Consider the following 57,671-nt stretch of genomic DNA (forward strand, 5'->3'; position numbering starts at 1 on the left):
GATCAAACTCTCAATTTAAAAGTTTAATCTATACTCATATTACTTATAAAAGAATTGCTGGTTTATGTTAATATCTTCTGTTTAATTTTCAAAGACCATTTCTTTGTCGCCCTCAAGCGACTTTCTTAGTTTAACATCACTTCGAAACTTTGTCAACAACTTTTTTCAAAATTTTATTTGTTATGTTGTTGCCCTGTCTCTTGCTGACGAAATTTATCTTACCATGTTATATGAATAAATTTTATTATTATTTCTTTTGTTTTTTAAATTATATTATAATTACCTTTATTTACTCTAAATTACTATGAATTAACTGTATTGATACACTAGGTTAAGTGTTTATTATAATAATTGATTTTTATTGTTTTTTTGTATAAATTTGTATTATTTTCATTTGTAATTATTTATTTTTATATAATATTATAGAATTTTTTAGTGTAAAAATAATCTTTTGTTTAGTTTATACAATATTTTCTATAGTATTTTTAATATAATTTATTTAAAATAGCTTAATTATATTTTTAAATCTTTAGATTATTTCTTTGATAGTGTATTTAAGTTATTAGTAAATTCCTCTAAGCTATATTTTGACACTTTAATATCCGCTGCATTTTTGCCTATATCTGTTGAATAAACTATATAAGTTGATAAAACTAAAAAAGCTACTAATGAAAATATAACACTTTTGTTTAAATACTTTATAAATAAAAGTCCACCTAATATAGATATAACTAGCCATAACAATTGTGATGAGGCTTCTATTTTTAAAGAATTAACAAAAACCATACATTGTATAATGGCAAAAAATATAAGTATACCTGCTAATATTAAAAATATAGTTATTATAGATGAAAATAAGTATGCAATTATAAGATTGAAAAAGAAATTATTAGTAAACTCTTTCTTCTTTAATATATAAGAAGCAATAAATACATTTATTATTGCAATTAAGAATATCCCCTTATAAGATTCTAATATTGAAGTTCCAAAGAAGTTTACTAAGCTTTCTAATAAAAGAGTAGAATTTATATTTCCATTATAAATTCTAGCTCTAGATAACTCATTAAACTCTATTTCAGAAACCTCACTAATAAAATTTAGAACTGCAATTCTCATTATTATCATTATTAATACAAATAAGATTATTTTTGCATTCACTTCTTTTGAATATTTCTTAGATGATTTTCTAGCCATTAACCCTTCCCCCTAAATCATAAACTTAGTTTAATTATGGCCATATTTTTTTCTTTTAATCACAAATAACCTAAGTAATATTTTTTTATAATTTTATCTATTTAATTCTTTTAATCGTTAAATTATTTTTTTAATAATTGGTTTTTATTTCTATTAAAAATAATTTTTTATGCCTTTTGTTAACTTTTCTTTTAAAAGTTAACTTAAAATTTTCAAATTATCTGTGGATATTCCTCTATGATTTAAGGTATAATTTGTTGAAAATAAAACAAAACTCTCGAAAAAATATATTAAAGATAGGTGATTAAATGAACAAACTTAAAATTGTATCTTTGTTTATGAGTAGTTTTTTAGTGGTTAGTGCTTTTTCTGCTCCACTAATAACAAAAGCAAATCCCCAGGTTAATAAATTAGAAGAGGAGAAAAAACAAATTAACGAAGAAAAGCAAGCTAAAAAGGGAAAATTAGACGAAATTAAAGATAAAATTGAATCTAAACAATCTGAAGTAAACTCAGCTCAAGCAAAAGTTACTGAATATGAAGAAAAAATACAAACTTTAAATAACGAAATTTCATCTACTGATTCTGAAATAACTAAAGTACAAGATTCAATAGAAGAAAATACTGGTGAAATTAAAAAAGCTAAAAAAGAACAAGACGAAAAGCAAGAAATTTTAGGTGAGAGACTTAGAAATGTTTATAAATCTAATTTAAGTGATAGATTTCTTTACATGATTCTTGAATCTAAAAGTTTTGGCGAGCTTTTATCTAACATAGCTAATATAACAACACTTGTTAAAACAGATAATAAATTAATTGATGAAATAAAAGATTTAAAGAAAGAATTAGAAATTAGAAGTGAACAACTTGAGGAGTCTAAAGATACTTTAGACAAAAAGAAAAATGAACTTCTTTCTAAAGAAAAGTCTCTTACTGAGACAAAAACAGAACATGAAAATACTTTAAACAATTATAAATCACAGTTAAGTGAATTAGAAGAGTTAGAGAGTCAAAAAAATGCTGAACTTAAATCTTTAGCAGAAAGAGAAGATGAAATAGAGAAGGAAATTCAATCCTACTTTAAACCAGCTCCTGCTCCTGCTAAAAGCGAAAGTTCTTCAAGTAGTAATGGAGGAAGTAGTAACTCTAGTTCTGGTGGTAGCTCTGCTCCATCACAAAATAGTGGTTCTTCTTCAAACAGCCACTCATCTAGTGGATTTATAAGACCTGTTGCGTCTTCTTCTATAACTAGTCCATATGGTCCTAGAGTTCATCCTGTAACAGGAGAATATAAAGTTCATACTGGAGTAGACTTTGCAGCATCTATGGGTGAACCATTCTTAGCTGCTCAAGATGGAGTTGTAACTGCAGCTGAATATCATCCTGCTTATGGTAATATGGTAATAATAGACCATGGTAATGGAATTAGCACATTATATGCACATGCATCTCAATTAAAGGTATCAGCTGGTCAAAGAGTAAAACAAGGACAAGTAGTTTCTCTAGTAGGTTCTACAGGATATAGTACTGGTCCTCATGCTCACTTTGAAATAAGAGTTAATGGACAACATGTAAATCCTATGAATTATATAAGTTAAACTATATAAAAAGAGATAGCTTTTAAGCTATCTCTTTTTAATTTAAAAATTCTATAATAAATTTAAACTAAGACTAACATATTTTAAATATGTTGACTAATTTAAGTAATTCTTCCCCATAAAACTAATTTAAAATTAATAATTCAAATTTTAAATACTTTATTTTTTTAGAGTTAATAACAATTTATATGTTTTACTATCCTTGAAATTAAATATTATTTTTTTTTGATTTATAATATTCCTTTAGTCTGTCTCTTTGTTCTTTAACAATAAGCTCATCTACCATTACACTAAGTTGAAGCACTTCCTTAGTACAGCCATATTTCTGATATAAACCTGATAATAAATCTTTTAACTCATTAGTAAACATTTTATCATACTCTCCCTCTTTAATCTTTTAATATCATCCCCTAAAATTTAATATGTTATTTTTTAGACAATTCATCACATTATTTCTATGTATTTAAAAATATAACAAATAGCCTTATATATATTCTAAAATCATTTTCATAATTAGTAAATAATTTTAGAATTACAAAATTCGACCATATTTTTTTATTACAGAGTTATGATTTTTTATACAATATATTCTATTTCTCATGATTTTTTTCTTATTATTATGTATTTTTTACTAAACGGACTAATTTTTATTATATATTTTTAATTTTACTCTATATATTTATTAGATAGAAAATATTTTTAAATTATAAAATTTCATTATTTTAGAAATTTTTTATGTAATGTAATTATTTTGAAATTTTACTTTTAAATAATGAAACTTTTTCTTTTTCAAATTAAAAATAGTAAAATAAATCAGTAAAAATTTTTACTGAATTTTTTTTAGAAAATTAGTATTTTTTATTTTATATACCATAAAAGTAACTATTTTATCTTATCAAAATTATTTCATATTCACAAATTTAATTTATAATAGAAATATTAAGTATATTTTATCATTTTAATATTTATAACAATAAAATAAACTTATTTATTTTATTATTATTTACTAAAAAAGACACCTATCAAAATACTTTGATAGGTGTCTAAATGCTTAAATAAATCTAAATTAAATATTAATCTTTAAAAATTTTACTCTTAAAAGAACTTATTCTTTTTCTTGCCTGTCCTATAGTTAAGTCTAATTCATCAAAGGAGAATCCATCCTTTTCTTTTAAAATCTCCATAAGATGCCCTATTCTAGGTAATCTAAGATTAACCTTTCTTATGGTATCCTTCTTAGAAAATACCTCCTTAGGATTTCCACTTAGTACAACTTTTCCTTCTTTCATAACAAAAACCTTATCACAATATAACGGAACAATGTCTATATCATGAGTGGCTATTATTATTGTTATTCCTAATTCTTTTTGCATCTCTAATAATAATTTCATTATTTCTGATACTCCAAGAGGATCTAATCCTGCTGTAGGCTCATCTAATATTAATACCTTAGGTTCCATAACTAAAACCCCAGCAATTGCTACTCTTTTTTTCTGTCCAAAACTTAAGCAATGTGTAGGTTTGTCTTTTAAATGCTCTATTCCAGTTCTTTTTAAAGCTTTATGTACTCTTTTTTTCACTTCCTCCTCTGGCAACTTCATATTAATAGCACCAAAGGAAACATCTTTATATACACTAGCTGAAAAAAGTTGATTATCAGGGTCTTGAAAAACAATTCCTATGTTTTCTCTAAGTTTCATTATTCCTTTTCTTGAGTAATCTATTTCCTTATTGTTAAAGAGTATTCTTCCTGAAGAGGGTTTTAATATGCCATTAAAATTTTGAAATAAAGTTGATTTTCCAACACCATTTCCCCCTAATATAGCTGTAACCTCTCCTCTTTTTATATTCATATTTATACCTTTTAGAGCATGAGTTCCATCTGAATAATTATAATTAAGCTCTTCTACTTTTAATATATACTCTTCCATAAAATCCTCCTACTCTATTTAAAAAATATAGCTATTCCTATAAAAATAAGATTAATTAATATAGTTATTATATATATGTAATTTCTCTTTTCAACCTCTTCTTCAATAACTTTAATTTCTCCATTATACCCTCTAGCTTCTAAAGCTGTGTATAAATCATTAGCTCTTTTAAAGGAACGGATAAATAAAGTTGATGCTAAGGCTCCTAGAGATTTATAAGATGTTTTTATATCCCTATATCCAAGTCTTGAATTTTGAGATATAAACATCATTTCTGATGTTTCTAATATTATAAATATAAACCTGTAAACAAGCCCTATAAGTTCTATTAAAAAACTAGGTACTTTCATCTTAGTTAAAACAGATATTACATCTATCATTGGAGTTGTTAAAGATATAAAGTATAAACAACTTAAAGAACCCATTACTTTTAAAAACATATTAGCTCCTTGATTTATACCTTCTTTTGAAACTCCAATCCATCCATTAAAAAATCTAAAGGATATTAAAAATTGCCCTTTGTTTAAAGAATAACTTATAACAATTGTTAGTATTCCAATTATTAAAAAAGTTATAGGTACAGTCATTAACCTTAAAAAAACTTTAACTTTAGTTTTGCCTATTCTAATTATTAAAAAACTCATAATAGCTATTGTGCATATAGATACTAGAAAATTATTAGCAAAAAGACAAACAAATAAGGTAGTTAATGCAAAAAATATCTTCTCTGTAGGATTAATATTTTTTAGTTTAGATGAATAAGCATAATTATCTATATTCATCATTTAATTCTAATTCCACTTTCTTTTTTCCCTTTAAGTAACCTATTCCAAAACCAATTATTCCTGCTCCAATTGCAGCTTGAAGAGCAAATAATAAACTTTCTATTTCTCCACTTGCAGGTTCAAATAAAGGAGAAAACCAAGGTTCATAACTTTCATCTATTTGAGTTATAGCCTCTTCTGCTTGGTCATCAGAACCACCAAACTCTCCATTACTAGCTACAAAGAAAGGTATTATAGTTATAAATACAACTAATAATAATAATATAATATTTTTTGATGCTGTTTTATTTTTCATTATTTTACCCCCTTTGCAAAAATATTAAGTTCCATTAAGTCTTCTTTTGCATAATTTTCTATAGTGTTAAAAATTATAACTGTTAATATTCCTTCACTTATAGCTAAAGGAATTTGAGTTATTGCAAATATACTCATAAATTTCATAACTGAAGCCATAACTCCACCAACTTCAGCTGGGAAAGCTAGTCCTAATTGAACTGAAGTAACCATGTAAGTAGCTAAATCTCCTAGTGCAGAAGCTAAAAATACTCCTAACCAAGTTGGTCCATTAAGTTTTTTCACTAATTTATAAAGTCCATAAGATACTAAAGGTCCAACTACAGCCATTGAAAAAGTATTAGCACCAAGAGTAGTAAGACCACCATGAGCTAAAAGTAAGGCTTGGAATAAAAGTACAATAACACCTAAAACTGAGGCTGCTGTAGGTCCAAATAATATAGCTGCAAGTCCAACTCCTGTAGGGTGTGAACAACTTCCTGTAACTGATGGAAGCTTTAATGCAGAAAGTACAAAAGCATAAGCCCCTGCCATAGCTAATAAAATCTTTAATCTTGGGTTATTTTTAACTTTACTTCTAATAGAAAATAATCCTAATACTATAAATGGTATTGTTATAACTCCCCATGCTATACACCATTTAGGTTGTAAAAAACCTTCCATAATATGCATAGCTAAAACACTTCTTGGTATTAATAAGAACATTAATAAGAATCCTATAAATACTTGATTTCTTTTTGACATAATAACTCTACTCCTTAAATTATATTTTGTTTTGTGTCCCCCACTTGTATGTGATATTGAGAAAAATATTTCTAACATAACTTTAAAATTTAATATGTATTTTTAGGTTTAAAAGTTAAATTGATTATTGTTTTGTAAGTATAAAGTTTTGTTAAAAATTTCATCTCATATAAAAACCCCTAGACATTGCGTCTAGGGGGTTATAACAAATCTATAAAAATATAACTTACCAAAGCACAACATCTCCTATTTCCCGTAGGATACTGATGTTTTAAAATAGGCAGGTCTTCTGGCTCAAGTATCATAATTTTTTTGTTGCCTTCCCAAAATAAATTTCAGTGGCTTAAAATACAAAAAAACTCCTCTCTTACAGCGGCGGGACCGCGTGGGATTTAAACCCAACTTCCCTTTTAATAAAGTTCATAATTATGAACTTTTAACCTATTTTTAAATATTTATTTTTACAATACTTTAACATTATATAGCATATATGCTTTATTTACAATTAATCTATTAATTTTTTTATATAAATACTATTAAATATTATAATTAAAAGTAGATTTTAGCTTAATTTAAGGTAGTAGTAACCTCTCTGTAAATATATTCAGTTGTTCAATTGTTAAAATTTTGTGTATAATCATAATAAAGAAAAAATTTATTTAGGGGGAATTAAATTGAAAAAAAGAAATGTACGTACTTTAGATGGAATCATTTACTCTTTATTTATAATGATGACTATAGCAACTCTCTTTGTAATATATAGAGACATTCCAAGCAAAGCTACTTTAAACTTCGTTACTGCCTATGCTATCTTTGCAATTATTATTCCTTTATATATATTAATAAGAGTTTTGTGTACTGTAAAACACTTTACCTTTTCAGATGTAAAAAAAGAAGGAGTTAAATTTTTTATTTTATTTGTAGGTTTATTAATCCTTAGATTTATTGGTGATTTATTTTTACCTTTACCAGATTTAAGATTAAGCAGAACTTTACCTTCTTCTCTTATTTTTGCTTTTGGAATAACCTGTTTTGATATAGCTTTATCAAAAAGACCAAAATAAAATAGGTCACAGTTAAATCACTGTGACCTATTCTCTTAATCTAAAATAGCACTTGTTGTTTTAATTTTCTTCTCAACTGCCTCACTAAACATTTCCTTAATAACTTCTGTATAAAGTAAATCAAGTAAAAATATTTGAGGAATTTTTGATGATATAGAACCAGTTTCAAAGATAGTTTCAGCTGAAGTATATGTTAGGGCATAGTCAGCTAATTCTCTTAATGGATTTTTACTATCCTCTGTTAAGCTTATTATTTTAGTTCCATTTTCCTTAGCTTGTTTTACAGTTTTTAAAACCTCTTTAGTTGTACCAGAGTTTGATATTGCAACCATAACATCATCATTATTTGTAATTGAGGACATTATAACCATTGTATGACTATCTGTTACTGGTATAGTTGTAAACCCAATTCTCATGAATTTATAATTTATATCCATAGCTGCAATTCCAGAATATCCTATTCCTATAAAATACACTCTCTTAGCATTCATAATTAAATCTTTGCATTTAAACATTAAATCTAAATCTATATTTTTTACAGTCTGCTCTAATATGTTTATAGAAGATTTAAGCATTTTATTAGCAGTTTCTTTTAAACTTTCATCTCTATGAACATGTAAATTTATTATACTTGTATTCTTTTTATTTGAAATTTCCTTAGCTAAAGTTACCTTAAAGTCTTGAAAGCCATTAAATCCTAATTTCTTAGTAAATCTTGTTATTGTTGCTTCCCCTACACTAGATTCCTTTGCTATTACAGAAATTGATTTATATATAATATTGTCTAAATCTGATTCTATATATTCAATTAAATTTTTTTCTGATTTAGTTGCCTTAAATTTTGGATTTTCTAATTGCTCTAATATTCCCATAAAGTACCTCTTATTCTATTAGTAATTAAACTTAATTTTATAGGAATACTAAAAACTTATTTAAAGCAAAATCCTTTAAAATTAAGTTAAGCATAATATTTTAAGTATATCATTCTTGTCATATAAGCTCCATAATTTATATAAATATATTAGTATACAAACTTTAAATTAATTTTAAAGTTTATAGTTTAATCTAAAGTTGTAATAAGCCCCCTTCATTCCAGCAGTATTTTTTAACTCTGCAAAGGCTATTTTTGTATTTTTATAAACAGATTCTATTAAGTATTTTTTTAAACTATTTTCAATTAAAGGTCTAAAAATTTCCTCTCTAGCCATTATTCCTCCCCCTAAAACAACTACCTCAGGGTTTATTAAATAAACTACACTTGATAGACATAAAGCTAAATTATCTGCTAATTTTTCAACCTCTTCTTTGCATATTACATCTCCTTTTTCATAGTTATCTAAAACATACCTTCCATCTATAAAGCTTGTATCAAGACCTTTTCTAGAGGCTACATTTTTAACTAAAGCACTTGTAGATGCAATATCTTGAATTTGCTCTCCTCTAACTATCATATAACCAATTTCTCCAGCTGAGTTGCTAAAACCATGTAGTATCTTTCCATCTATAATTAAAGCTCCCCCAATTCCTGTTCCAATTGTTAAACAAGCCATTGACCTAGTTCCCTTTCCAGCACCATAAGAAAATTCTCCTAAAGCTGCACAGTTTACATCATTTTCAACGAAACAAGGTAAATTAAATTCTTCTTCTAAGATTTTTTTTACTTCAACCCCTGTATAATTAGGTATAGTTGGCCCTGCAAAAACTATTTTCCCTTCTTTAGGACAAACCATTCCAGCTGTTGATACGGCTATACCTTCTATTTTATTTTTCTTAATCATTTCATGAATTATTTCTTTAACCTTTTCTATAATACTTAAGCCACCTTTTTCAGCTTCAGTATCTCTATCATTAGTCTCAACTAAAATTCCTTCTTCATTTATTATTCCATATTTTATGCTAGTTCCACCTATATCTATAACTGCAAATAAACTCATATATAAATCACCTCTATTTTTATTTTAATTTTCATATGCAAGAAAGGCTGTACCTAAAAATGCCTATAATTCATAAACTAAAATTTTAATTTTGTTTATTTTTTAAGCAACAGGTACAACCTATAAAAATGTATTATAAAATAACTTTATAAATAGCTTTCTTGACCTCTGAAGGCTCCTTATCAGCCTTTAAACAAGTCATGTGTATATCCTCAGGATAACAAATTAGAAAATCACCTTCTTCTAATACTACTGTAGAATTTGCCTCTCCATCAAAGGATAAGAAATCATCTTTCTCTACATATTCTTTAAAATCTAAATTTTCTTTGAAATTTAAATCTATTCTTTCTTTTCCACTAAAAACTACATGAACATCTATATACTTTTTATGTCCTTCCCAAAAACGATCTTCCTTATCCTTTGTAGTATAATTAACTCTATTAAAGAAAAGTTCATCACCTTTTATTTCATGAGTACCTGCTTCAAAATCTATTACCTTATTATTTTTTGCATGTAATAAAGCCTCTTTAACAAGCTTTGGTAAATAATCATAAGCCTCTAAATTTAATAAATTCCCAAATATCATTTTTTTCACCTCTAAAATCTATAATTTTAAAGTAGTGCTGACCCTTAGAAAAATATTTCTTCTAAAAGTCAACACTATCTTTAACTAAAAATTATTCTATTAATTATTAACTAATTCACCTTCATTTTTATTGTAGTAAATTGTTGCTTCATTTAATGTTTTTTCATCTGCTAATTGAGATTGAGTCATTAATGAAACTATCATACCAACTACAACTGAAACACCTATTGATATAATTGAGTATGACCATATGCTTACATCAAATCCGCCATACTTACATAATATAACTGCAATAGCTGATGCTATAAATCCAGCATATGCTCCTGCTTTTGTAGCCTTTTTAAAGAATATTCCTAGTACAAATATTCCAGCTAGTACACCAAGAACAAGTCCCATAAATCCATTGAACCATTCATAAGCTGAGTTTACTCCACCATTTGCAAGTATTACTGCCATTGCTATTGAAGCTACCCCAACACCTAAAGATACATACTGAGCAATCTTAGTTTGCTTTTCCATAGACATATCCTTTGTTATAAAGTTTTGAATGTCTAAAGTCCAGCTTGTTGCAACTGAGTTTAATCCAGTTGAAAGGGTTGATTGAGCTGCTGCATATATAGCTGCTAAAACTATACCTGTAATACCAACTGGTAATTGGAATGCTATATATGATGCAAATATTTGGTCTTGTTGAGCAGTTTGTAATAATTGTGGATTTTGATTATAGAAAACATATAAAGCTGTTCCTATTAAATAGAAAACTGTTGCTACAAATAATGATAATACTAAGTTACCATAAGTCATTTTCTTTAATTGTTTTATATCTGTAGTAGTAGTAAACCTTTGCACTATATCCTGACTTGAGATATATGAAGAGAAAGTATTTAATCCTCCTCCAACTATTAATAAGAATACACTTGTTTTAAAGATATTAGCATCAAAAATTGGTTCTTGTGAAGCTAAGAATTTTCCACCTTCAGTTAACTCACTCATAATAGCTCCAAAGCCACCATTTATTGTAGAAATTAAGAATATTAAAGAAAATATTATACCTGCTATAAGTACACAACCTTGAATGAAGTCTGTCCATAAAACTGACTTTAATCCACCTGTGTATGAGTAAATTATAGCTATTACACCCATTGCAATTATAAGTAGATAAACATTTATTCCTGTAAGATTTGCTAATACCATAGATGGTAAGTACATTATAATTGCCATACGTCCTATTTGATAAATTATAAACATTACAGCACCAAGAATTCTAAGACCTTTATCTTTATATCTTATTTGTAAATATTCATAGGCTGTATCTATATCTAATCTACTATAAACTGGTAAGAAAAATCTTATTGTAAGAGGTACTGCTACAAACATACCAAGTTGAGCAAACCACATTATCCAAGTACCTTTATAAGAGTTACCAGCTAGTGATAAAAATGAAATTGGACTTAATAAAGTTGCAAATATAGAAACTGAAGTAACCCACCAAGGTATAGTTCCATCACCTCTGAAGAACTCTTTACCTTTCATCTCTTTCTTAGAGAACTTTAACCCAGCATAAAGAACAGCTCCTAAGTAAACAACTAGAACAACTAAATCAAACTTCGTAAACCCTTGCATACCAATTCTCCCCCTTTTTTTCAATTTTTACATAGGCTAGCTTAATTAAAGCTAGCCTAAATTATAGCCCTTTAAATTAATTTTACCTTTTAGATTTTAGAAATATTTTTTATTTATTTCTTTAGCTTTTTCAATCATCTCTTCAGTAGCTTCTTTCATAGGTTGTCTACAGTAACCTGCATCTACCCCTTGTTCTTGAAGAATTAGTTTAATTGTTTGGTAAAGACCATTATTTAAGATATCAGTTATTAAATCATTAGTTACATGTTGAACTTCTAAAGCTGTTTTAATGTCTCCTTTTTGTGCAGCCTCAAAAATTTGTCTTGCTCTAACACCGTTTACATTAAAGGTTGAACCTATAGCACCATCAACTCCAAGAACTGTAGCAGGTAACATCATTTCATCAAAACCAGCAAATATTAATTTATCTGGGAATGCTTTTCTCATACGTTCTAATAAATAGAAGTCAGCTGCTGTAAATTTAACACCGATAATCTTATCATTTTTAAATAGTTCAGCAAATTGGTCTATTGACATATTTACTCCTGTTAAGAAAGGAATTGAGTAAATTATAAGTTTGTTATCAACAGAGTTTATTATTGTTTCGTAGTAATTTTTGATTTCGCTAAAGTCGAATTTATAATAAAATGGAGTAACTGCTGAAATTGCATCATATCCTAAATCTGTTGTAAACTTAGCTAATTCAACAGCCTCTTTTAAGTTAACTGAACCTACTTGAGCAATTAATTTAACTTGTCCCTTTGCTTCATCCATAGCTATTTCAAAAATTCTTTTCTTTTCATCAGTTGAAAGCATAAAGTTTTCTCCTGTACTTCCACCTACATAAAGACCGTCTATTTTACATACATCAATATTGTGTCTTATTATTTCTCTTAATCCCTTCTCATTGATGTTTCCATCCTTGTCAAATGAAACTAATAATGCTGAATAAATACCTTTCATGTTCTTATTCTCCTCTCAAAATCCTCTTAATATTTCTTTTATTTTAAAATATCAGTAAATCTCTTAGTTATTTGTTGTGGTCTTGTTATAGCTCCTCCAACTACAGCTGAATATGCTCCTAAATCAAAAGCCTTTTTAAGGTCTTCAGGAGTATTTATTCTTCCCTCACAAATAACTGGAATTTTTACCGCTTTTACTAACTTTTCTAAAAGTTCAAAGTCTACACTATTACTTTGTGTAGAGTATGGAGTGTATCCTGCAAGTGTTGTAGATACACAATCAAAACCTAACTTTTCAGCCTCTATACCCTCTTCTAAAGTTGAGATATCTGCCATAGCTAATCTTCCATTTTCATGTATTGCAGAAACCAAATCTTTAATGTCCTCATTGTTAGGTCTTTTTCTATTTGTTGCATCTAAAGCTATCATTTCACAATCAGTCTTTAGAAGCTCGTCCACTTCCTTCATAGTAGGAGTTATATAAATCTCTGAGTCATCGTAATTTCTTTTTATTATTCCGATAACAGGAAGTTTAGTAACTTTTTTTATTTCATTAATATCATCAACGCCTTGTGCTCTTATAGCAACAGCTCCACCTTCTTTAGCAGCTACTGCCATCCTTCCCATAATAAAAGAACTATGCAAAGGTTCATCTGATAAAGCTTGGCAAGAAACTATTAAATTTCCTTTTACCACGTCTAACATTTTATCACCTTTTTTCTGAAAATTATTTTCTTTGCATTTTTATTGTAATCCTTTTCTAAAAATATTTCAATAGTTTTTGAAAATATTTTTCTTTTTTATCTTCGTTTTCTTTCTACACTCTTTAACAGAACAGTTTTTATAGGGTTTTTTCTCATATTTTTTTCAAACACTTTTAGCTAAATTTCGATTTTTGAAAATTTATTTCACTTTAAATTTAATCTTCAAAAAGTTTTCATAGTAATATTTTTAAGTTGAAATCTTAAAATATATGTAATAAATTTAGAATTTTAAAAAGTTAAATGCTTTTAAAAGTAAGACTTTTTACTATTTTAATAATAATTTCGACACTTAAAATAAAACACTATTTTTTCTATTAAATAAAAAATAGAAATACTTATATATCCTTACTTTTAAGAAGTAATAATATATAAATATTTCTATAAGTCTTTAAAGTTATTTTTACTTACTATTTTCTTTTAAAAACTTCACTACATAATCAAGATTTTCATAAGCCTCTTTAAAGGAAAATTTAAATTGATATTCATGCCAAAGCCCTCTATTTTCATAAAAATTTCTATAAACCTTAACTCCTAGTTTTTCTAGAGAATTAGCAAATTCTTTTCCTTCATTAAAAAAAGGGTCAATATCTCCTACAGTTATAAAGGTACTTGCATAGTTACCTGTAATATGTTTTATAGTTGATAACTCCTCTATATTTTCATAGGATTCAAAATCACTTTTTCCTGTTAAAGCTTCCATATATGTTTGTATTCCTGGAAATTTAGTGCTTCTTAAAGTTTCCATATTATAAAGACCACAAAATAATATAATACCTTTTAAAAAAGAATTTTTTATTGAAGCTTTTATTTTCATCCTTTTTTCTAAAGCTTCATTGCTTATAATTGCTCCTAGTTCACTTGCAATTTGAGCTCCTGCAGAATCTCCTCCTATAAAAATTCTTTCCTTATCTCCCATAAATTTATCTGCATTTAAATATACATATTTTAAAGCATCATTACTTTGAATAATTTGACTTGGATATTTATACTTAGGTGCTAAAGCATAATTTATATTAAATACAACAAAACCATAACTTGCCAAGGTTATCATATAGCTTTCAACAGTTTCCTTGCTATTTGCTATATACCCTCCCCCATGAATCCACATTAAAACTGGTGCCTTTTCTTTTAATCCCTTAGGATAATAAACATCTAACTTATTATTTTCTGAAATTTTTGAGGCATATTCTATTTCTTTTAATATATTAACCTTCTTCTCCCTTTCCTTAAAATCCTTTGGCCCCTTAAAAACACCCAACTGAAATACCCATCTATAAACTCTATAGGCTAAGTTAAAGCTTACAAAAAACTCTAATAAATTAGATAAAAGGCACATAAATTTTCCCTGTAACTTTCTAAACCACATTTTATCACCTTCTTAAGCCTTTATTTCTTTCTGTGATTTTTACTCCCTTAAATAAAAAAATATATATTTATTTTAGTATAGATAATTATTTTTTCCAAAAAGATAAATAATTAGATTTATTATAAAAACTAAAGAAATTTAACCTTAATTATAATAATAAACTTTTAAACTTATTAAATTTACTATTTAATGTATATATTCTGTAATATTGCATAATATAAAATCTATATCCAATAATTTCTACAAAGTATTTTTCAAGAGAATTTTTTAATATAAATTTTATTAATTGACTTTTTATACAAATTTCTGTTACAATTTGTTTATTATTTTAATAAAATTTTTTATTTTTTGATACATATTATTAATAAATAATTTATATTAACATAATTCTTAATAAATTCATTCTAAAAGGAGGAAAAATTATGTGGAAAGAATTTAAAGAATTTGCCATGAAAGGAAATGTAATAGACTTAGCTATAGGTGTTATTATAGGTGGTGCTTTTGGTAAAATAGTAACATCCTTAGTTAATGATATTATAATGCCTGTAGTTGGAAGTTTAGTTGGAAAGGTTGACTTCTCTAACTTATACATAAATTTAAGTGGTAAACATTTTAACTCTTTACAAGAGGCTCAAGCAGCTGGAGCTGCTACAATAAATTACGGACTATTTTTAAATAATTTAATTAACTTCTTAATAATAGCCTTTTCCATTTTCATAGTTGTAAAACAAATAAATAAAATTAAAGATTTTGCAACTAAAAAAGATGATGCTAAAGTTGAAGCTACAGAAAAAACTTGTCCTTACTGTTTCACTAAAATAGATATAAAGGCTACTAGATGTCCTAACTGTACATCTATTTTAGAAGAAGCTAAAAAATAAGCAAAACATAATACATAAATACTAAATAAGGCTGTATAAGACCTTAAAGATTTTATTTTTTATCTTTAAGCCCTTTATACAGCCTATAAAAATCTATTTATTTTTTAAGTTTACTGTGTACTTTCCTGTACCTGAATTTCCAAAGGTATAAACACATAAATAATATTTTCCTGCTTTTACTTTGCAATTATTACTTAACTTATTTCCCTCAGCAATTGCATAATCTGCATAATTATTTAAATCATCAGCTGAATATAATAACCAGTTCATTTGTATATTGTCTAAGTTCTCAACTAATATATTTAAATCACTATCCTTTTCTATATCTATGCTATAAATGTCCTTAAGGTCATCATTTCCTAAAGTTCCATTTATCTTGCTATTGCTATTAACCTTCATAGCCTTGTTAAATTCATTATTGTTTTCAACTTCTTCTATAGCATCTTTTTCTACTTCTTTAACATTATTTTTAAGATTTCCTTTTACATTAACTGTATAAGCACCCTTTTGATTATCATAAGTATATACACTTAAATAATATCTTCCAGGTTCTAAAGTTTTTTCACCTTTTAATTCTGTTCCTTCATTTCCTGTGGCATACATTACATAGTTACTTAAATCTCCTTCTTTATAAAGTGTCCAAGTTATGCCAACGGAATTTAAATTATCAAGAGTTATTTTAACATTTCCTCTCTTATCAACATCAAAGTAATATTTATCTGAATAGTCTTCCTCTGATAAAGTCCCCTTAACTAATATATTAGATTTAGGTATTTGATTAGCTTTTTCAAAATCATTATTTGGTTCACTTTCATTCATAACCTCAACAGGCTTATCCTCTGTAACAGTTATCTTCTTACTTTCAGTATTTAAAGCACCATTATTATCTGTAACTGTTAATTTAACTTCATATTCTCCTACCTTGTTAAATTTATGAGTAGCCTTAGCATCCTTAGATTTTTCTCCATCTCCAAAATCCCACTCATAAGCTTTTATTTCTCCATCTTCATCCTTTGAAGCTGTTCCATCAAAGTTTATTTCATCTCCAACAACTACAGATGAATTAGATTCTATAATAGCTTTAGGTTCTTTATTAAGATGAACCTCTGTATTTGTATCTGTATTCATACCATGGAATGAAACATCATAAAGATAATTTCCATTTTCATCTACTCTATGATTTACAAAGTATGCAGTAACAGTTTTGTATCCATTCCATTTTTTCTTAGCTAATTCTTTTAGTATATCGTTTAGCTTAGAGTTCATATCTTTCCAGTCATTTTCTTCTCCTTGACTTCTTCCCCCTACATATGTTCCTTTCATATCATAAGTTGTGAAGAATTGAGATTTTTCTACATTACTAGAAAGGTCTTTTATATTTGAAACTTCTTTTATATCATTTTTTATTTCTTCTATATCCTTAGGTTCATGTCCATTTACATATTCATCTGAAACTAAAGGTACATCTAAGTTATCCATATTATTTAGTAAGGAATCTATGTAAGATTCATAACTATCATCTAAATTATAATCACTACTAAGAGATGCAATGTAATTTTTATAAGAATTTACATCATTTTTCTTTATATAATCTGTCATCTTGTTAAAGATTGAAATGTTATTGTTATACATATAGTTAGATAATGCAAAGCCATAGTTATAAAAATCCCAAGAACCATACTTAGCATGTAGTACTGAGTATAAAGACATTCTGTTATTTCTATCATATGCTAGTCCTTGAGCAACTGATTTTCTTGGTTTTATTCCATCAGTTCTAGTTGAACCTGCAAAAAACTCTGCTGTTCCTTCTTCATACCAAGTTAATACTCCATCTTCATAAAACTTACCTTGTCCCCACATTCCTGGAACTACATATCTTCCTTGAAGATAGTGAGTAAACTCATGACGGAATAATTCTTCTAAAGTATATATACTTTCCTCTGGTGTTCTTTCATAAGTAAAGAAAGTTCCTATATTCTCAATATATATTCCTCCATTATCAGTACTAAATCCATTTATTATACGATTTAATTTATATTCTTCTGGTGAGTTGTAAATAACAACAGTTAAAATATCATCTGGATTTCCTTCTTCTAAAGGCTTGTCATTTTGAACTACTCTCATAAATTGAGCCTTAACTTCCTTTGAAGCCCAGTATAATCTTTTAATTTTTTCCTCTGTTACCTTATCTCCAGCTTTTACTACAAATTTTCCATCATCAAAATTATATGTCTTTGGAAGATATTTTTCTCTTGCATCTTCCTTTATTTTATCAAAATCTATATCATTTCCTTCGGAATTTTTTCCATTAAAGTTTAAGTCTAAATCATTAGCTGCCTCAATATATTGATATGATAAATAAGGATACTCTTCCATAGCCTTTTCTAAAGCTCTTTGAGAAATTGATTGATTTTCTCTAAATTTCCCCATTCTACCTGTATAGTATAAAGCATTGTTTACAAGCCAGGCATTATCTTTATTTAACTTATCACCTATTGTGCATAGTCCTTCTAATTTTTCCATGTATGGATCTATTCTATTGTAAAACTCAGTATTTTTAGCATCATATCCCTTTGTATTGTATATTACTGAATTTGTGTAATAATCAATACCCTTCATAAGATTGTATACTGCATTTCCCTTACTATAGCTTTTTCCATAAGTATCTATGTTATCTTTATAATCACTTAATATATATATACAGTTATTTATAACTTCAGTATCTGCTGAGGTATTACCTATTAATCTTCCTAAGGCTTCAACAACTCCATCTTGAACCTTTGTTCCTAGTCTAAAATAACTATTATACTCAATGTTTTTCATAGCTTGTAAACATTGATTTTTTGATTGTGTTGTATTTAAATAAGCTAAATCCTTATTATAAAAACCTAAATAATATCCAGCTCTTAAAAATTCAACTAAAGTTGGAATACCTTTATCATCCTCTGCTGTATAAGTTCTTCCACTTTCCTCTAAACCATATATTATAGCTTGAACACGGTCTCTATTACTAAAAAAAGTATATGAACCGTCATTAAAATTAAATAAGTCAGGTACATTTTCATAATTTATAGTTTTTATAAGTTCAACTAAATCACTATAATTCATTCTATTAAGTTCATCAAAGGTATAAATCTTTTTATTCTCTGCTCTCTCTAAAGCATTTTTAGGACCTAAAGGTCTATTATTGTCTGTAGCTACCTCATCTTTTAATTGATTTTTACAATTGTCATAAGATGTTATCTCTCTAGTAATCTGTCCATTATCACTAGGCTCCCCCTTTTTATCAGCTGCAAGTACCCTAAAGGAACTGTTAAATAAAATAAATGCTGATAAAGCAAAAGTTGCCGACAATCTTTCAACTAACTTAATTTTTGTAAGCTCTCCCCTTATTAAGTTTTTTTTCATGTTTAAATGCCTCCTATATTTTAAATAATATTTATATAAAAAACCTAATTTATATTTTTAAATAGGTTCTTTCTATACACATTAATTTAAAATAACCCTACACATTTAAAATTTATTCACCACTTGTTATTATTTTATTAACATCTAAATTATAACATAAAATTTGTAATTTTTTATGTTTAATTTCTAATTTATCCTATTATTTTTAATTTTTCTAAATATATTTTTTAATTCACTAATAATTAAAATTAAAGTTTATTAATTGCAAAAAAATATTACGCCAAATAGCTTTAAATTTTTCAAAGCTATTTAAGCGTAATATTTAATGGTAACTTAGGTAATTGTTTAAACTCAGGGAATTTTTTGTATAAACACTATTGTTATACACTAAAACTTTAAGCAATTTATATTAACTCCTAAGAGTTAATTTCATAAAATTAATTTAAGCTCTTAAAGAATCTAACTCCTTAAGAATTTGGTGGGTAGCCTCTGCGCTTCTACACAAGACTAGAATATGATTTTTTCTAGCTATAGTACCAGCTATCCTATTTTCTTCAAGCTTCTCTATAAACCTTCCAATCAGACTAGCCATGCCATCTGAAGTATCAACGGCTATGAAATTTTCCTGCATAGAAAGCCTTTTTACCGAACTTTTAAATATATTTTTAAACTTCTTTATGAAATCATCTTCTTTTAAAACAACATATCTTTGTTCATGATTGGCAACGGATTTTTTTCTTATGTTCAGTTCGTGAAGATCCCTTGATAAAGTAGCTTGTGCTACCTTTACCCCAGCTTCCTTAAGTTCAATCATTAGTTCTTCTTGCTTTCCTATACACTTGTTTTCAATTATATCTAATATTATTTGATGCCTTAAAGATTTTTCTGTACTGATAATAATCTCCCCTTTACCATCTTTAATACTATATAAATTAAAAATAAGGTATTTTTTTAATTTATCTTACTATTTTTGTTCCTGATTCTCCCTTTAATGCTTCTTTAGCTTTGTCTAAGGAAGCTATTATTGCAATTTTATTGTCTCCACTTTGAACAAACTTCTTACAAGCTTCAACCTTAGGAAGCATACTTCCTTTTGCAAATTGCTCTTCTTCTATATATTTATCAACTTGTTCTAAGTTGATTTCTTTTAGTTCTTCTTGATTTGGTTTATTAAAGTTTATGCAAACTCTATCAACGGCAGTTAATATTAATAGAGCATCTGCCTTTAATATTTCAGCTAATTTTTCTGCTGCGAAATCCTTGTCTATAACTGCAGGAACTCCAGTTAATCTGTTTCCTTCTTGTATAACAGGGATTCCACCTCCTCCACAAGCTATTACAACAAAACCATTATCAACAATAGTTTGTATTGCTTCTTTCTCAACTATATCTAAAGGTTTTGGTGATGCAACTACTCTTCTATATCCTCTACCTGCATCTTCCTTCATTACATATCCTTTATCTTTTTCTAGCTTTTCAGCTTCTTCTTTGTTGTAGAATGAACCTATTGGTTTTGTTGGATTTTTAAAACCAGGGTCATCTTTGTCAACGATTACTTGAGTTACAATTGTATCTACTGATTTATTTATTCCTCTTTTTAATAGCTCTTCTCTAATAGTATTTTGAAGATGATATCCAATGTATCCTTCTGAGAAAGCACCTACTACATCAAAAGGAAATAATGGATTTGCTTCGTCAGTTTGATGAGCTAATTCTATGCTAGCTAATATTTGTCCAACTTGAGGACCATTTCCATGAACTATAGATATTTCATGGCCTTCTTCTATTAAATCAGCTATTGAAACAGCTGTTTTTCTACATGTTTCTAATTGACCTTCTGCACTTTTATCCTTTGAATCTTTTTGTAGAGCATTACCTCCTAATGCTAAAACTATTTTCATAATTTTATTCCTCCTTGATTTTAAAAGCTTGTATTTTTAAATATTTTATATACTTATTGACCCGTTAAATAACATAACTACTGCTATAATAGCTATGATTACAACAATTATTGCTAGTATTTTTTCTTTTCCTACAAATACTTTTGCATCTTTATTATGTTGCTTCTTACCAATGTAGAAGAATATAATACCTACTGCATATAAGATGAAACATAATAATAAGTATTTAAGTCCAGCTGCATAGCATAACCAGATAGCGTAAACGGTTGCTATACCACCAAAAATTTTATCTCTTGTTCTTCCTGAAGGATTTAAATCATATGTTTCTCCTGTTAAGGCTAACTTAAATCCATACATAGCACTTAAAAGATATGGAACTAATATTGCTGTACTAGCTACTGAATATAGAGCTTGATAAGTACTGTTTGCAACTAAAGTTAATATTAAAAATGCCTGAACTAATAAATTAGTTATAATTAATGAACCATATGGTGTTCCTTTTTTGTTTAATTTACCAAAAATCTTAGGTAAAACACCATCATTAGCTGCTACGTAAGGGATTTCTGCTGCAAGTAATGCCCATCCAAGAAGTGAACCAAATAAAGATACTATTAATCCTATATTTATAATAACTGCTCCCCATTTACCTACTGCAAATTCAAGAACATAAGCCATTGATGGATTATCAAGACCTGCAAGTTTAACTCTATCCATAACTCCTAAAGACATTAATGTTATTATCATATAGATTATTAATGTTCCAACAAGACCCATAACTGTAGCTTTACCTACATCACTTTGTTTTTTAGCTCTTCCTGAAACAACTACTGCACCTTCAATACCTATGAAAGTCCATAAAGTTACTAGCATTGTACTCTTAACTTGATCAACAATGCTTCCTAAATCACTTGTTCCCCAAAACTCAAAAGTAAATTTGTGAAAGTTAAAGAAGAACAATAATATTACTATAAATAAGAATATTGGAACTAATTTAGCTATTGTAGTGATAAGATTTATAAGTGCTGCTCCACTTACACCATTTAAGATTAATAATGTAAATGCCCAAAGTAATATTGATGCTCCAATAATAGATGCAACGTTATTTCCTGCTCCAAACATAGGTATGAAATAACCTATTGCTCCAAATAAAAGAACGGAATAAGATACATTTCCTATCCATGCACTTAGCCAATATCCCCAAGCTGAGTTAAAGCCTATGTACTCTCCAAAACCAGCCTTTGCATAACTATAAACACCACCTGTTAATTCAGGTTTTCTATTAGCTAAAGATTGATAAACAAAAGCTAAAGCAATCATACCAATACCTGTTATAATCCATCCAATTATAATGGCTCCAGTACCTGCTCCCCTTGCCATATCTGAAGGAAGGTTAAAGGCTCCTCCACCAATCATAGAACCAACTATTAAAGCAGCTAGTTGAGCAAAACTCAATTTATGAGGTTCTCTATTTTCTGACATATACTTTCACCTGCTTTCTTTTTATTCAATTAAAGAAAGACAGTATTTATAATATAATGAAAGGAAAATTCAGTTATTAAGCCTAAACTTTAAATTTTAATAATTCCTTAGATTAATATTATAAATACAGCCTTTAATAAAATTTATTATCTACCAGCAGTTGCTACCATTACTGCTTTTATTGTATGCATTCTATTTTCAGCTTCATCAAATACAACTGAATTTTTGCTTCTAAATACTTCATCTTCAACTTCTCTTATGTCTAGACCTAATCTATCCATCATGTCTTTACATACTTCTGTATCTTCATCATGGAATGAAGGTAGGCAATGCATGAATAAAGTATGTTTATTTCCTGTTTTATTCATCATTTCTCTTGTAACTTTGTATGGAGTTAATAATTTAACTCTTTCTGGATATAGACTTTCATCTTCACCCATTGATACCCATATATCAGTATAGATAACATCTGCACCTTTAACAGCTTCATCAACATCTGAACAGAATTCTATGATTGCACCAGTTTCTTTTGAATATTCTTGCATTTCTTTAAGAATTGCTTCATCTGGTCTTAAGCTTTCTGGTCCTAAAGCTACAAAGTGCATTCCCATTTTAGCAGCACCATACATTAAAGCGTAGCTCATGTTGTTTCTTGTATCTCCTGCAAATACTAATTTTATTTCTCTTAATGGTTTGCTTGCATGTTCTTCTATTGTTAAGAAGTCTGCTAGTATTTGAGTTGGGTGGTCAGCATCAGTTAAACCATTCCATACAGGAACTCCTGCATATTTTGCAAGTTCTTCAACTGTTGATTGCTTAAATCCTCTAAATTCAATACCGTCATACATTCTTCCTAAAACTTTTGCAGTATCTTCAATAGATTCTTTTTTACCCATTTGAGAGTTAGTTAAGAATGTTACATGAGCACCTTCTTCAGCAGCTCCACACTCAAATGCACACCTTGTTCTAGTTGATGTCTTTTCAAATAATAAAACTACGTTTTTACCTTTTAAGCTATCTCCTAGTATTCCAGCTCTTTTTTTAGCCTTTAAATCATGTGATAAATCTAATAAATATCTAATTTCTTCTGGTGTAAAATCTTTTAAAGTTAAAAAGCTTCTTCCTTTTAAGTTAACTGCCATTTTGAATTCCTCCTAAATAGTTAATAAATTTTTATATTATAAATATTTCAATTTATTATGAAATTTAAATTATAAATCTTCTCTTATTAAAGGCATTGACATACATCTTGGGCCCCCTCTACCTCTTGATAACTCAGAGGATGGTATTACATGTAATTTGATACCTTTCTTTTCTAATATTGCATTAGTTACGTAGTTTCTTGAGTAAACTACAACTTCTCCTGGTGCGATTGCTAAAGTATTTGAACCATCGTTCCATTGTTCTCTAGCAGCTATTATTGCATCTCCGCCACCACATTTTATTAATTCAATATCTCTCTTTAGATATTTCTTTAAGATATTTTCTAAAGTATCGCATTCTTCAACTGCAATTAATTCTCCATCATTTTCAGGGTCTTTAGTTATTGCATAAACTTCTAAAGGTCCTACAATTCCTGGATGAACTGTAAACTTGTCATAGTCTACTTGAGTAAATACTGTATCTAAATGCATAAATGCTCTTGATACTGGTATTTTGAATGCTAGTACAGTTTTGAAAGTTGTATCTTTATAGTAAAGTAATTTTTTAGCAAGTTTTTCAACAGATGCTGAATCTGTTCTTTGAGATATACCAACTGCTAAGATTTCTTTTGAAAGAATTAATTCATCTCCACCTTCAAGGGAAGTATTTTCTTCTCTATTGAACCAGAATGGAATATCCTTTCCTTTAAATCTTGGATGATGTCTAAATATATATTTAGCAAAAATAGTTTCTCTATTTCTTGTATCAGTTCTCATATGGTTTAAAGTTATACCATGTCCAATTGTTGCAAATGGATCTCTTGTAAAGTAAAGGTTTGGCATAGGGTCGCATATGAATGGATAAACATCATTTACTTGTTCATATAAAGATTCTCTGTGATAATCTTTAAGTTCTTCCTTTCTAACTCCTGCCATCATTTTATCTATCATTTCTTTATTAGTGCTAAAAGATTTAAAATATTTTACTAATGCTTCTTTTAATCCTTCACTTTGTACTCCTGCTTCGTCTATAAATTCTCTTATGAATTTATCTTTAACTTCGCAATCAGTATCCATAGTTTCAGCAGCAAGAACTTCTAAATAAAGAACTTCTACTCCCGCATCTCTTAAAGTTTGTGCAAAAGCATCATGCTCTTCCCTCGCAACCTTTAAATATGGAATATCATCAAATAATAACCTATCTAATAAATCTGGAGTTAAATTTTCAATTTCTTCTCCAGGTCTATGTAGTAGAACTGTTTTTAATCTTCCAATTTCGGAAGTAACATTTAAAGCTCTGTCATCACGCATAAGACTTACTCCTCCTCTAAACTTTTTATTTTTAATATTGCTTACACATTCTTTATACACCTTTTTCAAAACGTTTTCAAATCCCTATTTGGTAAAATATTGTATACTGAAATTATTTTTATTCATCAATTTAATGAATTTTTTTTTAAAATTTTAAGAATTATTCTTTAAAATTAAATATTTCAAGGTATCCAGTTACTGTATTTTTTAAGAATATAATGCATATTTGATGTATAATTAACGAATAAATTTCTTAAAAAAATTTTTTTAACGACAAAAAAACAGGCAAATTTCTTTGCCTGTTTGATACATTAATAGGATTTTTTTAATAAAAGTATTTAAATTTTATATTTTTAAAGTGATTTGCAAACAAGATACTTCTCTATTTTTTTAATATCTTATTTTTTTCTAACTATTCTTACTCCATATGGTTCCATTTTGATTTCTTTTTCTATTTTTTCTCCACTTACCATATCTGTTAAGTCAAAGTCTTTAATGTCTATTACCTTATCTTCTGCTGAGAAGTTCATAAAGAATACAAATTCATTCTTTTCATCCATACGAACTTGTGCATTTATTCCTTTTGGTAAGTCAAGATTTATAGCTCTCTTTAAGTCTAACTTCTTAGCTAAGCTTGCATAGAAATCTGATAAGAACTCATCATTATTTCTAAATGCTATATAGTAAGCTTGTCCGTTTCCAAAGCTATTGCAAGTTAAAGCTGGCATTCCTTTGTAGAAATCAGTTTTGTATGTTGCAAGAACTTCAGCACCTTCTGAGTGAATTAAATCACAGAATATTCTAGCTTCATATTCACCCTTCATTCCTAAGTTGTTATCTTCTTTCATTGAAACATAGTTTACATCTTCATCATAAAGTGCATCTAATTCTTCAGCCCAAATTCCTGTAACCTTTCTTAATGGTCCTGGGAATCCTCCTAAGAAGCAAAGGTCGTTTTCATCAACTATTCCACTCCAGTAAGTTGTAACTAAAGTTCCTCCATTTTTAACAAACTCTTCTAATCTTTCTCCAACACCTGGTCTTACCATGTAAAGCATTGGTGCTACAACTACTTTATATTTTGAGAAATCACAATCCATGTTTATAACGTCAGTTGGAATTGATAAATCCCAGAAACCTTTGTAGTGCTTTTGACAAGTTTCAAAGTAATCTTTCTTTTCTATTCTAGGACCTTGTGCATCATATATTGCCCAGTAGTTTTCCCAGTCATATATAACTGCAACTTGTGGTTCTACAGAAGTTCCTACTACATCATCAAGTTTTGATAATATTTCTCCAACCTTAGTTACATCTCTAAATACTCTTGTATTTTCATGTCCACAATGGTCTACAACAGCTCCATGGAATTTTTCTGATGAACCTCTACTCTTTCTCCATTGGAAGTATTGTACTGTATCTGAACCATGAGCTACAGCTTGAAGAGAAGATAATACATGCATTCCTGGACGTCTAAGTTTTGCAACTGGTTGCCAGTTTGTTGAACTTGGTGAACTTTCCATCATCATGAATGGTTTACCATTTAATATTGCTCTGTTTAAGTCATGAACAAAGCCTATTCTACTTCCTTCATGGTCATCAGTTCTTTCTCCATGCCAGTAAGGGTAGTTATCCCAAGATACAACATCTAGGTAAGGAGCAAATTTCCAGTAATCTATTCCTCTGAATAATGAGATGTAATCATGGAAGTTAGTAGTTACAGGAATATCTGGTGTAATATCCTTTAAGATACTTCTTTCATGCTTGTAGTAATCTAAAGTTTGGTGAGTTACAAATCTCATCCAGTCTAAGTTTAATCCATGAAGAGCTGGTTCTCCGTGAGGAGCTGGTGCCTCTATTTCATCAAAAGAAGAATATGTATGACTCCAGAACTTAGTCCACCAAGCTTTGTTTAACTTGTTTATGTCATTGTTATATTTTTCTCTTAAGAAATCTCTAAAAGCAGCTTCACATAAAGGACAGTAACATTGACCTTCAAACTCATTTGAGATGTGCCATAAGATTAAAGCTGGATGGTCTTTGTATCTTTCAGCTAATAATCTATCTATTATACCTATTTTTTCTCTGTATATAGGAGATGTATAACAATGATTATGACGCTCTCCATAAAGATTTCTTACTCTGTTTGGAGCAACTCTTAAAGTTTCTGGATATTTGTGAGCCATCCATATTGGTTTAGCACCACTTGGTGTTGCAAGTATTACATAGTTACCATTTTTGTGCATTAAATCCATGATTTCATCTAACCATTCAAAGTTAAACTTACCTTCTTCTGGCTCTAACATTGTCCATGAGAATATTCCCACAGCTACAACATTTGTATGAGAAAGCTTCATTAATCTAACATCTTCCCCCCATATGCTTGGCATATCAATCCATTGCTCTGGGTTGTAATCTGCTCCATGAAGCATTTTTGTTACTTTAGAACTTATTGGTCCAAAATTTTTCAAAATAATCCCTCCATTTTTAATAAGTTAAATGTTTTAATCTCATTAATATATAAAGTAAATTGTATATTTTAAGCTAATTTATAGTTATAGGAATAAGCTATAGTTTGTATAGCCTATTCCTAAATACTCTTTTTTTATTTAATTATTAAATTAATTATTTGTCAGCGTCTGGTACATTCCACTCGTTAGCTACTGCCTTACCAACTTTCTTTTCGTATCTTCTCCAGCAGATTTCAGCAAATCCTACGAAGAATACTAATCCTAATACATTGTATAGAAGTACAAAGACTGGATTTGTTGCTCCTGGCTCTAACGTTCCGTTAAAGTATGCTATGAAGTCTTGTGGAGCTGGTATTGAAGATATTACAAATACGAATATGAATAAAGCAAGTAATAATATACCTATTGCTATACCAAATTTTCTTGGTCCAACTTTGAATGTTCTTGGCATATCATCTTTCTTAGCTCTTAATACAATGTATCCAACTAAGAAGAATAATACTGGAATTAGTGATGTTGAAGCTGTCATGTTTATTAACATTTGAAGTAAGTTATCAACAGAACCTATTCCTAAAGCTGGAACTAATAATAATACAGTTACTATTGCAGCTTGTACATATAAAGCATTTACAGGAGTTCCTTTTTTATCTGTTTTAGCAATCCACTTACCAAAGATACCTTCTGGAATTTCTGAGAATAATACTTTAACTGGAGCTGCTGTCCATAAAACTAGTGAACCTAAAGATGCAAGCATCATTATGAATCCAACTATGTTAGTTATTATATTACCTACGCCGTAATTAGAACCTAATATAGCGAAAGCATCGAATAAACCATTTGAGAAGTTACCTTGTAACACATCAGATGGTACAACTAAACCTACTGAAACTGCTCCTAAAGCGTATAAACCACCAACTATGATTGTTGACATTACCATAGTTTTTATAAAGGTCTTGTTTCCACCTTTAACGTCCTTTATGTATACACCTATACTTTCAGCACCACCAACTGCTTGTAAAACCCAAGCTAAAACCATGAAGTATGACCAGTTAAACTTTGGCATAATAGTTTCAGTTGTAAACTCTTGTGCTGGAGCTTTTCCTAATAAGAATACTACCCCGAAAGATAATACTATAAATCCTAAACCTAATATAATTCTAGCGATACCTGAGATACTTGTAATTTTTGATATCCAAGATACACCTTTAGTAGAAATTAAAGTTACTCCCCAGAATAATATTATAGATATAATTGAGATTAGTACTGTTTTTCCGTCAAATACGTTTCTACCAAAGAAAGTATAAGATGCATATATTAACGTCTTAGGTAGTAATGAAGTAAAGAAGAACAAGTTAACAAAGAAATAAGACCAGGAACCTAAGAATGCCCATCTAGCTCCTAAAGATTTCTTTATCCAACTGTTTATACCTGATTCAGAGTCTGAACTAGCAGATGCAAATTCACCAATCATTAAAGCAAACGGTAGGAAGTAAAATACTGTACCAAATATGTATGATGGTATTGTAGCCAGTCCAATTTCAACACTACTGTCGATTATGTTTCCAAATGAAAACACCGCCGTGAAAGTCATAAGCATTAAGGCCCCTGAAGTCAGCGATCTTTTTCTCTCACCCATCTTTAAATCCTCCTCATCTTTATTATTTTTTTACTAAAAAATTTCCCGTAGGAAACGTTTTCTGACATTATAATATCATTTTTTTACTTAATGTTAATGTACAAATTTTGAATAATCAGTAAAAATTCTATAATTTTACTAATTAATTTTACTTGATTTTATCTAATTAAAACTTTCGTAACATTATATATTTTTGCTACCTTCCTTGTAAAATAAGGTTTTTTATCAAAATAATCTAAATATCTTGTTTTTATTGATAATTTATTATTATTTTTCTTATTATATTAACTTATTATTATTTGTAAAATTTTAACTTAAATCTATTCTTTAATTTTTTTACTTAAAGTTTACTCTTTGTCTTTTGATAAGGTTTTAAGCTATTTTTCTATGAATTATATTGAAATTAAATTCTTGCTTTTGTCTTATATTTCATAACTTATCTTTATTTAAAAATTCTCCAAAATTTTATGTATATATTAAAATTCCAATTATAATCTTTTATTTTCTTCGATTTTAAATTGCATTATATTACACTAAAAGAATTACTAAAACTTTTACCAATTTTAATTTCACTTATAAAAGTAAGATTAAAATTTACAGAGTATTAATAAAAAAATTCTTTAAAAAGACAAAATAAAAAAGAGCTAAGAAAATTCTTAACTCTTTTTAAAATTATCCCCAAAGCCCCAAACCTCACTTTTGCTAATAGCCATATGGTTGTAAATTATACCCTTTAAAATGTACTCATGTAAATTGTGTGAGCATAAATTATAAAATAGGTATCTGCTCCTAGATACATCTATGTAACACAATTGCCTTTTTTCCCTAAGGCTAGGGTTTATGACCTCCCTAACAAAAGCTACCATCTAATTTTATATATAATTATTCTTTAGAATTTTAATTTATTTATTCTTTAGTTTTAAATAAAGGTAATTAAAATATTAAAATTTAGTTTTTATTCCATAAGGTCTATAGTCCAATTTAATCCTTGAAGTTTAGTATCTAGTTCTCTATACTCCTTAGAATATCTGTTTATTTCCCTTTGTACTTGTTCAACCTTCATAGCTGAAAATATTTTTATTTCAGTTTGAGAATATCTATTTACCTTTACAGTAGCCTCTTCTGCTACTTCTTTTAATATTTTTATTTTTTTCCCTAACATATCTCTCTTTACAATTAAGTCAGAGATGCTTTCATTACTACTTGTTATGTAGCTACTATTTGTCTTATTTATCTTTATTATAAGTTCCTCTAACTCATTTATTTTTAGTAATATTTCATCATATAATGTGTAGGGATTTTCAGAAGGTTTTTCCCCTTCCTGAACTAATAAATTTTGATTTATTCTGTTTTGTAAACTAAATAACTCTTTTTGAAGATCTGCTCTTAATATTAATGCCTCAGCTAGTTTCATTTTAATTCCTCCAATAAAACTTTATTAAACTTGGCCTCATAAACTTCTCTATCCCCATAAATATAATATATAAGTTATTTTTAGCAATATTAAAAACATTTTAAGCTTTATTTTATTATAACTCTAAAGCAAAAAATTAAAAACTCATTCTCCTTTTAAAATGTTAATTTTTGCCTTAATAAATTAAGAAATTTATCCCTTATTAGACTTTAATTTGATTTCTTGTAAAATCTTTATAAGAAAAGGTAATACTTAAGAAAATTAAGCATTACCTTTTATTTTTCTTTAATACATCAATATTTATCTTATGTATTTACTATTTATTTTATTTAAATTTTTACTTATTTTTTATGTAATAGGTTATAATCTCTTTTAAAATTCTCCACGAATTTCTGCTACAGTACGTATTTTGTGATTTTTAAAGAGTAAATAACCTAAATAACCACTTCCTGCACTTATAATAATACAAGCTAAAGAAGCCATTAAGACTTTAAAAGCTGGATTATATGCAAACATTACTGCAAAACCAGCAATTGGAGTGGCTGTTCCTGGAGACATGTTTGTAAGTCCCATTAAAACAATTATAATTCCACATAAAGCCCCTCCTATAAAGTTTGTTACATAAATAGGTATAGGATTTGCAGTTATTATATCTGCCTGTGTTAAAGGCTCTATAGCAACAGATATAGTATCTTTTTTACTTCCAAATTTCATCTTATGAAATAAAACAAAGTTTAAGAAAGATGAACCAAAAACTGATAAAGCCCCTATAGCCATTGGTGCACCAGTTAAGCCAAGCATTGCTGTTAAAGCCATAGAACTTAAAGGGGCTGTGGCAACTACAGTTATTATTCCTCCAAGTATTATTCCCATTATTATAGGATTTGAATTTGCTGAAGCTATTAATACTTGCCCTATTTTTAATAAAGTAGAATCAACTACTGGTGATACAAATTCTCCTATTCCCCTTGTAAGAGGAGTAGCTAAAAGTATTATTACAATTAAATCTAAACCACTTGGTAATTTTTTTTCTAAAAATTTAACTACAAAGGACATTAAATATCCTGCAATAAATCCTGGTAATATTCCTAAACCTAAACAAGATAGCCCCATTAATACTGAATAAACTGGTGAAACTCCTAAAGCTAAGGGTACAAGTATCCCTGCTGCAACTCCCCCTAAACTTCCATTTGCCTCTCCAACCTTCTTTAAAAATTCTATGTTTAAAACATTACCAAAAAAAGATGAATGAAAAGCCTCCACTAAAAAACTTGCACAGGCTGCCCCTGCTAAAGCCCCCATAGCTTTCATTCCCTGAGGTGCCTTATAACTAAATAAGGTAAACAACCCTAAAACTATTAATAAAAGTCCTGCCCCAATTAAAACTTGCATAAATTTTCCTCCTTAGTTTTTTTAAAAACCTTTTCTTAAAAGCTTTACTTAGTGATTTACAATAAAAATATATTATTGCTTATTAAATTTTGTTTAAATTACCCTTTTTCTATAAATAGCTATTTATATTTTTTCTTGTAATTTATGTATAAATTATTAAAGTTATTATATATTTTATACTAATTTGTAAAAAAATCAAACATTTTTTAATAAAAACAAAAAAACTGATTTTTTATAAAATAAAAATCAGCTTTTATATTTTAAATTTATTTTTATAAAGACTTTAATTAACATCTATATTAAAAATTTTTGAGGGTTTTTCATCAAACATATTTTCATAAAATTCTATTTCTAAATTATTTTTCTCATTATTTAAGGCAAAAGCCATTGTAGCTGTGCATTTTTTCCCCTTACTAATAGCCTTAGAAAATTTAATATTATTAGTAGCTGGATAAGTTTCTAAAATATTTCCTGAATCATCATAGACTTTAAAATTTTCTTCAAATAAGTGAAGATTGTTCTCAAGACCTAAGTTTTCATAGGTGTATTCTATTAAAACAACTTTGTCTGCCTTCTTATCTGAAAATTCATTTCTTTCATCTATAAGTTTTGCACTATCTAAAGTTACTGACATAAGCTTAACACCATTTTCATCACTTAAATAAGCAGTTTCTCCAAGGGCTAGTTTCTTTTCTTCTTCCTCTGCTTTTCCTTCTTTAGCTTTTACCTCTTCTTTAACCTTTAAGGTTTCTACCTCTTCTCCCTCTTTAAGAGCTAATTTTTCAAACTCTAATAATTGATTATACCTTTCATCACTTAAATTAACTCCTCCACCACTTCCTGAGAAGGCAATTCCACCAATAATAAAAGAAATTATTCCTATAGATATTTTGCTTGTAAATATTTTTTTTAGCTTTTCTTTATTCATAAAACCTCCAAGTATTAAATATTAAACTATTTCAAAGCCTATTTACAATATTAACCATTTAATTTTCTTTAATACCTTAAAAAAGTCTAACATAAAAGTTTTTTTATGTTTTTTCTATTTATATATTTATTAAGGAGAACAAGGTCTTATGAATAAAAATAGGAAAATTAAAAATTCCCACAAAAACTAAAAAGCTCTTGTGGGAATTTTTAAATTTCATTAGATAAATATTAAAGTTTTTCCATGTATTTAAATACATCTTTTCTAAATATTATGCCTAAAGCACAAGCTACTATAGCTATAATAAGTATTATAACTACTCCGCCAATGTTTCCTTCTGCTAAATTTGAACCCATAAAGGAAGAGGCAACTAGGGCTGGTATTCTTCCAATCATGGAAAATACTATAAAATGCCATAGGGTTATGTTACTTAGTGCACAGACCATTATTAAGGAATCCTTAGGTGCACCTGGTAAAAAGAAAAGAATAACTAATATAAGCTTAAACTTAGGACTATTTAAAATATTCTCTAGTCTATCGTAAAGATCCTTAGGAACAAATTTTTGTACTAATCTTCTTCCGAATCTTTGACATATGTAAAATAAAATGGCAGAACCTATAGCAATTCCAAAGAATGAAATTACAGTTCCCCAGAAAGCTCCAAAGATATATCCTCCAGCAGCTTGGATAACTTCTCCAGGAATGAAGAATATAACAACCTGTAATATTTGAAATATAAAGAATATTACAGCAGACCAGGGACCAAATCTTTGTAAATAGCCCTTTACTATTTCTCCGTTAGTTATTATTTTATAAAACTCCATTATTTGTTCTCTTGTTAAATATAAAGTTATACACGCTAATATTAAAATCACTATACTTAAGATTATTAAAATTTTCTTTTTCATAAATAAACCTAAATTTAAATTTCCTCCTTGAACAGTTTTTTCATTTACTTATATTTAATATTTTTCTCCATAATTTATTACAGAGGGTTCATAATTAAATTGTTAAGTAAATTTTATTGTTTAAAGTTTTTAAATTGCTAAAAAAAATAAAATGCTTTTTTAACCCTTGCATTTTTACTATCCCCTATTTTAATAGTACTACTTAAATATTATAATACTCTTAAATTTATATTACATTTATATATGAAAAATCTTAATAAATCTTTAAGAGTGGCATTTTATTTTTTTTGAAATTTTGTATAATCCTCTAAATTTAGTTTTTAAGGTGATTTTGTTTATTATTACAATTTTTTATTCTTTTTTCTTTTCTTTTTATGTATATAAAAATTAAAAGTAATAGGATTAATAAAAGAATTAGAGAAATAGTTAATATTATAAGTTTTTCATTAGAATGAGCATATATATTTCCTTCCTTGTCTATAGTATTATCTATTTTCTCACTTATATTACATCTTTCTCCCCTTACTAATAAACGCTCTGTATTAACTCCATAAGGATAACAAGTTAATAAGGTTATATAATCTTCTCCCTCTTTAATTTCTAAATCCTCTACCTCATCTGGCTTAACAATCTTTATTTGATTTACTTTATAGGAAAGATTTTCTCTTAAGCTATGTATAAAAAATAAATCTCCCTCTTTTAATTTATCTATATCTGTAAAAAGCTTTTGATTTGATAAGCCTGTGTGAGCTGATAAAACTCCATGAGTATTTTCTCCCCCTATAGGTATAGAAGTTTCTTCTAAAAGACCAACACCTTTTTTTAATATACTATCCTCTGTGCCGTAATATATAGGTAAGTTAACCTTTATGCTTGGAATTTCTATATAGCCAATCATATCACCCTTCTTAAAAGGAAGAGTTTCTTCCATGGCTTTGTCATCTTCATAAAATAAATTTTTGTTATAAGTTTTACATCTTTCCTTTAAGGAATTTATTTCATCCTCATCTTTATTGTTTATTGTTTCTTTATAATCTGAAATAGTTGATACTGCAAACTTATTGTTTATGTAATTAGAAAGGCTAGGATATATTAAAAATCCAATTGCCGTAAGTGTAATTAAAATTAGAGTATAAAAATATAGTTTCTTTAGCCTTTTCAAACGGAATCTAGTGTCATATTAAGTTAATAGACACTATTTCACCTCCTAAAATTTATTTTAGTAAAAAAGAAATTTCTAAGTCTTAGTAAAAAAACTTCTTTTTAAGTTTCATCATAAAAAGAAGTTTTTTAATTTTATCTATTTAATTTTTTTATTTATTTTTTATTTGTTTCTCTTAAGTTCAACTCTATTGTAGATAATACCAGCAGCAGCTAAGATACAAACTACTCCTAATAAAGTAATTGCTATTTTTATAAATCCTGTGTTTCCAAGTCCCCCTGTTGAAGGTAAAGAAACTCCCTTACGGTTTAAAACCTCAATATTAAATAATGTGTTTTCATCACTTTTAACTTCTTCTAATTCTGTTGCAGCCTTATTGTTATTGATTATCTTAAAGCTTGCCTCTCCTGTGAAATTACCTTCTGAATCTTTAGAAGCTTCTATTTTTATTTTTATAGGGTCTTTTAATAAACTATATCCCTCTGGTGCTTCCTCTTCTCTTAATTCATATTCCCCTTCTTTTAATCCTAAGATTGTTATAATACCTTTCTCATCTGTTACATAAGAATGTTTATTTTCTTCAACAATCTTTCCATTAATTACAGGAGCTAAACTAAATTCAGCACCTTTTAAGTAAAGCTTGTTCTTTTCTCCTTTTGTTGCTTCATCAATCTTTTCAATTTGTAAACCAAAAGTATATGAAGTAACTTTATCCTTTAGTTTCTTAGTGCTTCCCTCTACATATGGGTTGTTTGTATATTCTAACTCTATGTTATTTTCATTTCCTATTTTGTTTATATCATTAATAATAGCTTTTTCATTTAATTTAGCTTCATAATTTAAGCATAGTCCACTTTGTGCATAATCTTTTATATTGTCATAAACAAAGTTTATTGTAATAGTTGTTCCATTTTCATCATTTTTACTTTCAACAGTATAGTCTTTTCCACTTTCAAAAGTCTTACTTCCTGAAGTTACCTTAAAACCAAGCTTATCATTGTAAGTTAATCCCTTACCCATTTTATCTGTAAACTTATAAACTATATTTTTTGCATTCTTTTCATAAGAAGGAATTGAAGCTTTTACTTCGTATTTAATAGTATCTCCTATAGAGGCACAAGAAGTTTTAACTCTACGATTATCCTCCATTACTATTCTTTTTTCTAAGGTTGCAGTATTATCCTTTGGATTAATTTCAACATCATAATTCCATGAATTTTCTAAGGCAGTAGGAACTGCAACTAACATAGGAGTAGATGCAACAAAGGCTCCCTTTGAATCCCCAGAAGTTTCTAAAACTATATAATAACCTAAATCAACAGTATTCTTTTTACCATTTTCAAGTTTTTGTCCTTCTATATTGTTGTCTAAAATAAATTTGTGTATATTAACTGCAAAGTCTTTTATGTCATCTTTATTTAAATCTTTTATGGCATCTTTTTTATAAGAACCATAATTAGAATTGTCGAAGAAATTCTTAAATTTATCATTTACTGTATAATCATAGTTATATATGCTCTTATCTGCATCTAAAATTTTATATGCTTCAAATACAGCACCTTCTTTATTTATTGTAATACTTCCTTGAGTTTGAGCATTCTTATCTACTTTAGGTGTTGTTAATGCATATACTGGCATTGCACTTATAACAAAGAACATAAGAAATGTCATAATAAAACTAAAACTTTTTAATGAATGTTTTTTCATATTTTTAATTCTCCCTTTCTTTTAAGGCAATTTCTTTGCCTAATAAGCTTAAAGCTCCAGCTAAAAGAGTAACCCCGATGAATGAAAATTTATAAGTACCAAGTCCTCCTGTATTAGGTAAGACTATTCTCTTACTATTTTTAACTGAGATTTTATAGCCATTTTTGTTTTTATTTAAAGATATTTCTTCTCCATCTTCTCCAAGCTTATAAAAACATCTGTCCTCATTTATATATAAATAAATATCTTTACCAATCTTATATCCCTTAGGAGCTTTAACTTCTCTTAATACATACTCTCCATAAGGTAAATCTTTAATATTGATTTTGTTTGAATCCTCTATAGATTCTAAATTTGTAATGTTATTTTCTTCCCCTTTAAGAGAGAAGTTTTTATTAACCTTAGAAAAACTTAAGGGATTTTCTAAATCCTCAGCTTTAAAAATATTAAATTCTGCTCCCTTAAGAGGTTTTCCCTTTTCATTAACCTTTTCTATTAAAAGATTTGTGGAAAGCTTTTTCTTACTTCCCTTTATAACTACGGTTTTACTACCTGAATCTTTTTTCACCTCAAATTTAACAGTATTTTTCTTTCTCTCATGCCCCTCTGGAAACTTTACTTGCTCCACTTTATAACTTCCAACAGGTAGTTCTAAAAGCTTTGTTTCTCCCCTTTTAAAGTTTAAAAATTCAATATTATCATTGTTTATATCCTTAACAGGTTCTCCCTCTTTTGTTGTTATTCTAAAAGAAGAACTGTTGTAAAATTCTTCTTCATAATATGCAGAATCTAAAACAAGTTTAATTACTGAATTTTTCTTAGTTGAAACCTTGTTAGTTGGATTTCCATTAACATAAGCAACATTATCAACAACACTTCCAGGCTTTACATCCTTCATACTTGCCTCAATAGTTATGTAAGCTTCCTCTTTGCTATCTATAGCACCCTTTGTGTTTTTTACAATTAACTCCTTTGTATCCTTGTTAAAGTAACTTTCAAACTGACTTGTAGTTGTAACCTTTATATCCTTTAAACGCTTGTCTAAATTATCTTTTATGGTTACTGTGTCCTTAAAAAACTGTCCATAGGAATCAAATCTAATAGTATATTTAATCTTTTGGTCTTTATCTCTGCTACTTACTGAAGTTCTATCAACCTCTTTATGAACATTTAAGGCACCAGCCTCCTTAGAAAGCTTTGAATAATGTCTTGCTGGTACTTCCTTTCCATCATCATAAGTTAATTTAGCCTCATTGGAATAACCCTTCTTTGTTGAGGTAATTCTTGTTTCATAACTTACTGTATATCTTTCATATCTTATATCTCCAAAATCTATTTCTAAAGAATTTAAACTTGAACGAACTCTTGAACTTTTTATAAAATCCTCTGTAACATCTTCACTGCTTGAATTGTTGTAATCAACTCTCTTTATACAAAGGCTATAAACATCTAGTGCCATGCCCTCTGGAATAGTATCTACAAAGGTAGCATTACTTAAATAACTTCTTGTATTAGGATTTTTTCCATCACCTAAGTTAATTTCAACAAAATATTTTATAGGCTTATTTCTATCTAAGATTTCTCCATAATACTCTCGTCCATCCTTTGTATCTGTTGCAGCTAAAGGTAGGTCAGCAGTTTTATACATAAGGGGATACTGCATTCCCTCACTAGGTTTGTCATATTCTTCCCCTTCTACATAAAAAGTTTTTTTCTTTCCAGATAAATCAATTGTAAGAGGGTAGGTTACACCTTTTCTTATATTTTCATCACCAACAAAAGATACAAGCATATATCCCTTAACAGCTTTATCAACATTCTCATTAAAAGTTAAAGTAAGAACGCCATCTTTTAAATCAAAATCTTTAAAATGCTGTTCTGGATACTTTGGAGAAATTTCCTTAAAGACCTCTGGTAAAGTGATGCTAATAACATCTCCTTCCTTAAGCTTGTCTTTATTTAAGATTTTATAATCAATTCTTAAAGTGTTTCTTAAACCCTTAGCTACCTTTTCACTCTCAAAGGATGCACTAGTAATTTCAACAGCTCCATCATTTTTAATATCCTTACTCTCTTTTCCTAAAACACTTTTAGTATTTGAAAGCAATGTAGTAAGAATAAAAATAAAAGTTAAAAGAAAAACAAAACCATAGGAAAATCTACTCTTTTTCATGAAACCTACTCCTCCTTTCTTAAAAAATGGAAATAAAAAAACCGACTATATTTATAACTTTATAAACATAGTCGGTTGCATCACTAACTCAATATATTCCAGATGCCCAAATACAGAATATATATCAACGTTTCTACAATATTTTTATCTTTATTAGTGTCTTATTAAATTCATCATTTGTTTAAAATAAATTTTCATTTCGTTCTGTATGTTACAATATTTTAAATTTTTTGTCAAAACTCCCTTAATTTAAAAAAAGATAAATTAACAATTTAGTACCTATTATATTAATAAATTATTAATTTATCAAGTGTTAAATTAATACATTCTTAAAAGATAAGATTTTTATTTTTTACTTTTTTATTCCTTCTTAAATGGAATTTTTGGAATAATTATTCACTTTTAACAAAACTTATTGAATAAATAAAAATAACCAATTAATATAAAATATACCTAAAAAATAATGCCATATCCCCTTACCTCTCCCCCCTAGTTTTTATTAGTAAATTAAAAATTTAAAATAAAAAATATGCAGGGGGTAGTACTTGAAAATCTATAAATAACTTTAAAAAATTTTAATTTATAAGATAAATATTCCAATATTATAATATATCATTTAAAAAATCCTCATTTAAGAAGATAAAATATAAAACTATAACGAGCAAAATTTCAGTAATTTTTTTACAATTTCCCAAGAAAATAACTGAAACATCCTAAATTAACACCATAAAATCACAAAATTAACAAAAAATTTTATTTTGCTAAGTAAAAATCCTTCTCTCTTGTAAAAAAATCTCCTAAATAACTTAAAAATGCCAGACTTTTAGGAAAATAAAGAAAAAGTAGTCATTAGCTAAAACCCTTGGTATAACTAGCTTTAAGGCACTTTTTTTTATAAAAATGACTGGATTTCCTACTTTTTCACTTCTCCTAAAATTATAAAAAATAAAAAAAAATTTTTTTTTAAAAAACTCCCTATATATAGAAATAATAAAACTCTGGCAACTATGGCAAAAGCCTTGAAATAACTAAAAAATCTCTGGTTTTAACTCTGGCATCTTAATTAGAAAGTCTGGCAAAAAACTTAAAAGTAGTCATTAAATTTGAACATTTAATTAACTTCCCCTTTTATAAAAAACTTCCTCTAATATAAAAATACTGATAAAATTACCTTTATAAAAAAAATTTACTAACTTTATTAAGGTATAATAAAAAAGCTATGGAATAAAATCCATAGCTTTTATTTTTATTAAACTATTTTAGTAGTCCACTCCTCACAGTTCCATATATCTGTTACTACATCTTTATAAAACTCAGGTTCATGGCAAACTAAAAGTATGCTACCCTTATACTCCTTTAAGGCTCTCTTTAATTCTTCCTTTGCCTCAACATCTAAATGGTTTGTAGGCTCATCTAGTATAAGTATATTTGTTTCTTTATTTATAAGCTTACAAAGTCTTACCTTAGCTTGTTCTCCTCCACTTAATACAGCAACAGAACTTTCAATATGCTTAGTTGTTAATCCACATTTAGCTAAAGCACTTCTTACTTCATATTGAGTATATCCAGGGAACTCTTGCCAAACTTCCTCTATGCAAGTATTGTAATTTGCTTCTTTTATTTCCTGCTCAAAATATCCAATACTTTGATAATCTCCTGTTTCAACCTCTCCACTTATTGGCTTTATAAGTCCCATTAAGCTTTTTAAAAGAGTTGATTTTCCAAGTCCATTAGCACCAACTAGGGCTATTTTTTGTCCTCTTTCCATTCTTATGTTAAGTGGTTTACTAAGGGGTTCATCATAACCTATAACTAAGTCCTTAGCCTCAAAAATAAGCTTTCCTGAAGTTCTTCCTTGCTTAAAATTAAACTCTGGTTTTGGTTTTTCAGAAGCAAGTTCAATTCTATCCATCTTATCTAACTTCTTCTGTCTAGCCCTTGCCATTCCTGTTGTTGCAACTCTAGCCTTATTTCTAGCAACAAAATCCTCAAGCTTAGCAATTTCAGCTTGTTGTCTTTCATAAGCTGCCTCTAACTGCTTCTTATTAGCTTCATAAACTCTCATGAAGTTATCATAGTCCCCAGTATATCTAGTTAAGGCTCTATTTTCCACATGGTATATTACATTTACAACACTATTTAAAAATGGAATGTCATGAGATATTAAAATAAAGGCATTTTCATAACCTATTAAATAATTCTTAAGCCATTCTATATGTTCTTCATCTAAGTAGTTTGTAGGCTCATCTAGCAGTAATATATCTGGTGTTTCTAATAAAAGCTTAGCTAATAAAACCTTAGTTCTTTGTCCTCCACTTAAATCAGTAACATCTTTATCTAGTCCTACATCTTTAAGTCCTAAACCTGATGCAACTTCCTCAATCTTTGCATCTATCATATAAAAACCATTATGGTCTAACATATCTTGAATTGTAGCTGTTCTCTCTAAAGCCTTATTCATCTCCTCTTCAGACATTTCTCCCATTCTTTCATAAAGAGAATTCATCTCAGCTTCCATGTCAAAAAGATATTGAAAAGCCTCTCTTAAAACTTCTCTAATAGTCTTTCCTTTCTCAAGCTTAGCATGTTGGTCCATATAACCAACTCTAACCTTATTACTCCATTGAACATCGCCCTCATCTGGCATAAGCTTACCAGTTATTATATTCATAAAGGTAGACTTACCTTCTCCATTAGCTCCAATAAGTCCAACATGTTCCCCCTTTAAAAGTCTAAAAGAAACATCTTCAAAAATAGCTCTATCACCAAAGCCATGATTCATATTCTTAACTATTAAAATACTCATTTAATTCCTATTTTCGCTACCAAAAAAGTAGCTCTCCCTTCCTGCTTAATTATATTTATTACCCTATGTAAGTATTTAAATATTTCTAAAGAAAATATTTTTCTTTAGAAATACTCCTAAAGCTTTAATTAAAATTCTTTATTTTAAAAATATACGGCTACCAAAAAATAAAATTAAAGCTAAAAAGCTAATACCAACTACATTGTATAAAACAGACAATCTAGAAGATTTCTTTTTGTTTAATCTACTCACTCTGCTTTCTACCATTTCCCTACTCCACCTTTCAAAATTTCTAAGTAAATCTATAAAAAATTTTAATTCTATCTAATACATTATATATAGTATATTATCTCTCTTTAGTTTTTCAAATATATTTTTCTTCCTATTAATAAAATTAACTTCTTTTTTACTAGGTCTTTACTAAAAAATTTCAAAAGAAGAATTAAATCCTCCCTAAGTACTTTATGCAAAAAAGAGAAATTTGTTCTAAAATTTTTTAATTAAATAAATATTTCTTATTTTTTAATTATATATTTTAAGAAAGAGGAAAGATTAGAGGGCTTTAAGCCTTTATGGAAAAGACCCCTTATAGTCTTTCTAAGTTTTAATATGTTATAATAGACTAAATACTTTGGTATAAATTACACAAACTAGTAAGAAAGGGGTTTATTTATGCTGTATTACTTAGTGGCACTTTTTGATAAGTATTCCTATGGAATAATAAAGCCATTACAAGAATCCATTTCAAATGAATATAAGCTTTATGAGAATCTTCCAATGCTTCATATTACCTTAGCTGTAATTGAAGATCCAGATATGAACAAACTAAATGAAGTGGTAAAAAACACATTAAAATCATATAAAAAATTTGAGGTTCATTTAAATGGACTAATAAAATTTGGAGACCCTTATAGGTCTGTAAATTTAAAGGTAGATGAAGAAAGTGGAATAATAAAGGATTTATCTAGAGAACTTTATAAGGACTTAGTAGAGGCAGGCTTTAAGGTAACTTCAAATCCTGATACATGGCAACTACATGTTTCCTTAGCTAACCCATACTTTGCACAAAGAGTTTGGGGAGAAGATGAATTTGAATCAGCATACACAAAGCTTCAAGATTATCATTTTGATAGGGAACTTTTAATTGATGCTATTCAATTTTGGAGACCTATAAATGATGAAAGTAAAATGGTAGTCTTTAACTACCCACTAACATAAGAAAAAAAATCAGAGAGAAATTTCTTTCTCTCTGAAAAAGTTTAGTTTATATATAAAATGAGTTGTGCATGAATAAACAATTTTAATAAGTTTCTTTAAAAACTTCAAAGTATCCTTGTGGATGTAAACAAGCAGGACATTTTAAAGGTGCTTCTGCTCCTTCAAAGATAAATCCACAGTTTCCACATTTCCAAAGAACCACTTCGTCCTTTTTAAATACTTTTCCTTCTTCCATATTTTTAGCTAACTTAGTAAATCTATTGTAGTGAGCTGTTTCTGCTTTAGCTATCATTCTAAAAGCTACTGCAATTTCTGGGAATCCTTCTTCCTCAGCTACATCAGCAAAAGATGGATAAAGGTTGCTTAATTCATCATGCTCTCCGCTAGCTGCATATTTTAAGTTAGTTAAAGTATCTGTAGGCAATTCAACAGGATAAGCAGCATTTATTTCTACAGCTTCTCCTTGTAGGTCATCTTTTAAGAATTTATAAAATCTTTTTGCATGTTCCTTTTCATTGTCTGCAGTTTCTGTAAATATATTTGCTATTTGAACATATCCTTCTTTTTTAGCCATGCTAGAGAAATATGTGTATCTAGTTCTAGCTTGACACTCACCTGCAAAGGATTTCATTAGATTTTCTGCTGTTTTAGTTCCTTTTAAACTTTTCATAAAAAACCTCCTACAATTACTTACTTGAAAAAACACTTTAAAATTATTTTCACAAATAAATAATATTTAAGTTATGTTAATTAATAACTATTATTTCTTACATATTTTATATTATCACTTTTCCAAGAAAATTCAATAAGTCTTTGAATTTTTTGTTAAGTTTATTTCTTTTTACCATTCTTTTTTATTATTTCAGAATTTATTAAATATTATTCTACATAAATAATAATTATTTAAAGTTTTTTTAATAAAAGTCTTTTCTGTATTTAAAAATAATTATTAGGTATAATATACCTAAACAAGATTTCTTTAACTTTTATTTTTTTAATATTTATTTTTTATCTTAATAAACTAAATCTATACAATTAAATAAAAAAAACTATAAGGAGGATATAGGCTTTATGAAGGTTAAAATACATGATAACACCATAGAAAAAGTAAAAGATATGTTATCTTCTAGTGGAAAAGATGCCCTTAGAATAGAAGCTAACTCATCTTGCTGAGCAGGCTTAAATATTGAAGTTGTTCTGGATGAACAGCGTGAAAATGATGATGTTTCCATAGATAGAGGAGTAAAAATAGTAGCAGATAAAAGTATTTCTCACTTTTTTACTGATGCAACTATAGAATACAAAAGAACTATCTTAGGAAAAAAATTTAAGGTGTATTAATTTTAAGAGATGTATATTTCCTAAGGATTAAGTTAATAATATAAATAGCTTAATACACTCTTAAGTTAACCACACAACTTAATAAAAAAGGAACTGTATCCCAAAACAGTTCCTTTTTCTTTTTAAAAATATTCTATTTAAATTCTCCCTCTTTATAAAAATCTAAAAGCAATAAATTAAATACCTCTCTAAAAATTAACCCTTGCCTATTTAGACCAGAAAGAAGGTATAAACAATAAATACTATAACGCTTAATACAAAAGGAATATTTATTACTCTTTCTTCCTTATAAGAAACTCTTGTTGCTACATCTAACTCATCTAAAGTTATATCAAAGTTTCTCTTTTCCATCTTTCTTATTAAATAAATAATTAAGAAAGAAGCCACTACTGCTAAAACTAAATAATATAAAAATAGCTCAACCTTTATACCAGTAGCTAATGTATTTACATTATTTATAGAATGAAGTAAATCCTCTGGCTTTATTCCTTCACTCATAATTCTTTGCTGAATTAAGTTAAAGGTATTTATTAAAAAGTGCATTATCATAGATAAGAATATACTTCCTGTAGCTCTAACTACATAGGCTAAAATTATACCCATAACTGTAGCATATAAAAATTGATGAGCATTTAAATGTAAAATACCAAACATTATACCAGTCATAACTGCAGCTACATTCTTACTCTTAAACTCAAAACCAGAAAGAACAATCCCTCTCATAGTAAGCTCCTCTGTAATAGCTGGTGTTACTCCAACTACTAATATCATAAGCCATAAAGGATAACTTCTCATTTGCTCTAAGGCTATAGCCACCTCATTTGTAGAAAACAAACTTGATATATATGAAAAAAATGTCATTACAGGTAAAGCTAAAGCAGCTATTAAAACTGAATAAAATATATCTTTTCCCTTTGGTTTTTTAAAACTAAAAACTCTTTTATAGTTACTCTTAGTTACAAATATATAAATAATTGCTGGAACTATAAAAAATATTATATGTACTGCCATAAGAACTAAAGGTGGTATAATCCCCATCCTATACAGCATTGGCGTTACAAACATAGGTCCTACTATAGATAAAACTAATACTATAAGAAAATATAGATCGACTTTAAATATAGGCTTCATCTTATTTCTCCCTTCTATAAATCATTACTAAAATATAAATTATAAAATATAAATTATCTTAAAACATACTTAATCATTTTAAAATATAACATATTTAATCGCATATTACTAATTAATCATTTTTTATTCTAAAGTTCTTTCTATTAAACTTATTAAAAGAAAGATAAAATTATAAGTTTTTATAGACATACCTCTTTATTAAATTCTCCATAAAAAAATAAAAATATTTATTTTAAATTGTATAAAAAAATCAATACGGTCAATACTATTTACTGAGGCAATAAGCTTCAATCTTATAATAGCCTCTCCCCCATTTTATTTATACTGACAGTTTCGATAGAATACAGTCTAACGAAACTGTCTCCCCCTTAAAACCCTTATAATGTAATAAATTTTCTTCATGTTTTAAAAGCAGAGAGTATGGAAAAATACTCTCTCCATTTTTAAAATTCAGACATATTAAAGCATAGCTTTAAAATAAAACTAAGCACATATAAATTACCCATTAAGTTTTCTTAATGGGTAATTTTTTAAACAAAAATACCTTTAAGCCCTATTTCATATCTTGAAGTTCTCTTCTTAGCCAGTCTAAAACATACATTACAGTTTTTCTTCTAACTACCTGTCTTTCATCCTTAAAATTAAACTTTCTAACCTTTGTTACTCCATTAATATGTAAGGCTGCATAAACTAATCCAACAGGTTTTTCTAAAGTTCCTCCACCAGGACCTGCTATTCCTGTTGTAGATATTCCTATTTTAGTATTAGCATTTCTAGCTATCCCCTCTGCCATTTCTCTAGCACATTCTTCACTAACGGCTCCAAAATTCTCTAAGGTTTCCTTCCTTACTCCAAGCCTTTTCATTTTAGCTTCATTAGAATAAGTAACAGCCCCTTCCATAAAGACCTCAGATATTCCAGGATAATTTATAAGTGTACTTGCAACCATTCCTCCAGTACAGGATTCTGCTGTAGAAACTGTCATATGTTTATGAACTAAAAGCTTTCCAACAACCTCTTCTAAGGTAGTTTCTCCTTCTCCATAAACATTGTCTAAAAGCCTTCTCCTTATTTCCTCCTCCATAGGAGCAATAAGTCTTTTAGCCTCTTCTTCATCCTTTCCCTTAGCTGTAATTCTTAAAATAACATCTATATTCTTTGCATAAGGAGCAACTGTTGGATTTTCACTATCTAAAAGGTCAGAAACTAAAACCTCCATTTCACTTTCTCCTAAGCCAAAAACTCTTAGAACCTTAGAAAGTAAAACACCATCACTAAACTTACTTAAATAAGGAACTACATAATCCCTAAACATAGGCTCCATTTCTCTTGGAGGTCCTGGAAGAAGAATTATTCTCTTATTATTAGGTCCTTCTAAAATAGCTCCTGGTGCTGTTCCATTATTATTCTTAAGTATTATAGCTTCCTTTGGAAAATAACATTGTTTTTTATTATTCTCACTCATCTCTAAATTATTATCTTTAAAATACTTCTCTAACTCTAAAAGAATATCTTCCCTTAAAGAAAGTTCCATATTAAAATACTTAGCTGCCAGCTCCTTGCTTAAATCATCCTTTGTAGGTCCTAAACCTCCAGTAGTAATTATGGTATCACAGTTTTCAAAAGCCTTATGAAAAGCTTCCAATATTCTTTTAGGGTTATCCCCTACTACAGATTGATTATAAACATTAATACCAAGGTTTGCCATCTCCTTTGATAAAAACTGTGCATTAGTATTTATAATATCTCCTAAAAGTATTTCTGTCCCAATTGCCATTATTTCAGCTTTCAAAAAATCACCTTCTTAAAATTAAATTTTGCACTATAAAATTATTATCCCCTAAGAAATAATTTTACTCTACTTTTCACTCTATGTCCTAAGTTTTATACATATTTTTTCTATAATTTCTAATTATTATATGAATAATCAATTACAAATTTGACCTCTTATTTACTTAGTTCTATAATAGTCTTTGTTTATTCTTAATAATCTTTTTAATATGAAGCAAAAATATTAAAAACCTCTAAAAGAATAATAAAACTAAATAAAAAACAAGTAAAATTAAGGAGGTAAAAAATGAATTCAAAATTTAAAGGTATTATCTTTATGATACTTGCCTCAGCAGCCTTTGCTACTATGAACCTTCTTAGTAAGCTAGCTGTAGGAGTTAATTCCTATCAAAAAACCTTTTTGACAAATGTAGTAGCAACAATAATTGTTTGCTTTATAATATTTTATAAAAAAGGCTCCTTCTTTGGAAAAAAAGAAAGCAGAAAATACTTATTAATTAGAGGGGTAGTTGGAACCCTATCCATACTAACAAACTATTACGCTCTAGATAAAATGTTCTTATCAGATGCCACAATACTTACTAAATTAGCACCTTTTTTCACAATAATATTTTGTTACCTATTATTAAAAGAAAAAATTACAAAAAAACAATTTACTCTTTTAATAATAGCTTTTTTAGGAAGTTTATTTGTAATAAAACCTCAATTTAGTACAGCAATAATCCCTTCTCTTGTAGGCGTTTTATCTGCTGCCTTTGCAGGAATGGCATACACAATGATAAGAGTGCTTGGAGATAAGGAGGACTTTTGGACAATAATCCTTTCCTTTACAGCCATAGCAACTATAGTAATGTTCCCTTCAATGTTTATGAACACAGAGGCCTTAACCCTAAAAAATGTACTTTTACTTGTTTCTGCTGGTATAGCATTTACTTTAGGACAAGTTTCCTTAACCATAGCCTATAAAAATGCACCTGCCTCAGAAATATCAATGTATGACTATATAGGATTAATAATAGCTGCCTTTTATGGATTTATTTTCTTTAGAGAAATACCAGATTTCCTATCCTTTGTTGGATATGTAATAATAGTTGGCTCCTCAATACTAAACATTTTAGGAGGTAAGAAAAAAAAGAAAAAAGAAGGAAATGAAATAATTCCCTATTTAGATTAAAAAAATTATAAAGAAAAAAGCTGTTTAAAACAGCTTTTTTTCTTTTTTGTAAATGCAAAAATAATTATTATTTTATAATGAAATCAATTAATTATAATTTGTTATCATATAAAAATCAATGTTAAATAATTTAATAATTTATTAATTTTCTTGATACCCCCTTTATTTTTTAGATTCTTTCATATTATATAACCTAACTATAAATACACTTAAAAGAGCAAGTTCTAAAATAAGCCCCTCTCTTGCTCCAAAGCCCATAGAGTATCCAATACTTGCACATTGCTCATATCCAAATCTCAAAGCCTCTTGTATCATATAAATAACCCTCCTAAAAACGCCCTATCTATAAGTTATATGCCCTAAAAGAAAATTAAATTCTCTAAAAGAAATATCTTTCCCTAAAATAAAAAAACATAAAAAAAATAAGTGGAAGGGGCTAATCCTTCCACTTATCTTTCATATTTTCAACTAGAAAATACAGCATGACACATTATTTTGGGAGCATCTTATAAAAAGATTATGAGTCGTATGAGGCTAATTTGTCTATTTTATCATTTATAAAGTCGGTGGGAGTTTGACTTAACGTTTAAATAATCTTAACCCATAATCTTTTTTATAAAATACTGTAAAGTGATTGAGATTTTTATTATGTTGTTTAACTAAAAGTTTATCTTATAACAATAAAGATATAAGAGTTTAATTTCTAAAATCTGAGCATTATTTTAGAAATTTCCGACTAAATTCTCTGCGAATAAAGCCTGAGGTTTATTTATATAAACTCTACCCAAAAACTATTTTGAATAAAGAGTTCCACTTATTAATTCTTCTTCTTCTTCTAGATGTTTTCCAAATCTAGGGTTAATAGCTTTGAAGAACATATTTAAGAAGTTAAGTAATATAAAGAATATTACATATGTTGCTACGAATATTTCTACATCTCCAAAGAATTTAAATAAGCTAGCCATCTTAGCATATCCTAAATCAGTAAAATAAGTTGATAACTTAAATGCTGATAAAGTGGCAATTGCTAAGGGGAAGGTAAAGGCTGCATAAGATGGCTTAAAGCCTTCTTTAAATAACTTTAAGATATATCCGTAGACAACTACAAGTAAAACTAAACCTGTTATTATTAACCAAGCCAACATGTATGGATTAGGATTAGGTTCAATTGTTAATATACCAACTATTCCAAGGGGAGCTGGTGAACAAATTATACCTACTGTTGGCAACTTGTGGTCATCTAAGATTTCACTCTTAAATACTATATATAGAACTAATGGTAATAGAAGTGTATAGAATACAAATCCAAACATTAGCATAAAATGCGCTATTTGTGGAATTTGAGGTATTACCCCATCCATTCCTTTACTTGCCACACTACCTGTTATCATACCTGTATAAACTATGAAACAAGTAGGCATTATATTTTCAAATTTTCTTTCTCTAATTCTTGTTATTGTATAGAATATGACTATACCATAATGATATATAACAGCTGCTATCCAAAGCCAACTACATAATACTGGGAAGTATGGATAGAAGAATCCTGATACTAACCAAAGAACCATTCCTAGTGTCGGGTAAAAAGTACCTGTTACTGGATTTTTAAGTTCATTATACACAACCTTTGGAAATCTTATAACTCTTAAAATCATTAAAGCAAGCATACAGACTGCTAAAAATATTGCTATTGGTTTAAAGTAATTTATTCCTTTTAATTTCCATGAGTTACTTAATGTTATAAATGCCAAGCAAGTCCCACTGATTCCAATTGGCATATTTTGAAGCTTATCTAAATACTTTTTCATCTGTTCCATCATCACATCCTACTCACTTGATAATTCTATTATATACCATTTCTGTAATAAGCTAAAATACATTTCTTCTATAATAGATATAAGCTTGAAGTTATAAAAATCATGAAAATTAGATTTTATTAATTTTTTCTTTAAACTTTGTTTACATTATATACATATTTTGTTTTTTTTGATACAATATTAATAACGATTTCATATTTTTTACTTTTTATAGATATTTTTCTTTAGAATACTAATATTTAAATGATATGAAAAAGGAGGGAAAACTCATGAAAAAGGTTTTAAAAACATTAGGATTTGTAATTGGTCTACCCCTACTTTATATTTTTTTATCAACTTTAGTTTCGGGAGTTTATGTAGGAGTTTATTATATAGTAAATCAAGTAGGTCCAAATACCTTCAATATACTTGAAATCCTAACTCCTGTTATTTATAACTTAACCATAATTTCAGACTTAATAATGTTTATAATAGTATTTTTTATATTTTTAGGTTTAAAGAAAAATTTATTTAAAGTATGCAGGTTTAACAAGGTTAACCTAAAGGTATTATTTTATATGATTATTTTTTCCATAGGACTATCTATGCTAATATTATTCTCTATGGTAATATTAACACCCTTATTTCCAAGTATCTTTGAAAGTTACTCCATAGTTGAAAGTGCTATGGCCTTAACTAAAAACTCTATACTATCTCTTGTAGTTGTTATTTTACTAATACCTATATTTGAAGAGATTTTCTTTAGAGGAGTTATTTTTGGATTTTTAAGAGATAATTATAGCTTAGCCCTAGCCCTAGTTTTACAAGCCTTTATCTTTGCTATATGTCATTGCAACTTAATACAGGGAATTTACGCCTTTATATTAGGATTATTTTTAGGAATATTCTTTTATTCTACAAACTCCTTATATGCTTCCCTTGTTGCTAACATAACATATAAGTTTTTTTCTTTTCTTGTAATTCCATTAACCCTTTCATACTTAGAAATTGCACCAATTATGGTTATGGAAGTACTTTTTATAATAGTGTCAGTTGTTTTAATAATAATAGGAGCCCATAAACTTATAAAGTTCTTTGAAAAAGACTCCTCACTTTATTATTAATAAAATATATTTCTTAAAATTATAAGTTTTATACACTTACTTTAAAATTAAAATTAAAAAAGGTAGAACTAAATTTAGTTCTACCTTTTTTATTTAAGTTATATAGAGAGTTAAATATGATACCTTATAGTATTTCCATAAATTTAATTTTTTAACCCTACTTACGCTCTTTCATTTATATTTTTCTTAAACCCTAAATAAGTTGCTATGAAATATCCTCCGTAAATTATAACAAAGATTATTGAAGTTATTATTATATTTGGCATAATATTAGAATTTCCAAAGACACTTACTATGTTTGAAGCCACCTTTAATCCAACTATTGAATGAACTATAGCAAGAGATAATGGCAATATAAAATAAATAGCCACTTGAGTAAATATAGCCTTGTTTATCATTTTCTTATCTACACCAATTTCCTTTAAAAGTCTATACCTTTCTATGTTATCAGTAGATTCTGTAAGTTGTTGAATAGATAAGATTAAAGCTGATGTAATTATAAATATAAGCCCTAGGTATATTCCTAAATAAGCCATTGTTGCTCCTAAGCCTGTTGCACTAGTATATATATCTTTCTTTGATATACAATAAATATCATCCTCTACAAGCTCCTTTTGAATCTTTTTAAATTCTTCCTTTTCCTCTGCTCCCTCTTTCATCATTACATCAAAATAACTAGCCTCAGGTTTTAAATTAGAAAGAAGAGAATCCTTCACAACAAAGATTAATATATCTCCCTTTATGGTAGAGTTATAAAGAGTTATATCCTCATAGGTTTTATTTTTAGGATATAATTTTTCTCCTGAAATAGTTATTTCTTTTCCCTCTTCTAAACTCTGTTCAACCCATTTCTTAGCTTCACCAACATTTCCAACTGCTAAGTATTGATTTTTATCTAAAGTAACAGGCTCCATATTAAGAAGTTTTAAAGCACTATTATAATCACTTTCTCCAATTGCTAAAATTCCTGCCCCATTAGAAACTTGGTAATAATTTTTTAAACTCTCTAAAGCTTTATCACTTAAAAATTTATTAAATTTAACCTCACTATCATACATAGTTAAATTTGCATATCCCTTACAGAACTCTGAGATATCAATATTCTTTTCCTTTAAAACCTCTCCAATATTTACTTCATTATAATTAGAAAAAGTAGCATCAAACTTAGTTAAATCTTCTAGGTCAGAGTTCATTGCTTTATTTATTCCAAGTCCCCCTGAAAATATACATATAGATAAAAATAACATTAAACATGTAAAAGAAAGTGAAACAAAGGTTGTATTTATTCTACTGCTTACTTGTTTCATAACAAACATATTTAAATCTCTTAAATAAAATCTTTTGTTTCCTTGAATAAACTTTAAAAAGAATCCTGTTAAAGAATAGAAAAACAAAAATGTTCCCAAAATTCCAAGTATTATAGGTAATCCAATGGATTTAAAGTCAAGAAGTCCCACGCCCTTTTCTAAAACAGTATAATAAGCAACTACTAACATAACTAAGCTAAGCACAAAAAGTATTACTGAAAACCATAAATTTTTAATAGTAGGTTTTTCATTCTTTCTTGAAGCATTTAATAACTCTATTAACTTAACCTTTCTAACACTTATGTAGTTAAAAAATAATACAACAATATATATAATGGAAAAACAAAGAACAGTCTTTTTAAATCCACTAGGAGAAAAAACAAACTTAAAGCTTTTAAAATCAACTTGGAACATATAAGCTGTTAAAACTGATAAAGCTTGAGATAAAATAATCCCTAAAAAAAGTCCAAAAACTAGAGAGATAGCTCCTATAATAAAGCTTTCTAAAAATATCATTCCTGATAATTTTCTCTTTTCCATTCCAAGAATCATATAAACTCCAAATTCTTTTTTTCTTCTCTTTATTAAATAATTATTAGCATAAACTATCAAAAATCCTAAGACAAAAGCTATGAAAGTAGAGAAATATCCCATAAGCCTATCTGCTACAATAAAGGCTTCTCTCTTTTGTTCATTAATAGACATCATTAAACTCTGTGATTCTATAGAGTTAAAGGTATAAAATATACTAACAGTAAAAATCAAGGTTAAAAAGTATATAACGTAATTTTTATAACTATTCTTTATATTTTTTAAAGCTAATTTAAAATACATTATTGCTATCACCTCCAAGAAGTGCTACTACCTCAATAATTCTATTAAAAAACTCTTTTCTACTATCTGTTCCTCTTATAAGTTCATTAAAAATCTTTCCATCCTTAATAAACAAAATTCTACTAGCATAACTTGCTGTAAAGGCATCATGAGTTACCATCATAATTGTAGCCTTTAAATTTTTATTTAAATCCTCTAAACTTTCAAGAAGCTTTGTAGCTGCCTTTGAATCTAAAGCCCCAGTAGGCTCATCAGCTAAAATTAAAGAAGGCTTTGTAACTATTGCCCTAGCTGAAGCAACTCTCTGTCTTTGTCCACCAGACATTTCATAAGGATATTTATTAAGTTCAGAAGTTATATTTAAAGCCTCTGCAATACTTCTAACTCTCTTATCAATCTCCTTAGGATTAACTCTTTGAATAGTAAGTGCTAAAGCTATGTTTTCATAAGATGTTAAAGTGTCTAAAAGATTAAAATCTTGAAATATAAATCCTATCTTTTCTCTTCTAAATTTAGCTAACTTATTTTGGCTAAACTTTGTAACATCCTCTCCCTCTAAATATATATGTCCACTAGTTACCTTATCTATTGTAGATATACAATTTAAAAGAGTTGTCTTACCACTTCCTGAAGCACCCATTATTCCAACAAATTCCCCCTCCTTTACAGTAAAGCTAATATTATCTATAGCCTTTGTAACATTCCCCTTTTTACCATAATATTTTTCTATATTACTTATATTCAAAACTTCTCTACTCATAAAATTACACTCCTTAAACTTAAATTTACTAACTACTTCTTTAAAAATAAAAACTAAAAATAAATTCTTGCTAAAACTAAAGTAGTTCTTTTCTCTTTACACTCTTAGTTTATATTTTTTAAAAAATTCAATCCATAGAAGTACATAACAGTAAACTAACAAAAATGTAATAATAAAATTTAAAATTGACATATGCAAAAAAATTTTTTATATTTTTAAATAACAATTTTATTAGCTTGGAGGAATATATGAAAAAATTTTTAATAGGAACAATACTTATTATATCTAGTTTAAGCTTAATATCTTGTAATGATGTAGACCATTCAAAGGCACAGTCTACTAGTCAAGAAGTGGTTCAAAATAAAGAAAATAAGGAAACCATCTCCCTAGAAGAAGCTAAAGAAATAGCCTTAAAACATGCTAATTTAACAAGTAATGAGGTTTCCTTTGGTAAGACAAACAAAGAGCATGATGACGGAATAGAAAAATATGAAATTGAATTTTATCATGATAATAAAGAATATGACTATGAAATAAATGCTAACAATGGAGATATTATTGATTATAGTTGTGATGTAGAAAATTCTAATATTAATAATTCAAATAAAGGCTCAAAGGAAAGTGTTATATCACTAGACAAGGCTAAAGAAATAGCCTTAAAAGATGCTAACCTAACAAGTGATGAAGTTTCATTTGTTAAAGCTAGTAAAGAACATGATGACGGAATAGAAAAATATGAAATTGAGTTTTATCATAACAATAAAGAATTTAAATATGAAATTAATGCAACTAATGGCGAAATTATAAGCTATGAACTTGAATAAATCTATTAATTAAAAATAATAAACCTGTTATATACAATAGCTTTATAGCTATTGTATATAACAAAAAATATTTCTAAAGTAAACTTAATCAAAAGTCATCATTTTATTTATAGGAAAAATAATTGAAACCCTTGTAAAAATCCCTTCCTCAGAACATATACTAATATCTAAGCCAAGCTTAGTACAAAGCTTAGTACAAAGATAAAGTCCTATTCCTGTAGACTTTTTAAACTTACGCCCATTCTCTCCTGTAAAACCTTTATTAAAAACCATTCCAATATCCTGACTTGGGATTCCCACTCCATTATCTTCAATATTTAAAAAAATACAATCCTTATTGTTTTCAGAATATATTTTAAGTTCCTTAAAGCTCTTATTCATATACTTAATGGAATTAGATATTATCTGTCCTAAGATAAACTCAAGCCACTTATTATCAGAGTAAACCTCCTTATCTAAGTCTCCTAAAGTTATTTTAACTCTATTTTTAATCAATGCATCTGCATTATTTTTTAAAACATTATTTACTACATAGGATAAATTTATCTTCTTAATTATATAATCCTTTTCAACATTATTACTCCTAGTATAGAAAAGTGCTTGGTCTATATAATTCTCAATCTTACAAACTTCCTCTAAAATACTTTCTGTAAGAGGTGATTCATTATTTTCTATTAAAAGCTTACAAGTTGCAATTGGTGTCTTTATCTCATGAACCCAAAGCTCTATATACTCCTTATAATCATTTATATCATTTTTAAAAACACCTATTTCATCATTCATAGACTTATTACTTTTACAAATAACATCATATACTATCTTGCTTTCAGCAAAAGAGCCTTCATCAATCATTTCTGATATTAAATATTTCTTATCTAAAGCCTCTAGATTTTTAATTATTTCACTATAATACTGTTTCTTTCTAAAATAATCAAAAACATGAAAAACCAGTACACCAATAAGATTTATAATAAAAATAAACAAAATAGCAAAATTATTTACTCCTAAACTTTTAAGCAAGGTAGCAGTAAAAGCAAGTATTAATAAATTTATAAAAATAAATAATATTCTTTCCTTAATAAATTCAACCAAACTCATGCTAGCATATACCCCTGCCCTCTCTTAGTCTGCAAATATCCTAAAGCACCAATACTCTCTAATTTTTTTCTAAGTCTATTTACATTTACCGTTAAGGTATTGTCATCTATAAACTCATCACTTTGCCATAAAAACTTAATAATATTATCTCTAGAAACTATTTTTCCCTTATTCCTCATTAATATATTTAAAATCTTACTTTCATTTTTAGTAAGTTCCATAACCTGCCCATTATAAGAAACCTCACTAGTTGACATATTATATTTTAACCCTCTTAAAATAAATTCCTCTGTCTCCTCTTTTACTCCTCCATAAGCCCTCTTCATAATTGAAGATATTCTAGCTAAAAGTATTTGAGTATTATAAGGCTTAGTTACAAAATCATCTGCTCCTAAATTCATACTCATAAGCTCATCAACTTCACTTTGTCTACTAGTTACCACTATAATAGGCACTTCACTTCTCTTTCTTATTTCCCTACAAACATAATATCCATCATAATATGGAAGATTTATATCTAGCAAAATCATATCTGAATTGCTCTTTAAAGCAAGTTCAACAATATTCTCAAAATCCTCTGAAGTTTCAATTGAATAGCCGTACTTTTCTAAAAACTTAGTAAGTTCCTCTCTTATCTTTTCCTCATCTTCAATAATAAAAATTTTATTCCTTTGCATATACCTCACCTCTTATTAAAATTTTACACCCTAAAACCTAAAGAAAATATCATAAAAACTTTAAAATAAATACTCTTTAATTGTATAACAAAATTAGTTTTTTACTTAACTCTTAAAATTAATACCACAAATATTCCCTTTTATAAAAAACTACCATAATAAATCATACAAAAAAATAATTAAATATAAAATTAAAAGGAGATACCTAAAAAAGGTATCTCCTAAACTTAAATATTAAAAATACATTACACTGTCCAAGGCCTTATAAATAATAGATGCTATATTATTGTATATAAAATATAAATTCACTCCATAAGCCCCCATTGAAACTAAGAAATATTTGTTAATAAATTTGTAAATTGTTTAAAAAAATGTTAAATTATATTTTGAATTGTTAATTTTTAAAGGAGGATTTAAAATGAAATTTTGTAATAAATGTGGTTCTAGGTTAATAAATGGAGTGTGTCCAACTTGCTCAAAAAGCCTAAAAAAAAGCATGAAAAAAAATAATAAAAAACATAAAATCCTAATAAGCTTATTAATTTTAATAGCATTAGGTTTTTCTGGTACATTTTTATATTTAAAAGTAACATCTAAATCAGAAAGTGAAATAGCCCTTGCATTTTCAAATTCTATTTCATCTTCAAAACCTGAAGAACTTAGCAAAATACTTTACTGTTATGATAGTTCTTTACCAATAAACAAAAGTAATTCTAATATTTTAATAGATTACCTTACCAAAAACCCCTCTAAATTTTCTTCAATAAATGAAGCTTTTAAAAATGGAGAATATAAAAATACAAACTCTCCTCTTTCTATAGAAGAAGTTAGAAAGGATTTCTTCCTAATCCCTGTTTATAAAGTAGTTGTAAAGCAAAGCTTTGTAAAAGTAAATACAGACCTAAAGGATTTAAAGGTTTCTTGCTTAGATAATAACCTTGTAGACATATCAGAAAAAAAAGAACTAGGACCTTTAATGCCAGGAAGTTATAACATTCATGCAGAAGTATCAAATTCATATATAAACAAGTCTGA

The 57,671-nt window shown here is 27.7% G+C and carries 48 protein-coding genes and 2 riboswitches (1 of these 50 running past the window's edge); of the genes, 9 read left to right on the top strand and 39 right to left on the bottom strand.

Annotation, left to right across the window (positions count from 1 at the left end):
• Positions 1-534 precede the first annotated feature (534 nt).
• Entirely contained in the window at positions 535-1,194 is a 660-nt protein-coding gene (locus AC4FRL_RS10480; protein ID WP_491140150.1) for a hypothetical protein, read from the bottom strand.
• Between the two features lie 308 nt (positions 1,195-1,502).
• Here AC4FRL_RS10480 and AC4FRL_RS10485 point away from each other — a divergent pair, with 308 nt between their 5' ends.
• Positions 1,503-2,792: a murein hydrolase activator EnvC family protein gene (locus tag AC4FRL_RS10485; RefSeq protein WP_491140151.1), complete on the top strand. Its 1,290-nt coding sequence runs from the start codon at positions 1,503-1,505 to the stop codon at positions 2,790-2,792.
• Between the two features lie 208 nt (positions 2,793-3,000).
• Here AC4FRL_RS10485 and AC4FRL_RS10490 read toward each other — a convergent pair whose 3' ends face one another.
• The 5 genes from AC4FRL_RS10490 to AC4FRL_RS10510 all read right to left on the bottom strand — a co-directional run bounded on the left by AC4FRL_RS10490 (position 3,001) and on the right by AC4FRL_RS10510 (position 6,546).
• A complete protein-coding gene (locus tag AC4FRL_RS10490) occupies positions 3,001-3,162 on the bottom strand; it encodes a hypothetical protein (protein ID WP_491140152.1) in 162 nt (53 codons plus the stop codon).
• A gap of 703 nt (positions 3,163-3,865) precedes the next feature.
• Positions 3,866-4,723: an ATP-binding cassette domain-containing protein gene (locus AC4FRL_RS10495; protein WP_491140153.1), complete on the bottom strand. Its 858-nt coding sequence runs from the start codon at positions 4,721-4,723 to the stop codon at positions 3,866-3,868.
• A gap of 14 nt (positions 4,724-4,737) precedes the next feature.
• The gene (gene cbiQ, locus AC4FRL_RS10500) at positions 4,738-5,508 is read right to left on the bottom strand and encodes a cobalt ECF transporter T component CbiQ (RefSeq protein ID WP_491140154.1); all 771 of its coding nucleotides are present in this window, start codon (positions 5,506-5,508) and stop codon (positions 4,738-4,740) included.
• The gene (locus AC4FRL_RS10505) at positions 5,492-5,803 is read right to left on the bottom strand and encodes an energy-coupling factor ABC transporter substrate-binding protein (RefSeq protein ID WP_491140155.1); all 312 of its coding nucleotides are present in this window, start codon (positions 5,801-5,803) and stop codon (positions 5,492-5,494) included. The genes cbiQ and AC4FRL_RS10505 overlap by 17 nt, the downstream gene beginning before the upstream one ends.
• Positions 5,803-6,546: an energy-coupling factor ABC transporter permease gene (locus AC4FRL_RS10510; protein WP_491140156.1), complete on the bottom strand. Its 744-nt coding sequence runs from the start codon at positions 6,544-6,546 to the stop codon at positions 5,803-5,805. The genes AC4FRL_RS10505 and AC4FRL_RS10510 overlap by 1 nt, the downstream gene beginning before the upstream one ends.
• Positions 6,547-6,808: 262 nt before the next feature.
• Positions 6,809-7,006: riboswitch (cobalamin riboswitch) on the bottom strand.
• 214 nt (positions 7,007-7,220) lie between these two features.
• On the opposite strand from AC4FRL_RS10510, the gene AC4FRL_RS10515 reads away from it, so the two are divergent.
• Positions 7,221-7,610, top strand: a complete 390-nt coding sequence (locus AC4FRL_RS10515; protein WP_491140157.1) for a hypothetical protein — start codon at positions 7,221-7,223, stop codon at positions 7,608-7,610.
• A gap of 35 nt (positions 7,611-7,645) precedes the next feature.
• Here AC4FRL_RS10515 and AC4FRL_RS10520 read toward each other — a convergent pair whose 3' ends face one another.
• The 7 genes from AC4FRL_RS10520 to AC4FRL_RS10550 form a co-directional block, all read right to left on the bottom strand.
• A complete protein-coding gene (locus tag AC4FRL_RS10520; RefSeq protein ID WP_491140158.1) occupies positions 7,646-8,482 on the bottom strand; it encodes a MurR/RpiR family transcriptional regulator in 837 nt (278 codons plus the stop codon).
• Positions 8,483-8,656: 174 nt separating this feature from the next.
• The gene (locus tag AC4FRL_RS10525) at positions 8,657-9,544 is read right to left on the bottom strand and encodes an ROK family protein (RefSeq protein ID WP_491140159.1); all 888 of its coding nucleotides are present in this window, start codon (positions 9,542-9,544) and stop codon (positions 8,657-8,659) included.
• Positions 9,545-9,677: 133 nt separating this feature from the next.
• Positions 9,678-10,130 carry a NanQ anomerase/TabA/YiaL family protein gene (locus AC4FRL_RS10530; protein ID WP_491140160.1) on the bottom strand — a complete coding sequence of 151 codons (453 nt, stop codon included), beginning with the start codon at positions 10,128-10,130 and terminating at the stop codon, positions 9,678-9,680.
• A gap of 99 nt (positions 10,131-10,229) precedes the next feature.
• Positions 10,230-11,753 (bottom strand): sodium:solute symporter family protein, encoded by a 1,524-nt coding sequence (locus tag AC4FRL_RS10535; RefSeq protein WP_491140161.1) that lies wholly within the window; start codon positions 11,751-11,753, stop codon positions 10,230-10,232.
• A gap of 96 nt (positions 11,754-11,849) precedes the next feature.
• Complete coding sequence (locus AC4FRL_RS10540) at positions 11,850-12,716, bottom strand: N-acetylneuraminate lyase (protein ID WP_491140162.1); 867 nt, start codon at positions 12,714-12,716, stop codon at positions 11,850-11,852.
• 38 nt (positions 12,717-12,754) lie between these two features.
• Complete coding sequence (locus tag AC4FRL_RS10545; protein WP_491140163.1) at positions 12,755-13,420, bottom strand: N-acetylmannosamine-6-phosphate 2-epimerase; 666 nt, start codon at positions 13,418-13,420, stop codon at positions 12,755-12,757.
• A 459-nt stretch (positions 13,421-13,879) separates the two neighbouring features.
• Positions 13,880-14,845 (bottom strand): alpha/beta hydrolase, encoded by a 966-nt coding sequence (locus AC4FRL_RS10550; RefSeq protein WP_491140164.1) that lies wholly within the window; start codon positions 14,843-14,845, stop codon positions 13,880-13,882.
• Positions 14,846-15,267: 422 nt separating this feature from the next.
• On the opposite strand from AC4FRL_RS10550, the gene mscL reads away from it, so the two are divergent.
• A complete protein-coding gene (gene mscL / locus AC4FRL_RS10555) occupies positions 15,268-15,726 on the top strand; it encodes a large conductance mechanosensitive channel protein MscL (RefSeq protein ID WP_491140165.1) in 459 nt (152 codons plus the stop codon).
• Positions 15,727-15,819: 93 nt separating this feature from the next.
• On the opposite strand, the gene AC4FRL_RS10560 is transcribed toward mscL, so the two are convergent.
• The 17 genes from AC4FRL_RS10560 to AC4FRL_RS10640 form a co-directional block, all read right to left on the bottom strand.
• On the bottom strand, positions 15,820-19,134 hold the full coding sequence (locus tag AC4FRL_RS10560; protein ID WP_491140166.1) for a collagenase: 3,315 nt from the start codon (positions 19,132-19,134) through the stop codon (positions 15,820-15,822).
• Between the two features lie 442 nt (positions 19,135-19,576).
• Complete coding sequence (locus AC4FRL_RS10565; protein WP_491140252.1) at positions 19,577-20,074, bottom strand: arginine repressor; 498 nt, start codon at positions 20,072-20,074, stop codon at positions 19,577-19,579.
• 16 nt (positions 20,075-20,090) lie between these two features.
• On the bottom strand, positions 20,091-21,035 hold the full coding sequence (arcC, locus tag AC4FRL_RS10570; protein WP_491140168.1) for a carbamate kinase: 945 nt from the start codon (positions 21,033-21,035) through the stop codon (positions 20,091-20,093).
• 45 nt (positions 21,036-21,080) lie between these two features.
• Positions 21,081-22,514: an arginine-ornithine antiporter gene (gene arcD / locus AC4FRL_RS10575; protein ID WP_491140169.1), complete on the bottom strand. Its 1,434-nt coding sequence runs from the start codon at positions 22,512-22,514 to the stop codon at positions 21,081-21,083.
• Positions 22,515-22,660: 146 nt separating this feature from the next.
• Complete coding sequence (gene argF, locus AC4FRL_RS10580; protein ID WP_491140171.1) at positions 22,661-23,656, bottom strand: ornithine carbamoyltransferase; 996 nt, start codon at positions 23,654-23,656, stop codon at positions 22,661-22,663.
• A gap of 69 nt (positions 23,657-23,725) precedes the next feature.
• The gene (gene arcA / locus AC4FRL_RS10585) at positions 23,726-24,967 is read right to left on the bottom strand and encodes an arginine deiminase (protein WP_491140172.1); all 1,242 of its coding nucleotides are present in this window, start codon (positions 24,965-24,967) and stop codon (positions 23,726-23,728) included.
• Positions 24,968-25,365: 398 nt separating this feature from the next.
• Positions 25,366-27,435 carry a beta-galactosidase gene (locus AC4FRL_RS10590; protein WP_491140174.1) on the bottom strand — a complete coding sequence of 690 codons (2,070 nt, stop codon included), beginning with the start codon at positions 27,433-27,435 and terminating at the stop codon, positions 25,366-25,368.
• Between the two features lie 154 nt (positions 27,436-27,589).
• Positions 27,590-29,071 carry an amino acid permease gene (locus AC4FRL_RS10595; protein ID WP_491140176.1) on the bottom strand — a complete coding sequence of 494 codons (1,482 nt, stop codon included), beginning with the start codon at positions 29,069-29,071 and terminating at the stop codon, positions 27,590-27,592.
• Between the two features lie 955 nt (positions 29,072-30,026).
• The gene (locus AC4FRL_RS10600) at positions 30,027-30,485 is read right to left on the bottom strand and encodes a DIP1984 family protein (protein ID WP_491140177.1); all 459 of its coding nucleotides are present in this window, start codon (positions 30,483-30,485) and stop codon (positions 30,027-30,029) included.
• Positions 30,486-30,857: 372 nt separating this feature from the next.
• Complete coding sequence (locus AC4FRL_RS10605; protein ID WP_491140179.1) at positions 30,858-31,877, bottom strand: PTS sugar transporter subunit IIC; 1,020 nt, start codon at positions 31,875-31,877, stop codon at positions 30,858-30,860.
• Positions 31,878-32,160: 283 nt separating this feature from the next.
• The gene (locus AC4FRL_RS10610) at positions 32,161-32,805 is read right to left on the bottom strand and encodes a DUF5067 domain-containing protein (protein ID WP_491140180.1); all 645 of its coding nucleotides are present in this window, start codon (positions 32,803-32,805) and stop codon (positions 32,161-32,163) included.
• Positions 32,806-33,035: 230 nt separating this feature from the next.
• Positions 33,036-33,629: a TVP38/TMEM64 family protein gene (locus AC4FRL_RS10615; RefSeq protein WP_491140182.1), complete on the bottom strand. Its 594-nt coding sequence runs from the start codon at positions 33,627-33,629 to the stop codon at positions 33,036-33,038.
• Between the two features lie 397 nt (positions 33,630-34,026).
• Complete coding sequence (locus AC4FRL_RS10620) at positions 34,027-34,875, bottom strand: class C sortase (protein ID WP_491140184.1); 849 nt, start codon at positions 34,873-34,875, stop codon at positions 34,027-34,029.
• Between the two features lie 162 nt (positions 34,876-35,037).
• Positions 35,038-36,582 (bottom strand): SpaH/EbpB family LPXTG-anchored major pilin, encoded by a 1,545-nt coding sequence (locus AC4FRL_RS10625; protein ID WP_491140186.1) that lies wholly within the window; start codon positions 36,580-36,582, stop codon positions 35,038-35,040.
• A gap of 4 nt (positions 36,583-36,586) precedes the next feature.
• Positions 36,587-38,755, bottom strand: a complete 2,169-nt coding sequence (locus AC4FRL_RS10630; protein ID WP_491140188.1) for a SpaA isopeptide-forming pilin-related protein — start codon at positions 38,753-38,755, stop codon at positions 36,587-36,589.
• Positions 38,756-38,815: 60 nt separating this feature from the next.
• Positions 38,816-38,899: riboswitch (cyclic di-GMP riboswitch) on the bottom strand.
• 1,105 nt (positions 38,900-40,004) lie between these two features.
• Positions 40,005-41,561, bottom strand: a complete 1,557-nt coding sequence (gene abc-f / locus AC4FRL_RS10635; protein WP_491140190.1) for a ribosomal protection-like ABC-F family protein — start codon at positions 41,559-41,561, stop codon at positions 40,005-40,007.
• A 138-nt stretch (positions 41,562-41,699) separates the two neighbouring features.
• On the bottom strand, positions 41,700-41,828 hold the full coding sequence (locus AC4FRL_RS10640; RefSeq protein WP_491140191.1) for a hypothetical protein: 129 nt from the start codon (positions 41,826-41,828) through the stop codon (positions 41,700-41,702).
• A gap of 405 nt (positions 41,829-42,233) precedes the next feature.
• Here AC4FRL_RS10640 and AC4FRL_RS10645 point away from each other — a divergent pair, with 405 nt between their 5' ends.
• Positions 42,234-42,779: a 2'-5' RNA ligase family protein gene (locus AC4FRL_RS10645; RefSeq protein WP_491140192.1), complete on the top strand. Its 546-nt coding sequence runs from the start codon at positions 42,234-42,236 to the stop codon at positions 42,777-42,779.
• Positions 42,780-42,861: 82 nt separating this feature from the next.
• Here AC4FRL_RS10645 and rbr read toward each other — a convergent pair whose 3' ends face one another.
• Positions 42,862-43,449, bottom strand: a complete 588-nt coding sequence (rbr, locus tag AC4FRL_RS10650; protein WP_491140193.1) for a rubrerythrin — start codon at positions 43,447-43,449, stop codon at positions 42,862-42,864.
• 401 nt (positions 43,450-43,850) lie between these two features.
• Here rbr and AC4FRL_RS10655 point away from each other — a divergent pair, with 401 nt between their 5' ends.
• Positions 43,851-44,120, top strand: coding sequence for an iron-sulfur cluster biosynthesis family protein (locus AC4FRL_RS10655; RefSeq protein WP_491140195.1), 270 nt, complete (start codon positions 43,851-43,853; stop codon positions 44,118-44,120).
• A gap of 210 nt (positions 44,121-44,330) precedes the next feature.
• Here AC4FRL_RS10655 and AC4FRL_RS10660 read toward each other — a convergent pair whose 3' ends face one another.
• Both AC4FRL_RS10660 and AC4FRL_RS10665 read right to left on the bottom strand, forming a co-directional pair.
• Positions 44,331-45,251: a CPBP family intramembrane glutamic endopeptidase gene (locus tag AC4FRL_RS10660; protein WP_491140197.1), complete on the bottom strand. Its 921-nt coding sequence runs from the start codon at positions 45,249-45,251 to the stop codon at positions 44,331-44,333.
• Positions 45,252-45,804: 553 nt separating this feature from the next.
• Complete coding sequence (locus AC4FRL_RS10665) at positions 45,805-47,043, bottom strand: competence/damage-inducible protein A (RefSeq protein ID WP_491140198.1); 1,239 nt, start codon at positions 47,041-47,043, stop codon at positions 45,805-45,807.
• Positions 47,044-47,328: 285 nt separating this feature from the next.
• Between AC4FRL_RS10665 and AC4FRL_RS10670 the strand changes: the two genes are divergently transcribed.
• Positions 47,329-48,216 (top strand): DMT family transporter, encoded by an 888-nt coding sequence (locus AC4FRL_RS10670; RefSeq protein WP_491140199.1) that lies wholly within the window; start codon positions 47,329-47,331, stop codon positions 48,214-48,216.
• A gap of 162 nt (positions 48,217-48,378) precedes the next feature.
• Here AC4FRL_RS10670 and AC4FRL_RS10675 read toward each other — a convergent pair whose 3' ends face one another.
• Together AC4FRL_RS10675 and AC4FRL_RS10680 are read right to left on the bottom strand one after the other, a co-directional pair.
• Positions 48,379-48,531, bottom strand: coding sequence for a hypothetical protein (locus AC4FRL_RS10675; RefSeq protein WP_491140200.1), 153 nt, complete (start codon positions 48,529-48,531; stop codon positions 48,379-48,381).
• A gap of 476 nt (positions 48,532-49,007) precedes the next feature.
• On the bottom strand, positions 49,008-50,033 hold the full coding sequence (locus tag AC4FRL_RS10680; RefSeq protein ID WP_491140201.1) for a TDT family transporter: 1,026 nt from the start codon (positions 50,031-50,033) through the stop codon (positions 49,008-49,010).
• A 269-nt stretch (positions 50,034-50,302) separates the two neighbouring features.
• On the opposite strand from AC4FRL_RS10680, the gene AC4FRL_RS10685 reads away from it, so the two are divergent.
• Positions 50,303-51,136, top strand: coding sequence for a CPBP family intramembrane glutamic endopeptidase (locus AC4FRL_RS10685; RefSeq protein ID WP_491140202.1), 834 nt, complete (start codon positions 50,303-50,305; stop codon positions 51,134-51,136).
• Between the two features lie 161 nt (positions 51,137-51,297).
• Here AC4FRL_RS10685 and AC4FRL_RS10690 read toward each other — a convergent pair whose 3' ends face one another.
• Positions 51,298-53,277, bottom strand: coding sequence for an FtsX-like permease family protein (locus AC4FRL_RS10690; RefSeq protein ID WP_491140203.1), 1,980 nt, complete (start codon positions 53,275-53,277; stop codon positions 51,298-51,300).
• A complete protein-coding gene (locus AC4FRL_RS10695; RefSeq protein ID WP_491140205.1) occupies positions 53,267-54,037 on the bottom strand; it encodes an ABC transporter ATP-binding protein in 771 nt (256 codons plus the stop codon). The genes AC4FRL_RS10690 and AC4FRL_RS10695 overlap by 11 nt, the downstream gene beginning before the upstream one ends.
• Positions 54,038-54,285: 248 nt before the next feature.
• On the opposite strand from AC4FRL_RS10695, the gene AC4FRL_RS10700 reads away from it, so the two are divergent.
• The gene (locus tag AC4FRL_RS10700) at positions 54,286-54,861 is read left to right on the top strand and encodes a PepSY domain-containing protein (RefSeq protein WP_491140206.1); all 576 of its coding nucleotides are present in this window, start codon (positions 54,286-54,288) and stop codon (positions 54,859-54,861) included.
• Between the two features lie 84 nt (positions 54,862-54,945).
• Here AC4FRL_RS10700 and AC4FRL_RS10705 read toward each other — a convergent pair whose 3' ends face one another.
• Together AC4FRL_RS10705 and AC4FRL_RS10710 are read right to left on the bottom strand one after the other, a co-directional pair.
• Complete coding sequence (locus AC4FRL_RS10705; RefSeq protein ID WP_491140207.1) at positions 54,946-55,959, bottom strand: ATP-binding protein; 1,014 nt, start codon at positions 55,957-55,959, stop codon at positions 54,946-54,948.
• Positions 55,956-56,636: a response regulator transcription factor gene (locus AC4FRL_RS10710; protein WP_491140208.1), complete on the bottom strand. Its 681-nt coding sequence runs from the start codon at positions 56,634-56,636 to the stop codon at positions 55,956-55,958. The genes AC4FRL_RS10705 and AC4FRL_RS10710 overlap by 4 nt, the downstream gene beginning before the upstream one ends.
• A 418-nt stretch (positions 56,637-57,054) precedes the next feature.
• Here AC4FRL_RS10710 and AC4FRL_RS10715 point away from each other — a divergent pair, with 418 nt between their 5' ends.
• Positions 57,055-57,671, top strand: the beginning of a protein-coding gene (locus AC4FRL_RS10715) for a TcaA NTF2-like domain-containing protein (RefSeq protein WP_491140209.1). It continues 649 nt past the right edge of the window; only the first 617 of its 1,266 coding nucleotides appear in the window; its start codon is at positions 57,055-57,057; its stop codon lies off the right edge, out of view.

It is taken from the genome of Clostridium sp. TJA032, assembly GCF_058310275.1.

Bases quoted from the DNA above. Each gene is read 5' to 3' on its own strand.
- AC4FRL_RS10480 (WP_491140150.1), bottom strand. From the start codon at position 1,194: ATGGCTAGAAAATCATCTAAGAAATATTCAAAAGAAGTGAATGCAAAA.
- AC4FRL_RS10485 (WP_491140151.1), top strand. From the start codon at position 1,503: ATGAACAAACTTAAAATTGTATCTTTGTTTATGAGTAGTTTTTTAGTG.
- AC4FRL_RS10490 (WP_491140152.1), bottom strand. From the start codon at position 3,162: ATGTTTACTAATGAGTTAAAAGATTTATTATCAGGTTTATATCAGAAA.
- AC4FRL_RS10495 (WP_491140153.1), bottom strand. From the start codon at position 4,723: ATGGAAGAGTATATATTAAAAGTAGAAGAGCTTAATTATAATTATTCA.
- cbiQ (WP_491140154.1), bottom strand. From the start codon at position 5,508: ATGATGAATATAGATAATTATGCTTATTCATCTAAACTAAAAAATATT.
- AC4FRL_RS10505 (WP_491140155.1), bottom strand. From the start codon at position 5,803: ATGAAAAATAAAACAGCATCAAAAAATATTATATTATTATTATTAGTT.
- AC4FRL_RS10510 (WP_491140156.1), bottom strand. From the start codon at position 6,546: ATGTCAAAAAGAAATCAAGTATTTATAGGATTCTTATTAATGTTCTTA.
- AC4FRL_RS10520 (WP_491140158.1), bottom strand. From the start codon at position 8,482: ATGGGAATATTAGAGCAATTAGAAAATCCAAAATTTAAGGCAACTAAA.
- AC4FRL_RS10525 (WP_491140159.1), bottom strand. From the start codon at position 9,544: ATGAGTTTATTTGCAGTTATAGATATAGGTGGAACTAGCATAAAATAT.
- AC4FRL_RS10530 (WP_491140160.1), bottom strand. From the start codon at position 10,130: ATGATATTTGGGAATTTATTAAATTTAGAGGCTTATGATTATTTACCA.
- AC4FRL_RS10535 (WP_491140161.1), bottom strand. From the start codon at position 11,753: ATGCAAGGGTTTACGAAGTTTGATTTAGTTGTTCTAGTTGTTTACTTA.
- AC4FRL_RS10540 (WP_491140162.1), bottom strand. From the start codon at position 12,716: ATGAAAGGTATTTATTCAGCATTATTAGTTTCATTTGACAAGGATGGA.
- AC4FRL_RS10545 (WP_491140163.1), bottom strand. From the start codon at position 13,420: ATGTTAGACGTGGTAAAAGGAAATTTAATAGTTTCTTGCCAAGCTTTA.
- AC4FRL_RS10550 (WP_491140164.1), bottom strand. From the start codon at position 14,845: ATGTGGTTTAGAAAGTTACAGGGAAAATTTATGTGCCTTTTATCTAAT.
- mscL (WP_491140165.1), top strand. From the start codon at position 15,268: ATGTGGAAAGAATTTAAAGAATTTGCCATGAAAGGAAATGTAATAGAC.
- AC4FRL_RS10560 (WP_491140166.1), bottom strand. From the start codon at position 19,134: ATGAAAAAAAACTTAATAAGGGGAGAGCTTACAAAAATTAAGTTAGTT.
- arcC (WP_491140168.1), bottom strand. From the start codon at position 21,035: ATGAAAATAGTTTTAGCATTAGGAGGTAATGCTCTACAAAAAGATTCA.
- arcD (WP_491140169.1), bottom strand. From the start codon at position 22,514: ATGTCAGAAAATAGAGAACCTCATAAATTGAGTTTTGCTCAACTAGCT.
- argF (WP_491140171.1), bottom strand. From the start codon at position 23,656: ATGGCAGTTAACTTAAAAGGAAGAAGCTTTTTAACTTTAAAAGATTTT.
- arcA (WP_491140172.1), bottom strand. From the start codon at position 24,967: ATGCGTGATGACAGAGCTTTAAATGTTACTTCCGAAATTGGAAGATTA.
- AC4FRL_RS10595 (WP_491140176.1), bottom strand. From the start codon at position 29,071: ATGGGTGAGAGAAAAAGATCGCTGACTTCAGGGGCCTTAATGCTTATG.
- AC4FRL_RS10600 (WP_491140177.1), bottom strand. From the start codon at position 30,485: ATGAAACTAGCTGAGGCATTAATATTAAGAGCAGATCTTCAAAAAGAG.
- AC4FRL_RS10605 (WP_491140179.1), bottom strand. From the start codon at position 31,877: ATGCAAGTTTTAATTGGGGCAGGACTTTTATTAATAGTTTTAGGGTTG.
- AC4FRL_RS10610 (WP_491140180.1), bottom strand. From the start codon at position 32,805: ATGAATAAAGAAAAGCTAAAAAAAATATTTACAAGCAAAATATCTATA.
- AC4FRL_RS10615 (WP_491140182.1), bottom strand. From the start codon at position 33,629: ATGGAGTTTTATAAAATAATAACTAACGGAGAAATAGTAAAGGGCTAT.
- AC4FRL_RS10625 (WP_491140186.1), bottom strand. From the start codon at position 36,582: ATGAAAAAACATTCATTAAAAAGTTTTAGTTTTATTATGACATTTCTT.
- AC4FRL_RS10630 (WP_491140188.1), bottom strand. From the start codon at position 38,755: ATGAAAAAGAGTAGATTTTCCTATGGTTTTGTTTTTCTTTTAACTTTT.
- abc-f (WP_491140190.1), bottom strand. From the start codon at position 41,561: ATGAGTATTTTAATAGTTAAGAATATGAATCATGGCTTTGGTGATAGA.
- AC4FRL_RS10640 (WP_491140191.1), bottom strand. From the start codon at position 41,828: ATGGTAGAAAGCAGAGTGAGTAGATTAAACAAAAAGAAATCTTCTAGA.
- AC4FRL_RS10645 (WP_491140192.1), top strand. From the start codon at position 42,234: ATGCTGTATTACTTAGTGGCACTTTTTGATAAGTATTCCTATGGAATA.
- rbr (WP_491140193.1), bottom strand. From the start codon at position 43,449: ATGAAAAGTTTAAAAGGAACTAAAACAGCAGAAAATCTAATGAAATCC.
- AC4FRL_RS10660 (WP_491140197.1), bottom strand. From the start codon at position 45,251: ATGAAGCCTATATTTAAAGTCGATCTATATTTTCTTATAGTATTAGTT.
- AC4FRL_RS10670 (WP_491140199.1), top strand. From the start codon at position 47,329: ATGAATTCAAAATTTAAAGGTATTATCTTTATGATACTTGCCTCAGCA.
- AC4FRL_RS10675 (WP_491140200.1), bottom strand. From the start codon at position 48,531: ATGATACAAGAGGCTTTGAGATTTGGATATGAGCAATGTGCAAGTATT.
- AC4FRL_RS10680 (WP_491140201.1), bottom strand. From the start codon at position 50,033: ATGGAACAGATGAAAAAGTATTTAGATAAGCTTCAAAATATGCCAATT.
- AC4FRL_RS10685 (WP_491140202.1), top strand. From the start codon at position 50,303: ATGAAAAAGGTTTTAAAAACATTAGGATTTGTAATTGGTCTACCCCTA.
- AC4FRL_RS10690 (WP_491140203.1), bottom strand. From the start codon at position 53,277: ATGTATTTTAAATTAGCTTTAAAAAATATAAAGAATAGTTATAAAAAT.
- AC4FRL_RS10695 (WP_491140205.1), bottom strand. From the start codon at position 54,037: ATGAGTAGAGAAGTTTTGAATATAAGTAATATAGAAAAATATTATGGT.
- AC4FRL_RS10700 (WP_491140206.1), top strand. From the start codon at position 54,286: ATGAAAAAATTTTTAATAGGAACAATACTTATTATATCTAGTTTAAGC.
- AC4FRL_RS10705 (WP_491140207.1), bottom strand. From the start codon at position 55,959: ATGAGTTTGGTTGAATTTATTAAGGAAAGAATATTATTTATTTTTATA.
- AC4FRL_RS10710 (WP_491140208.1), bottom strand. From the start codon at position 56,636: ATGCAAAGGAATAAAATTTTTATTATTGAAGATGAGGAAAAGATAAGA.